Consider the following 45,204-nt stretch of genomic DNA (forward strand, 5'->3'; position numbering starts at 1 on the left):
GGTGCCCGACCTCGCGCTGCGGAGTGAGGTCGGGCACCGCGGGGCGAGGGCGGCACGGACCTCCGGTGAGGTCGGGCACCGCGGGACGAGGTCGGGCACCGCGGGACGAGGACGGTTGGGCGCCGGCACGAGGTGAGCCCCGTCACCCCGACCCCGGCCGCCTCGCGTCCCGTACGCCGGTCGACGGCGTCCCACCGCTGGTGGCGGGCGTGAAGGGGCCGCCCAGCGGCCCGGTCGGCGGGCGGCGCGCCCCGCGGGAGGACCGCAGGTCAGCGGGCGCCACCCTGGTTACCGACGGGTAACCTCTGCCCGTGCCAGCTATCGTGCTGGTCGCGCGGGCACAGGCGCCCGCGCGGATCCGCCGCCGGTCCGCGGACCGGTCGACGACGGCGGCGAGACCCCTCTCGCGCCGTCCGTGCGGACGGGACCAACCGACGCCGCGAGGCGTGGGGAGAGGGAATCATGACGGGCCCCCTGCAGGTCGTGCTGGGCACGATCAGCGTGCTGTTCCTCATCGTGTCGGTCGTCCTGGCCTACCGGGCGGTGCGGGCGATGGTGCGGATCATCCGCACCGGCCAGCCGGACTCCACCCGCAACGGGCCACTCGGCACGCGGCTCAAGACGCTCGCCGTCGAGTCGCTCGGCCACACCCGGATGCTCAAGTGGTCGGCCATCGGCGCCGCTCACTGGTTCGTCTTCGTCGGCTTCTACGGCCTGTTCCTCACGCTGGTCGAGGCCTTCGGCGAGGTCTGGAACCCGGCCTTCCACCTGCCGCTGATCGGCGAGTGGAGCCTGTGGAACCTCTTCGCCGACCTCATCGGCACCGGCACGATCATCGGCATCCTCTACCTGATCTACCGGCGCCAGAAGGACCACCCGCGCCGCCAGGGCCGCACCAGCCGCTTCGCCGGCTCCAACGAGGGCCGCGGCTACTTCGTCGAGGCCGTCGTCCTCACCGTCGGCGTCTGCATCCTGCTGATCCGCGCGCTGAAGATCTCCTCGGACCTCACCGACGCCCCGGCCTGGTCGCACCCGGTCTCGGGCCTGCTGGCCACCGTCCTGCCCGACAGCCCCGACCTGCTCAGCGTCGTCGCCTTCGTCAAGATCGTCGTCTCGCTGGTGTGGCTCGTGGTCATCAGCCGCACGCTCAACATGGGCGTCGCCTGGCACCGGTTCAGCGCCTTCCCGAACATCTACTTCAAGCGGGAGGCCGACGGCGGCGTGGCGCTCGGCCCGCTGCAGCCGATGACCTCGAACGGCAAGCCGATCGACTTCGAGGACCCCGGCGAGGACGACGTCTTCGGCCGCGGCAAGATCGAGGACTTCACCTGGAAGGGGATGCTCGACTTCACCACCTGCACCGAGTGCGGGCGGTGCCAGAGCCAGTGCCCTGCCTGGAACACGGGCAAGCCGCTGTCTCCCAAGATGGTGATCATGGACCTGCGGGACCACCTGTACGCCAAGGCCCCGTACCTGCTCGGTGAGAAGACCGCGGCCGAGACCGCTCCGGACTTCGACGTCCTCAAGCCCAGCGACGAGCAGGTCTGGGCGTCGGGCTACGCCCGCATCGAGGGCACCAACGACGCGCAGGCGCACCGCCCGCTCGTCGGCACCCTCGAGGAGGGCGGGGTCATCGACCCCGACGTCCTGTGGAGCTGCACCAACTGCGGCGCCTGCGTCGAGCAGTGCCCGGTCGACATCGAGCACGTCGACCACATCGACGACATGCGCCGCTACCAGGTCCTCATCGAGTCGAACTTCCCGTCCGAGGCCGGCGTGATGCTGCGCAAACTCGAGAACCGCGGCAACCCCTGGGGCGTGAGCCCGAGCACCCGCGAGGACTGGATCAAGGAGGTCGACTTCGAGGTCCGCATGGCCGACGGCCCGCTGCCCTACGACGTCGAGTACCTGTTCTGGGTCGGCTGCGCCGGCGCCATCGACGACCGCGCCAAGAAGGTCACCAAGGCCGTCGCCGAGCTGCTGCACACCGCCGGCGTCGAGTTCGCCGTCCTGGGCTCCGGCGAGACCTGCTCGGGCGACCCCGCCCGCCGCATGGGCAACGAGTTCGTCTTCCAGATGATGGCCCAGGAGAACGTCGAGACCCTCAACGGCGTCTTCGAGGGCCGCGTCCCGGGCACCCGCAAGATCGTCACCACCTGCCCGCACTGCTTCAACTCGCTGGGCCGGGAGTACCCCCAGGTCGGCGGCGAGTACGAGGTCGTGCACCACACCCAGCTGCTCAGCCAGCTGGTGGAGGAGGGCCGGCTCACCCCGGTGACGCCGGTCGACCGCAAGGTCACCTACCACGACCCGTGCTTCCTCGGCCGGCACAACAAGGTCTACACGCCGCCGCGGGAGATCCTCGACAGTGTGCAGGGCCTCTCCACCCAGGAGATGCACCGCTGCAAGGACCGCGGCTTCTGCTGCGGCGCCGGCGGCGCGCGCATGTGGATGGAGGAGAAGATCGGCAAGCGGATCAACGTGGAGCGCACCGAGGAGGCCCTCGGCCTCGACCCGGACGTCATCTCCACCGCGTGCCCGTTCTGCATCACGATGCTGTCGGACGCCCTCACGTCGAAGAAGCAGAACGGCGAGGCCGCCGAGCACGTCGAGGTCCTCGACGTCAGCCAGATCCTGCTCCGCTCGATGGCGCCGGCCGGCACCCCGGGCACCGAGCACGGCGCCGAGGTCGGCACCGCCGACGACGACGTCGCGGGCACCGGCTCGGCCGCCACGGGACACCGCCCGGCCCAGTAGACCGGGCACGTCCACGAGACGGACGCCACCGGCGAGGCACTCCTCGCCGGTGGCGTCCGTCGTCTGTGGGGCCGTTCCCTCCGGTAGAACACGCGCCGTGCTGCTGCAGCTGCGGGTGACCGTGCCGCCCGACCGGACCGACGACGTCCGCGACCTGTTCGACCGCTGTCCCGGGACCGCCCACCTGGCCGTGCTCCCGGGCGCCTCGGTCAGCCCGCCCGGGGACCTGGTGCTCGCCGACGTCGCCCGCGAGTCCGCCGACGCCCTGGTGGCCGGACTGCGCGAGCTGCACGTCGACCGGGACGGCGCGATCGTCATCGAGGCCGTGGACACCGCAGTGTCGGCGACCGCCGAGCGGGCCGAGGACGCCGCACCCGGGGACGGCTCGGACGCCGTCGTGTGGGAGCAGGTGGTGCGGACGACGGCCGCCGACTCCTCGCTGTCGGTGGCCTACCTGTCCTTCCTGGCCATCTCGACGCTGCTGTGCGCCGTGGCCATCGTCAACGACTCGGCGATCCTGCTGATCGGCGCGATGGTGCTCGGGCCCGAGTTCGGACCGCTGGCCGGCCTCGCCGTCGCGCTGGTGCACCACCGCCGCGGGGTCGCCCGGGCCGCGGCGCGCGCGCTGGGCACCGGGTTCGCCGTCGCCGTCGTGGTGACCGCCCTCGCCACCCTGGTCGCCCGGTGGCTGGGCTGGGTCGGCACCGGGGTGCTGACCATGGACCGGCCGCAGACCGGCTTCATCACCGCGCCGGACCACTGGTCGGCCGTGGTCGCGGTGCTCGCCGGGATCGCCGGCGTGCTGTCGCTCACCTCGGCCAAGAGCGGCGCCCTGGTCGGCGTCTTCATCTCGGTGACCACCGTGCCGGCCGCCGCGGACATGGCCGTGGCACTGGCCCTCGGCGGCTGGGACGAGTTCGGCAGCGCCGCCCTCCAGCTGGGCATCAACGTGGTCGGCATCCTCGTGGCCGCGGTGGTCACCCTGGCGCTGCAGCGGTCCCTGTGGCAGCGCGTCCCCCAGGTCGCGCCGCGCCTCGAGCCGGTGGAGCGGACCCGGCTGCGCGCCTGACACGTGACTGGTTGCACAGTGCATCCGCTTGCGGGTGGCAACGGGGCGGGGCGCACCATCGACGGGTGACCCGCACCGCCCCCGCACCCGCCCCGGCGCCGACCGCGAGCGACCGCCGGCGCGGCCTGCTGCTCATCGCGGTGGCCATCGTGCTCACCGCCGCGAACCTGCGGACGGCGGTCAGCTCGGTGGGGCCGGTGCTGGAGGAGCTCGAGCGGGGCCTGGGGGTCTCCAGCGCGGCGGCCGGCGTGGTGACGACGATGCCGGTGGTCTGCTTCGCGGCGATCGGCTTCGCCGGCCCTCCGCTGGCCGCCCGGTTCCGCGACGCGCACGTGCTCGCCGGCGCACTGCTCACGATGGCCGCCGGCCTCGTGCTGCGCGCCGTCGTCGACTCCTTCCCGCTGTTCCTCGTGGGGACGACGCTGGCCATGGCCGGCGGCGCGCTGGGCAACGTGCTGCTGCCCGGCCTGGTCAAGCGCTGGTTCCCCGAGCGCACCGGGCTGCTGGTGGGCGCCTACAGCGCGAGCATGGCCATCGGCGGTGCGGTCGCCGCGGTGAGCACCGCGCCGATCGCCGCCGCGGTGGGGCCCGGCGGCTGGCGCTGGGCGCTGGGGATCTGGGCGGTGCTCGCCCTGCTCGCCGCGCTGCCGTGGTTCCTCACCCCGCACCGGCCCGGCGCCTCCCGGACCGCCCACCGGTCGGTGCCGATGACGCCGCTGCTGCGCAGCCCGCTGGCGCTCACCCTGGCCGCCTTCTTCGGCCTGCAGGCGATGCAGGCCTACGTGGTGATGGGCTGGTCGGCCCAGTACCTGCGCGACTCCGGCCTCAGCGCGGCGACCGCCGGCCTGCTGCTGGGCGTCAACTCGGTCGTCGTCATCCCGGTCAACGCCGTGGTCCCCTCGCTCACCGTGCGCCAGCGGTGGCAGCGGCCGCTCCTGCTGGGCTTCATGGCCTGCTACGCGGTCGGCTGGACCGGCCTGTGGCTGGCCCCGCGCACCGCGCCGTGGCTGTGGATGAGCGTGCTCGCCGTCGGCATGGGCACCTTCTCGATGGTGCTCACGCTGCTGGGCATGCGCGCCCGCACGCCGGAGACGGTGGCCGCGCTCTCCACGGTCACCCAGGGCTGGGGCTACGTCCTCGCCGGGACCGGCCCGCTGCTCGTCGGCGTGCTGCGCGGTGTCACGGGGGGCTACACCGGCATGTTCGCGCTGGTCGCCGTCGCCACGGTCGGGCTCACCGTCACCGGCCTGCTGGCCACCCGGGACCGCTTCGTCGACGACGAGCTGCCCGGCTGGTCGCCGGCGGGGGTCAGCCCTGCGGACGCTGCGTCGGCGCGCGGGTGAAGTTGCGGAACGACCGGGACGGCGTCGGGCCGCGCTGGTCCTGGTAGCGGGAGCCGTACACCGCCGAGCCGTACGGGTGCTCGGCCGCCGTGGTGAGCCGGAACAGGCACAGCTGACCGATCTTCATGCCCGGCCACAGGGTGATCGGCAGGTTGGCCACGTTGGACAGCTCCAGCGTGATGTGGCCGGAGAAACCCGGGTCGACGAAGCCCGCGGTCGAGTGCGTGAGCAGTCCGAGCCGGCCCAACGAGCTCTTTCCCTCGAGTCTCGCTGCCAGGTCGTCGGGGATCGAGACCACCTCGAGCGTGGAGCCGAGCACGAACTCGCCCGGGTGCAGCACGAACGGCTCGTCGCCGTCCGGCTCGACCAGCGTGGTCAGGTCGTCCTGCTGCTGCGCGGGGTCGATGTGGGTGTAGCGGGCGTTGTTGAACACCCGGAAGTAGCGGTCGAGCCGGACGTCGATGCTCGAGGGCTGCACCAGCCCCGCGTCGTGCGGCTCGATGCCGAGACGCCCCTCGGCGATCGCGGCGCGGATGTCGCGGTCGGACAGCAGCATGGCGCGGAGTCTAGGGAGGGGACCGCCGCCGTCCGCCGCAGCGGCCGCTCGGGACCTTGGTCCCCTCATGCGTGTCTCGGGTCGCGCCCGGACCGGCCCTGCCGATACCCGGGAGAGGACCGATCGACCCAGGAGGACACCGCGGTGCTGGACACCCACCCCCGGACCGGGACGCCGCGCGCCGGCCGCCCCGCCGTCCGGCCGACCGGTGAGGAGCGGTTCTTCGCGCCCGAGGAGGTCATCGTCTCCAAGACCGACACCCGCGGCGTCATCACCTACGCCAACGACGTCTTCCTCCGCGTGGGGGCCTACGCCCGCGACGAGGTCATCGGGCAGCCGCACAACCTCATCCGGCACCCCGAGATGCCGCGCGCGGTCTTCAAGCTCCTGTGGGACACCCTGGCCGCGCGGCAGGAGCTGTTCGCCTACGTCGTCAACCTCGCCGCCGACGGGGCGCACTACTGGGTGCTCGCGCACGTCACCCCCTCCCACGGGCCCGACGGCGCGGTGGTCGGCCACCACTCCAACCGCCGCCGGCCCTCGCGCCGGGCGGTGGACCGGGTCCGCCCGCTCTACCGGAGCCTGCTGGCCGAGGAGCGGCGCCACCCGAACGCCCGGGCCGCCGTCGCGGCGTCCTCGGCGCTGCTCGACCGGCTCGTGGCCGAGCAGGCCGCGTCCTACGAGGACCTGGTCTGGACGATCATCAGCCAGGAGGAGAACTGACGTGGGCCGCTCCCGGAACCGCTCCGACGCCGAGGAGCTCGAGGTCTACCGCGCGTTCGTCCGCGGGCTGACCGAGACCTGCGAGGCCGCCGCTCGCGGCGACCTCGAGGCCCGCGCCGTCCCCGTCGCCGGCTCCGGGGCGGTCCCCGACCTGGTCGCGCTGCAGCACGGCGTGAACCGGGCGCTCGACGTCAGCGACGCCTTCGTCCGCGAGTCCGGTGCCGCGCTGACCTCCGCCGCCGAGGGCCGCTACCACCGCAGGGTGCTGCTCGCCGGCCTGCAGGGCGCCTACCGCCAGGCGGCCACCGACATCAACGCCGCCCGCGACGCCATGCGCGCGACCGCCGCCCGGGTCACCGACGCCCAGACCTCGCGGCTGCGGCTGGCCGACGAGTTCGAGTCCGTCGTCCTCGCGATGAGCGAGCAGGTGGCGACGGCGGCGACGGAGATGAGCGCCTCGGCGGCCGGCCTGACGACGGCGTCGTCGGCGGCGTCGGACGCGGTCGGCGCCGCCTCGGCCACGCTGACCTCCCTGACCCGCACCTCCGCGGAGATCCGCCAGGTCATCGCGCTCATCGAGTCGGTCGCCGCGCAGACCCGGCTGCTGGCGCTCAACGCCACCATCGAGGCGGCCCGGGCGGGCGAGGCCGGCACGGGCTTCGCCGTCGTGGCCTCGGAGGTCAAGGACCTCGCCGACCAGACCGCCCGGGCCACCGAGCGGGTGACCGCGCAGGTCGAGGCCATCCGCGCCGCCTGCGACGAGGTCACGGCGGTCATCGGCTCGGTGAGGACGACGGTGGGCGAGATGAACGGCCTCGTGGACGGCATCGCCGCGGCGGTCGACGGCACCGCGTCCCTGGGCGCCGCGGGCACCGACGTCACCGGGCTGTCCCGGATGGCCGAGCAGCTGCGCTCGGAGGCCACCGGGTTCCTCGCGGAGATGCGGCGCTGAGCCGGGCCGACGGGGCCGTCCCCCGTCCGGGCGCTCCCGGGCGGACCCCCAGCTCCCGCATGTACGGTGCAGGAAGTCGGTGGCCGGTGCGGCCACCAGGCCCTGGCGCCGCCGCGGAGCTCCCCTCCGCCGCCGGCGCCGCCGTGTCCTGGGAGGTGCGCGTGACCCCGGATCCCGCCGCGGGGACCGGGACCCACGGCACCGGGGCACCCGCCGTCGAGGACGTGTTCGCCGGCGGCAGCGAGAACGGCCGGCTCATGGCGGCGCTGGACTGGGCGGCGACGCCGGTCGGGCCGGTGGACACCTGGCCGGCGAGCCTGCGCTACGCCATCCGCACGGTGCTGGTCTCGCGGTTCCCGATGATCCTCACCTGGGGTCCGCGGTACACCCAGTTCTACAACGACGCCTACGCCACGCTCATCGGCGCCAAGCACCCCGCCGCGCTCGGCGAGGACCTGCGGGTCACCCTGGCCGAGGGCTGGGCCGCGCTGCAGGAGCCGGTCGAGCGGGCCATGGCCACCCGTGAGGCGTCCTGGATCCCGCAGCTGCTGCTGCTCCTGGAGCGAGCCGGGTACCGCGAGGAGACCTACTTCACCGTCTCCCACGCCCCCGCCTTCGGTGACGACGGCGAGGTGGCCGGCATGCACGCGGTGTGCACCGAGGTCACCCGCCAGGTGGTCGCCGAGCGCCGGCAGCAGCTGCTGCACGAGGTGTCCGCCGCGGCCGGCCGCCGCGAGGACGAGCACGACCTCGCCGTCCGGGTCTGCGCAGCGCTGGCCACCGACCCGCTCGACGTGCCCTTCGCCGCGGTCTACCTCACCGAGGACGGCGGGACGCGGCTGCGGCGGGTGGCCACGGTCGGGGTCGACGCCGCCCGGGTGCCCGCGTCCACCCGGCACGCCGGGGACCTCGACGACGTCGCCGTCGCGGGTCTCGGCGTCACCGGCGGGCCGTTCGGGGACCCGGTCACCGACGCCGTCGTGCTGCCGCTGACCGCCGGGGCGGGCCGCGAGCCGGTGGGTGCGCTGCTGGTCGGCGTCAGCCCGGCCCGGGCGCTGGACGCGGAGTACCGCACCTTCCACGAGCTGCTGGCCGGGCAGCTCGCCGGCGCGGTCGCCGACGCCCGGGCCTACGCCAGCGAGCGCGCCCGGGCCGAGGCGCTGGCCGAGCTCGACCGCGCCAAGACGACGTTCTTCGCCAACGTCAGCCACGAGCTGCGCACGCCGCTGACCCTGCTGCTGGGGCCGATCGCCGACGTGCTCGCCGAGTCCGGCGCGGAGCTCCCGTCCGCCGTCCACGACCAGCTGACCCTCGCCCTGCGCAACGGCCAGCGCCTGCAGCGGCTGGTCAACGACCTGCTGGAGTTCGTGAGCATCGAGGCCGGGCGCACCGCGCCGGTGCGGGTCGCCACCGACCTCGCGGCCGACACCGCCGAGCTGGCCGGCGTGCTGCGCGCCGCGGCCGAGCGGGCCGGGCTGACGCTGACCGTGGACTGCCCGCCGCTGGGCCGCCCCGCCGCGGTCGACCCCCGGATGTGGGAGAAGGTCGTCCTCAACCTCGTGGCCAACGCCGTCAAGTACACCTTCGTCGGCGGCATCACCGTGGCGCTCACCGCCGAGGACGACGAGGTGGTGCTGCGCGTCTCCGACACCGGCGTGGGCATCCCCGCGGGGGAGCTGCCGCACCTGTTCGACCGGTTCCACCGGGTCGCCGACTCCCCGGCGCGCAGCCGCGAGGGCACCGGCCTGGGCCTGGCGATGGTGCGCGAGCTGGTCGAGCTGCACGGCGGCACCGTCGCGGTGGCGAGCCGGCCCGGGGTCGGGAGCACGTTCACCGTCCGGTTGCCCTTCGGCGAGCCGGACACCGACGCGCCTCCCCTGCCCACCACGGCCCCGGTGCGGGCCGCCGCGCTCACCCCGTGGGACGACGACCTGGGCTGGCAGGCCGGCACCCCCGTCCCGGCGCAGCCGCTGGGGACCGTCCTCGTCGTCGACGACAACGCCGACATGCGGGCCTACCTGACCCGGCTGCTGTCGCCGTCGTGGGTGGTGCGGACGGCGACCGACGGCGCGGAGGCGCTGGCCGACGCGATCACGCACCGGCCCGACGTGGTGCTGACCGACGTCATGATGCCGGGGCTGGACGGCTTCGCCCTGCTCAAGGCGCTGCGTGCGGAGCCGGCGACCCGGGCCGTCCCGGTGGTCATGCTCACCGCGCGGGCCGGCCAGGAGGCCGCGGTCGAGGGCTTCGACGCGGGCGTCGACGACTACCTGCCCAAGCCGTTCGAGTCCGCCGAGCTGCTCGGCCGGCTGCGGTCGGTGCTCGAGCGCGCGCGGGGACGCCGGGAGGCCGGATCGCCACCCCCCGTCGTGACCGGTGCCCGCCCGGTCGCGGCCGCTCCCCCGCCACGCCCGCGCGCCGGTGAGCCGGCCGGTCCGGTGGACGTCCCCGCCGCCCCGTCCGCCAAGGTGGAGGACGAGGCGGACGGGGTGACCCGGACCTGGCGCTTCCCGTCCAGCGCCTCCTCGATCCCGCCGTTGCGGCGGCGGCTGAGGGCGCTGCTGGCCGAGGCCGGCCTGGCGGAGGACCGCGCCTACGACCTCGTGCTGGCGGCCTGCGAGGCGGCCACCAACGCCATCGAGCACGCGCAGGACCCGGCCGAGCCGGTGGTCACGGTCCGGGCGACGGTGCTCGACGGCGCGGTCGAGCTCGAGGTGCGGGACACCGGCCAGTGGCGGGAGCGGACGTCGAGCATGGACCGCGGCCGCGGCTCGATGCTCATGAGCGCCTTCGCCGACGTCACCGCCGTCCCCGGTCCGGCCGGCACCACGGTCACGATCCGCAGCCCCCGCCCCGAGCGCTGACCACACCCCACCGAGGGGTGGGTCCCGACCGGACGGGGTCCGGTCTTGCTACTCTGACGACCGGCCCCTGGGCCACCGCGGGTGTAGTTCAATGGCAGAACATCAGCTTCCCAAGCTGACAGTGCGAGTTCGATTCTCGTCACCCGCTCTCACCGCCCCGCCGGCGTCTTCGGCGAGCGGCATCCTCGACCGGTCCCTCCCGCGTGCCGGCACGGCCGTGGCCGTCCGGGGACGGCGCACCGGCCGGCACAGTCAGATGACTCAAGCCGGCACGGGGCGCCGTCGGCCTCTCGCCCTCCGCGCCCGGCCGACCCGGGCGCCGGGAGGTGCGGTGCGCGCGGCACCGATCCCCGGGGCCCCGGCCCCTCCCCCGGTCCCGGGCCGGTCGAGAGTCGAACGACCGATGCCCGGCCCTCCTGCGGGTCCCCAGGCTCGTCCTCGTCGCCCGATCGAGGATGGAGACCACCATGACCGAGGCATCGTCCGCCGCCGGCCAGGCCCCGACCGTCGCGCTCGTCCACGGCGCCTTCGCCGACAGCGCCGGCTGGAACGACGTGGTGAGCGCCCTGCTCGCCGCCGGGGTGCGCGTCCAGGCCGTCTCGAACCCCCTCCGGGGCATCGAGTACGACGCCGCGTACGTCGGCAGCGCCCTCGGCCAGATACCGGGGCCCGTGCTGGCGGTCGGCCACTCCTACGGGGGCGCGGTCATCACCAACGCCGCGCTCCGGGCCGGCAACGTCGTCGGCCTGGTGTTCGTGGCCGCCTTCGCCCCGGACGAGGGCGAGGCGCTGCAGGAGATCGAGGCCGACTCCAAGGACAGCGTCCTCAACTCGGCGCTCCTCCAGTGGCAGTACCCGGGCGAGGGCGGGCAGACCGAGGTCGAGTTCGCCATCGACCCCGAGCAGTACCACGACGCCTTCGCGGCCGACGTCTCCGAGCAGCAGGCGCGGGTCATGGCGGCCACCCAGCGGCCGATCTCCGCCCGCGGCTTCACCGAGCGGACCGGCACCCCGGCCTGGCGCAGCCTGCCCTCGTGGGCGATCGTGCCGACCTCCGACCGGGCCGCCGGCAGCGACGTCGTGCGCCGGATGGCCGAGCGGGCCGGGGCGACCATCACCGAGGCCGAGGGCTCGCACGTGATCATGGTGACCCAGCCCAAGGCGGTCACCGAGGTCATCCAGCAGGCGCTGGCCGCGCTGGCGGGGTAGTCCCCCCGGACCGGGGGGGGGGGGGGGGGGGCCCCCCCCCCCGCCCCCCCCCCCCCCCCCCCCCCCCCCCCCCCCCCCCCCCCCCCCCCCCCCCCCCCCCCCCCCCCACCCCGCTGGCAGCCTGGACCGCGTGCAGCCGACCCCCGCCGTCCTCGACGCGCTCGCCGCCCGGCTGCGCGCCGCGGGCTGCGTGTTCGCCGAGGACGAGGCCCGCGTGCTCGCCGACGCCGCCACCACCCCCGCGGAGCTGGCGGCGACCGCGGCCCGCCGCGTCGCCGGCGAGCCCCTCGAGCACGTGGTGGGCGCTGCCGGGTTCTGCGGCCTGCGGGTCGCCGTCGGCCCGGGCGTCTTCGTGCCCCGGCAGCGCACCGCCGCCCTCGTCGCGCGGGCGGTGGCGGTGGCCCGGGCCGTGCCCGCACGCCGCCCGGTCGCCGTGGACCTGTGCTGCGGCAGCGGCGCCGTCGGCCTGGCGCTGGCCACCGCCGTGGACCTCGCCGAGCTGCACGCCGCCGACGTCGACCCCGCGGCGCTGCGGTGGGCCCACCGCAACCTCGGTCCGGTCGGCGGGGTCGTGCACGGCGGGGACCTCTACGACGCCCTGCCCGCGCGGCTGCGCGGCCGGGTCGACGTCCTGGTCGCCAACGCCCCCTACGTGCCCACCGGGGCGATCGGCCTCCTGCCGCCCGAGGCGCGGCTGCACGAGCCGCGCCGCGCCCTCGACGGCGGCGGGGACGGGCTGGACGTGCACCGGCGGATCGTCGCCGGCGCACCGGGCTGGCTGGCGCCCGGCGGGGTGCTGCTGGCGGAGGTCGGCGCGGACCAGGCGCCGGTGCTCGCCGGGCTGCTGGCGCGGGCGGGCCTGCGGGCCGACACGAACCCGCCCGAGGAGGACGGGACGACCGTGGTCACCGGGACGCTCCCGAGGATTTCGTGCGACTGAGTTCCGGTATCCGGGCCCTTGTGCCCTGTCCGGTCGGAGAGTGCCGGGTCATGATCCGGTCATGGCCGCCGAACCCCCCGTCGAGCCACCCCTCGAGTCGATCAGGCTGGTCCCCCTGCTGCCTCGCCGCCCCGGGCCGTCCTTCCTGGTGGACGTCGACGGGTCCGCGACCGCCCACCGCGCCCTCGTGTGGGCGCTGCGCGAGGCCGCCCGCCGGGAGGGCACCGTGCTGGCCGCCGCCGCCGTCGACGTGCCCGCCGAGGACCCGCTGACCGGGCGCCCGTCGGCCGAGGCCGCCCGCACCGCGGCGCTCGCCCAGGCCGAGGCGTCGGTGGTCCGCGCCATCGCCGAGACCGGCGTGACCGGTCGCGTCCGCACCGTCGCCGTCGAGCGGCCGCTGCTGGACACGCTGGCCAACGCGTGCCGGGGCGGGGACCTGGTCCTCGTCGGCGCCACCGGCCGCACCCTCCTGCGGCCGGTGGCGCCGCGCTTCCCGGGCCGCCGCCTCGCTCCCGGCGCGTGAGCGCTCCCGCCGCACGCCCGGCCTCCTCGGGACGGGCCCTGACCCCGCCCGGCCCGGAGGGCGCCGGGGCCGGTGAGCCCGCGTTCGCCGCTGCCGTCCGCGCCGTCCGCGCCGTCGCGGCGGGCGGCCGCCTGGAGGCAACGCTGCGCGACGTCGTCGAGGCGGCGGTGGCGCGGGCCGACGCCACCTACGGCGCCCTCGGGGTGCTCTCGCCCGACGGCCGGCGGGTGGACCGTTTCGTCATCGTCGGCATCGACGCCGAGACGCAGGTGGCCATCGGCCGCCCGCCGGCCGGCGCCGGCATCCTCGGCCTGCTGGTGGAGCGGCCGGTGCCCCTCCGGCTCGACGACCTGGGGACGCACCCGGCGTCGGTCGGCTTCCCCGAGGGGCACCCGCCGATGACCTCGTTCCTGGGCGTGCCGGTCCGCGTCCGCGATGCGGTCTTCGGCAACCTCTACCTGACCGAGAAGCGCTCCGGCGGCTCCTTCACCCCCGCCGACGAGGAGGCGGTCGAGGCGCTGGCGGAGGTCGCCGGGCTGGCCATCGAGAACGCCCGGCTCGCCGAGGCCGCCGAGCGGCGGCGCGCGTGGGTGCAGGCGGCGACGGAGGTGTCCACGGCCCTGCTCTCGGGCGACGAGCTCGACGAGGTGCTGCCCGCGCTGGTGCACCGGGTGGCCGCGCTCAGCGACGCCGACGGCGCCGCGCTGCTCGTCCCGCGGGAGGACGACACCGGCGCCCTGACCATCGCCGCGGCGGCCGGTCCCCTGTCCGGGGACCTGGAGGGCGTCCGGGTGCCGCTGGCCGACACCCACGTCGGCCGGGTGCACCGCTCGGGCACCGCCGAACTCCTCGACGACGTCCGTGTCCAGCCGGTGCTGGGCCGGCACGCCGAGGTGGCCGTGGAGCTGACCGCCGGCACCCGCTCGGCGCTCGTCGTGCCGCTCGGTCCGGCCGTCGGGACGATCGTGTGCCTGCGCGCGGTCGAGCGGGAGCCCTTCGACGCCGAGGTCCTCGACGAGCTGGCCTCCTTCGCCGCGCAGGTCGCCCTGGCCCTCGAACTGGCCCGCAGCCAGCGCCGCGAGCGGCGGCTGCAGGTGCAGGCCGACCGCGAGCGCATCGCCCGTGACCTGCACGACCACGTCGTGCAGCGGATCTACGCGACGGCGCTGAGCCTCGACCGCGTCGCCCGGTCGCTGGAGGAGGTCGACCCCTACGCGGCCCGCCGGGTGGAGCGCAGCGTCGACGAGCTCGACGAGACCATCACGCAGATCCGCTCGGCCATCTTCGAGCTCAACGACCGTGACGCGGTCCCGGAGGCGCTGGGCCGGCGGCTGGCCGACGTCGTGTCGCGGGTGACCGAGGGCTCGGGCGTCGACTGCCGGGTGGCGGTGCACGGCGACGTCGACGAGGTGTCCGGCGCGCTGGCCCACGACCTGCTCGCGGTGGTGCGCGAGCTGGTGAGCAACGTCGTGCGGCACGCGGCGGCGACCCGGGTGACGGTCACCGTGGACGCCGGCCGCCGCTCCGGGGACGACGTCGCGGTCGTGGTGACCGACGACGGCCGGGGCCTGCCCGCGGTCCCCGTCCGCAGCGGCCTGGCCAACCTCGAGCAGCGGGCCCGCCGCCGCGGGGGCGGGCTCGCGGTCACCGGCGATGCGGGCGGCACCACGGTGACCTGGCGGGCGCCCCGGGCCGGCGGGCGCTGACCGCGCCGGATCAGCCGCGGGGGCGCCGTCCGCGCAGCTCGGTGGCGAGGATCGCGGCCTGGGTGCGTCGCTCGAGCCCGAGCTTGGCCAGCAGGTGGCTGGTGTAGTTCTTCACCGTCTTCTCGGCCAGGCCCATGCGGTCACCGATCTGCCGGTTGGTCAGCCCCTCGCCGATGAGCCCGAGCACCGTGCGCTCCTGCTCGGTGAGCCCGGCCAGCCGGCGGTCGGTGCCGGGCCGGGCCGGGCGACCGGGGGTCCCGCTCAGCGTGCCGCCGGCCGCGACGGTGTGCACCGCCGACACGAGGTCGGCGCCGCGCACCTGCTTGACCAGGTACCCGGCGGCCCCGGCGCCCAGCGCCGAGGCGACCGCCTCCTCGTCGGCGTAGCTCGACAGCACCAGGCAGGAGCAGCCGGGCACCCGCTCGCGCAGGGAGCGGACGACGTCGGCGCCGTCCCCGTCGGGCAGCCGCATGTCGACGATGGCCACGTCGGGCCGGACCGCGGGGCCGCGGGCCAGCGCCTCCGCGGCGGTCCCGGCCTCGCCGACGACGACCAGCGCGGGGTCGTCCTCGAGCAGCTCGGCCACGCCGCGGCGGACCACCTCGTGGTCGTCGACGAGGAACACCCGGATGAGCGGCAACGCTGCGGCCATGGGCGCCTCCCTCCCTGACCGTGCCGGCGGTCACAGAGGGTAGCGCCGACGGGGGGCCCTGGGCCGTTACTCGGGCACGAGCAACGCTGCGTACAGGGTCAGCCCCGGGCCGAAGGCCATGGCCACCACCGGGCCGTCGACGTCGGCCAGTTCCTGCAGCACCAGCAGCACGGTGGCCGACGAGCAGTTGCCGTGCTCGGCCAGCACCCGGCGGGAGGCGCCGACCTGCTCCTCGGTCAGCCCCAGCTCGTCGCGGACGACGTCGAGGACCCGCGGGCCGCCCGGGTGCACCGCCCAGCCGGCGACGTCCTCGACCCGCAGACCCGCTCCCCCGAGCAGCTCGGTCACGACGTCGCCGACGTGCCGGGAGAGCACGTCGGGCACCCGCGGGGACAGCCCCATGCGGAACCCGAGGTCGGTGACGTCCCAGGTCATGTGGTCGGCGGTCGACGGGTCGGTCCGGGCGACCACACCGGCCAGCCGCCGGCCGCGCCCGGCGGCGGGCTCGACGACGACGGCCGCGGCGGCGTCGGAGAACAGCGCGTGCGCGACCACCTGGTCGAGGTCCCGCTGCGCCGGCTGCACGTGCAGGCTGGTCAGCTCGCAGCACAGCAGCACCGCGGGGCGGGACCGGGCGGTGACGAAGTCGCCCACCGCCGCCAGGCCCGGGATCGCCGCGTAGCAGCCCATGTGCCCGACCAGCAGCCGCTGCAGCCCCGGCGGCATGCCGAGGTCGCTGGCCAGCCGGATGTCCAGGCCGGGTGTGGCGTAGCCGGTGCAGGTGGCGACGGCGAACAGGCCCACGTCGCCCGGCGCGAGGCCGGCGGCGTCGAGCGCGCCGGCGACCGCCTGCTTGCCCAGCGGCAGCGCCTCCTCGACGTAGCGGGCCATGCGGGCACCGGTGCTCCAGGAGCTGAGGTCCTCGTCGATCGGGTTCGCCACCGCGTGCCGCGTGCGCACCCCGGCACTGGACCAGATGCGGCGGGCGGCGCGGACGCCCTCGTAGTGGCGGGCGAAGAACCCCTCCCACGCGGCGTCCTGGTCGAGCGGCGCCGGCAGGGCGGCACCCGCCCCGGTCAGCAGTGCGGCGCTCACCCGCGCGGACCCGGGACGAACGTGCTGCTCACGTGCGGGGTCATCGCCCGACCGTACGACCGGGCAGCCCGGTCCGCTCCCGCGGGGGGCGGACCCTCGCCGGCCGGCGGGAGCCCGCGCTTGCGGCCGTAGCCGGCGAAGACGACGGCGGTCGAGCGGACCGGCTTCATCCGGACCGACGGGCGCCGGCCCAGCCGCCACGCGACCGCGTCACGCACCGACGGCCGCAACCCGACCAGCCGCAGGTCCAGGCCGAGGTCGTCGGCGGCGGCGAGCAGCCGCGCGCGGTCGACGAAGAGCTCGGGGTCGTGGATGCCCGGGGGCGGGCCACCCGGCAGCCGCTCGCCGACGGTGACCATGAGGAACCGCCCGATCCGGGTGTCGGCCAGGGCGTCGATGACCAGCGTGCCGCCGGGGCGCAGCAGCCGGGCGCACTCGGCGAGCACGCCGACGTCGTCCTCGACGTGCTCGAGGATCTCCCCGGCGACGACGACGTCGGCGCAGCCGTCGCGCAGCGGGACGGTGAGCACCGACGCCCGGACGGCGGTGACCCCGTGCGCCGCGGCGACCGCCAGCCCGGCGGCGCCGAGGTCGACCCCGACGTGCCGGTAGCCCAGACGCTCGACGTGCGGGGCCATGAGCCCACCGCCGCAGGCGAGGTCGACCAGTACCGCGTCGGGCCCCTCCGCCGGCGGGATGTGCTCGGCGCGCGAGGCGGCCAGCCAGTGCAGTGCGGCGAACCCGCCGGAGGCCTCCCACCACTGGTCGGCCAGCCCGTCGTACTGGGCGGGGTCGTTGCGCCGGAGCTCGCCGGTGCGCACTACTTCCTCTTGAGCGGGTCGTGGCCCCAGTTCATCAGCGAGTACCGCCACTTCGAGGTCTCGACGTCCTCCTTCGCCGGCTCCTGCGCGAGGTGCCGCTGGACGTACCCGTGGACCTTCCGCATGTGCGCGTGGTCGTCCTCGGTCAGGTCGCCCTTCTTCTTCCGCAGCAGCTCGACGATCCGCCGCCCCGACGCGTGTCCCGTCGACTCGCCCGACCCGCCGCTCTTCTGCCCCACCGACTGCGACTCGTCGCTCTCGAGCCACTTCTCCAGCTCGGAGGCGCTCATGTTGACCGCCTCGGCGAAGTCCTTCTCGATCGTCCTCGGGTCGTCGTCGGCCACGGTTCCTCCTCGGTCGCCTGCCCCGGCGGTACCTCCATCACGACCTCGGGAAACGGGTGTCGGAGCAGCCGCGCGGTGGGTACCGGGGGAGGGTGACCGCGAACGGAGTGGAGGTGACGAGGATCCCGCAGGAGCCGATCGCCCCGATCGCCCCGATCGCCCCGACGGCCCCGGCGGCCGCCGTCCGCAGCGCCGAGGCGCGCGGGGAGACCGTCGACCAGCTGCTCGACCGGAACCTCGCCGAGCTGCTGCAGGAGCTGCGGGTGGCGATCACCGGGGTGCAGGTGCTCTTCGCCTTCCTGCTCGGCCTGGCCTTCACCCAGCGCTTCGCCGACCTCGACGACTTCGCCCGGACCGTCTACACCGTCACGCTGCTGGCCACGGCGCTGGCCACGGTGCTGCTCATCGCGCCGGTCTCCTTCCACCGGCTGGTGTTCCGGCGGCGGCTCAAGGCCGCGCTGATCACGGTGGCCGACCGGATGCTGGTCGCGGGTCTGGCGCTGCTCGTGCTCGCCATCTGCAGCGGCGTGCTGCTCGTCCTCGACGTCGTCCTGGGGCGCAGCCCGGGCCTCGTGGCCGGCGGCGCGGTGCTGCTGGTGGCGGCGGTGACCTGGTACGGGATGCCGGTCTGGGCCCGGCGCGCGCCGGGCGCGGGGTCCCCCGACCCGCGGGGGACGGTCGACGGCTCCGCAGGATGAGGCGCCCGCCCACCTGCGTCCCCCGGGGGTCCCCGTGTCCGTCACCGTCGTCGGCAGCCTGAACGAGGACGTGCTGGTCGCCGTCGAGCGGCTGCCCCGTCGCGGGGAGACCGTCGTCGGCCGCGGCGGCGTCCTCGCCGCCGGGGGGAAGGGCGCCAACCAGGCCGCGGCCGCCGCCCGCCTGGCGCGGGCCGGGGTCGCGATGGTCGGCCGGGTGGGCGACGACCCGGCCGGGGAGCGCCAGGTGGCCGCCCTGGAGGAGGCGGGCGTCGACACCGCGCACGTCCAGCGCACCCCGGGCACCCCGACAGGCTCGGCCACGATCCCGGTGGAGGACGGCAGCGGCGAGAACCTGATCGTCGTCGTCCCCGGGGCCAACGCCGCCCTGGCGCCGGCCGACGTCGACGTCCCGGCCGTGCGGCGCGCCGCCGTCGTCCTGCTGCAGCTCGAGGTGCCGCTGGCCGCGGTGCAGGCGGCCGCCGACGCCGCCTCGGGGACGGTGGTGCTCACCCCCGCCCCGCCCCGGCCGCTGCCGCCCGGGCTGCTGCAGCGGGTGGCGGTGCTGGTGCCCAACGAGCACGAGCTGGTGCAGCTGGCCGGCGCCGAGCCGGGCGCGCGCTCCCCGCAGGAGCTGGCCGCCCTGGCCCGCACCCTCGGCGTGCCCGCGGTCGTGGTGACCCTCGGCGCCCGCGGCGCGCTGCTCGTGCCCGGCGAGGGCCCGGCGTCGCTGCAGGCGCCGCCTCCGGTCGAGGCCGTGGACACCACCGGGGCCGGTGACTGCTTCACCGGCGCGCTCGGTGCCGCCCTCGCCCGCGGCGCGGAGCCGGCCGACGCGGTGCGGGAGGCGGTGGCGGCCGCGGCGTTGTCGACCACGGGGCCGGGTGCGCGCGGGGCCCTCCCCGACGCCGACGCCGTCCGCGCGCTGCTGCCCCGGCTGCCCGCGGCCACGCCGGTGGGCTGACCCGGTTCGACGCCGACCGGGCTGGGCAAGGCTCCCGTCGACCGAGTGCCGGACCCGAGGAGGACGACGTGACCGAGCCCGAACGGCCGCCGCGCACGCCCGAGCGCGCGGAGGGCGACCCCGGCGACCCGCAGACCGACGACGGCCGCACGCCCCGCGCCGAGGACCCCGCGGAGGGGGGCGACGCCGGCGGTGCCGGCGCGGACACCCCCGGCTCCTGACGACGGGACGGACCGGTCCGCCGCGTCCGTCCGGGATCAGGTGACCTGATCGTGGCGCGTCCTCCCTCACGGTGGGACGTGGGGGAGGACGCCCGGCGGTGAGGGAGGACGGCGATCGGGCCGGTGCCCAGTCACAGCGGTCCCACCGTCCACCGGCGTCCCGAACTGCGCGTTCGCCTCTCGGCACCCAGGAGCCAGCAGTCGTGCCGGTGATCCGGCGTGCCGCGAACTGATCCGTCACGGGAGGCGGCAGCATCGCCGTCGTGACCGCCGCCGCCCTCTCCCTCGCCGACACCGACGCCCCCGGCCCGGTCCGCCGCAGCCGCGCCGAGCGGGAGTCGATCGTCCTGGACACCGCGGAGCGGTTGTTCGCCACCCGCAGCTCGCGCAGCGTCGGCATGGACGAGCTCGTGCGGGAGACCGGCCTGGGCAAGATGACCGTGTACCGGCTGTTCAGGAGCAAGGACGAGCTCGTCGGCGCCTACCTGGCCCGCAAGGCCGCCACGGAGCTCGGCCAGATCGACGCGATCATCGGGTCCGAGCCCGACCCCCGCGCCGCGCTGCTGGCCGTCGTCGGGTCCGTCGAGGCCGACGTCACCCGGGCCGGCTTCCGCGGCTGCCCGTTCACCAACGTCAGCAGCGAGTACGACGACCCGGAGCACCCCGCGCGCAGCGCCGCCGCCGACTACAAGTTCGAGCTGCACGCCCGGCTGGAGCGGCTGGCCGAGGAGGTCGCCCCCGGCAGCGGTGAGGACCTCGCCGCGCAGGTGCACCTGATCATCGACGGGATGTACCTGTCGGGCGGGCTGCTGGGCCCCGACGGCCCGGCCGCGCACGGCCGTGACCTGGCCGAGCGGCTGGTGGACATCGCCGTCGCCCGGTCCGCGGCCGCCTGAGCGGTCCCTGCGGGCGGCTCGCCGGGCGGCGGCGGTTCCGGGACCGCAGGATGGGCCGGTGACCGTCGACCGCAGCCGCCCCGACCTGGACGACACGACCGTCGAGGGTCTGGGCAAGCTCTCCGAGGCCCTCGAGACGATCGAGCAGGCCCGTGGCCAGCTCTACGGGTTCCACCAGCACTCGGGGAAGGCCGACCTGCTCCTGCAGGACGCCGTCGAACTGTTCCGCAAGGCCGGGCACACCGAGCTCGCCGACGACCTCGAGCGCGACCTGGTCGGCCGCAACGTCATCGCCGACCGGTGGACGTTCCAGGTCGTCGAGGACTACGACGCGAACTACTGGTCGGTCTTCCGCGCCTTCGACGAGCGCGCCCGGGACGAGCTCGCCGGAGGCGACCGGCACGTCTTCGAGGCCCGCATGAAGCAGCGCGAGCGGACCCAGGGACACCCCGCCCACGAGGCCGGCCCGGCGCTGGCGGAGTGACCGCCTCCGGTCGCCGCCCCGCTCCCCCGGCCCCAGACTCGGACCGGTGAGCACGCGCGAGCAGAAGATGCCCGAGCCGGAGTCCCCGCGCTCGGTCGGGCCCCTCGGCAGCAGCACGTCCGGCCCGCCGGCACCTGACTCCGACGGGCCCGAGAGCACCGGCCCGGCCGACGGCGCCGCCGGCCCGTCCTACCCGCCGGCGGAGACCGAGCCGGCGGCCCACCGCCGCGACTGACGGGCGCCCGGGCGCCGGGTCCCGCGGCGGTTTGAGCACGCCCTCGCGCGGACAAGATCGGGAGCGTGACCGCTCCCGGATCGCCTGCCGAGCCCCGGCCCTCCGCGCCGGGCACCGACCCCTTCGCCACCGGCACCAACCCGTACGCGACGGGCACCCCGGCGTCCACCCCCGGCACCGGCCAGCCCGCGACTCCGCCCGCCCGGACGCCGTCGCGCGCCCGGTCGGCCGGCCGCACGCTGGGCCGGGGCCTGGCGCTGGCCCTGCTGATCGCCGTCACGGTGATCCTCGTGCTGTTCATCGTGTTCAACGGCGAGACGGTGCCGATCAGCCTGGTCTTCACCGACGTCCGCGCGCCCCTCGTGGTGGCGCTGCTCATCGCGGCCGGCCTCGGTGCCCTGATCGGCCTGCTGGCCGCCTCGGTCCTCGCCGCCCGGCGCCGCAACCGCTGACCCGCGCCGGGCCGCACCCGGCACCATCCCGACGGCCCGGGACCGCTCGCCCCTGACCCCTGCGAGCGGGTCCCGGGCCGCTCCCTTGCTCCTGGTTACCGACCGGTAATAACGTTGGTTACCGACGAGTAGCAAGCGCTCGTCGCCCATCGGCACGGGAGCAACGGAGCCAGACCGTCATGAGCCACTACACCGCGAACCTGCGGGACCTCGAGTTCAACCTGTTCGAGTTCCTCGACACCAAGGACCGCTTCGGCACCGGCCCGTTCGAGCAGATGGACGCCGAGACCGCGCGCGGCGTGCTCGTCGAGATCCGCCGGCTGGCCGAGGGCCCGATCGCCGACAGCTTCGCCGACGCCGACCGCAACCCGCCGGTGTTCGACCCGGCCACCCACTCGGTGACCCTGCCCGAGAGCTTCAAGGCGTCGGTGCGGGCCATCGAGGACGGCGAGTGGTACCGCCTGGACCTGCCCGAGGAGCTCGGCGGCTTCGGTGCACCGCACGCGCTGACCTGGGGCGCGTTCGAGATGGTGCTCGGCGCCAACCCCGCCGTCTTCATGTACGGCGCGTGGGCCGCCTTCGCCGCCGTCCTGCACGAACTGGGCAACGCCGACCAGAAGCGGCTCGCCGAGCTCATGATCGAGCACCGCTGGGGCGCCACCATGGTGCTCACCGAGCCCGACGCCGGCTCCGACGTGGGCGCCGGCCGCACGAAGGCGGTCCGGCAGCCCGACGGCTCGTGGCACCTCACCGGCGTGAAGCGGTTCATCACCTCCGCCGAGCACGACCTGTCCGACAACATCGTCCACCTGGTGCTGGCCCGTCCCGAGGGCGCGAAGCCGGGCACCAAGGGCCTGTCGCTGTTCGTCGTCCCCAAGTTCCACGTCGACCTCGAGACCGGCGCCCTCGGCGAGCGCAACGGCGTGTACGTCACCAACGTCGAGAAGAAGATGGGCCTGAAGGTCTCCACGACCTGCGAGCTGACCTTCGGCGACGGCCCGGTGCCGGCGCGGGGCTGGCTGGTCGGCGACGTGCACGACGGCATCGCGCAGATGTTCAAGGTCATCGAGCACGCCCGGATGTTCGTGGGCACGAAGGCCATCGCCACGCTGTCGGCGGGCTACCAGGTGGCCCTGGACTACGCGCGCAACCGCGTGCAGGGCGCCGACCTCACCGCGACGTCGAAGGACGCCCCGCGGGTCACCATCACCCACCACCCCGACGTGCGCCGCTCGCTCATGCTGCAGAAGGCCTACGCCGAGGGGATGCGGGCGCTCTACCTCTACACCGCCACCTTCCGCGACCAGGTCACCGAGGCCGAGGCCGCCGGCACCGCCGACAGCGAGCAGGCCCGGCTCGCCGCCCGCGTCAACGACCTGCTGCTGCCGGTGGTCAAGGGCTTCGGCTCGGAGCGCGCCACCGAGCTGCTCACCAGCGAGTCGCTGCAGTGCCTGGGCGGCTCGGGCTACCTGCAGGACTACCCGATCGAGCAGTACATCCGCGACTCCAAGATCGACACCCTCTACGAGGGCACCACGGCGATCCAGGGCCAGGACTTCTTCTTCCGCAAGATCGTCAAGGACGGCGGGGTCGCGCTGACCTGGCTGGCCGGCCAGATCCAGGCCACGATCGACGCGGAGGCCGGCAACGGCCGGCTCAAGGAGGAGCGGGCGCACCTGGCGACCGCCCTCGGCGAGGTCCAGGCGATGCTCACGGCGATGTTCGGGCAGCTCAGCGGCGCCCAGGAGGACATGACCAGCCTGTACAGGGTGGGCCAGAACACCACCCGGCTGCTGCTCGCCGTCGGCGACCTGGTCACCGGGTGGCTGCTGGTCCGCCAGTCCGAGGTGGCGCTGGCCGCCCTGGCCGGCGAGGTGGGCGAGAAGGACCGCCTGTTCTACGAGGGCAAGCTCGCCGCCACCCGGTTCTTCGCAACCCAGGTGCTGCCGCGCCTGGCGGGCGAGCGGGCGATCGTCGAGGCCACCGACAACGCGCTGATGGAGGTCCCCGAGGCCGCCTTCTGAGGTCGCGTTCTGAGGTCCGTGCGCTTCCGCGGACGTGCACGCCCGAATCGCACCTGCCGACGGCCGTCGTCCCGATCCGGGACGACGGCCGTCGCCGTGCGGCGCCCCGTTTCAGGGGGACGACGGCGGGCATGGCCCCGGGGACGGCGTCGTCGGAGCGGAGGCACCATGACCGACCCGCAGGGCAGTGACCGCATCCAGCAGGACATCCCGACCGCGTCGGGCACCGGCGACAACAGCAGTACCGGGTCCGGCTTCGAGGACGTCCCCCTCACCGCCGACGAGGCGATCGAGCGGGACGCGGCCTCGGGTGACGACCTGCCGGCCCGCGCCGACGGCGACGTCGCCCGCGCCCGGGGCGCCGGTCCGTCCGGCGAGGTCCCGGGCCCCACCCCCCGCGCCGGAGGAGGCACCGACTGATGAGCCAGACCGACGACAGCGGCTACGGCGAGTCCCCCGACACCACGGACGGGCCGACCGACACCAACATGGTCGACGGCGTCCCGGGCCAGGACCGGTCCGACGGCGGCGAGCGCGACGTCACCCTGACCACCGACGAGGACGCCCAGCGCGACGACTCGGTGGTGCGCGGCGGCAACCAGGCGGGTTAGCCGCCGCGTCAGATCCAGCCGTGGCGGCGGGCGATCTCCACGGCCGCGTGCCGGTTGGACGCGCCGAGCTTGCCCGCGGCCGAGGACAGGTGGTTGCGCACCGTCCCCGGTGACAGGTGCGCGCGGGCGGCGATCTCCTCGACCGGCGCGCCCCCGGCGGCCAGTTCCAGGACGTCGGCCTCGCGGGGCGTGAGCGGGCTGTCCCCGGCGCTGATCGCCTCGGCGGCGAGTTCCGGGTCCACGTAGCGGCCGCCGCGGACGACGGTCCGGACGACGTCGGTGAGTACCGGCGCGCTGACCGTCTTCGGCAGGAACCCGCGCACCCCGGCCTCGAGGGCGCGCTTGAGGTGCCCGGCGCGGCCGTGCCCGGTGACGATGACCACCGCACACCCGGGCACCAGCGACCCCAGCTGCGCGGCCACGGAGATGCCGTCGAGATCGGGCATCTGCAGGTCGAGGACGGCGACGTCGGGGGTGTGCCGCCGCGCCATCGCCAGCGCCTCGTTGCCGGAGGCGGCCTGGGCGACGACCTCGAGGTCGTCCTCCAGCGCGAGCAGCGCGGCCAGCGCCGAGCGGATGAGGTTCTCGTCGTCGGCGAGCAGCACCCGGATCACACGCGCACCCCGACCGGGACCGTGGCCGTCAGGACGAACCGGTCACCGTCCCGGCCCGCCGCCAACCGCCCGCCGGTGGCCGCCAGCCGCTCGGCCAGGCCTGTCAGGCCGGAGCCCCAGGCGTCCGCGGCCACGGGGACGCCGTCGTTGGACACCCGCAGCGCCGCGGTGCCGCCGTCCGCGGACAGCTCCACCGTGCACCGGGTCGCCCGGCTGTGGCGCAGCACGTTGGTCACCGCCTCGCGCACCACCCAGCCCAGCGCTGTCTGCACCGGCCCGGGCAGCGCCACGGCGTCGTCCTCACCGCACACCGTGACGTCCACCCCGGCCGCGCGCAGCACCGACCGGGCGCCGGCCAGCTCCCCGGGGAGGTCGCTGCTGCGGTACCCGCGGACGACGTCGCGCACCTCCCGCAGCGACTCCTCCGCGACCCGGCTGATGTCGGCGAGCTCCTCGACGGCGCCGTCCCTCCCGCGGCGCACCAGCTCGGTGGCCAGGTGGCTCTTCACCGCGATCACCGAGAGGTTGCGGCCCATGACGTCGTGCAGGTCGCGGGCGAAGCGCAGCCGCTCCTCGGCGACGGCGAGTTGCGCCTGCACGGACCGGCTGCGCTCCATCTCGACGACGACGTCGAGCACCCACACCGAGAACCGGAAGGCCAGGGCCAGCCCGGTCACCGCGGCGCCGAGGACGACGGCGAGGACGGCGGCCGTCGCGACCGGGACCCCCGAGGCGAGCACGACGATCGCCGTCGCCCCGCCGATGCCGGAGCCCCACCGCGCGAGCGTGCGGGTGGGCCACACCGGCGTCACCGCGGTGAGCACCATCGCCAGCGGCATCGCCATCCCCCAGGACAGGGCCGGCGTGCGGTCCTCCTGTCCGGCGAACGCCAGCACGCCCAGCGCCGCCGTCACCAGGCCGGCGAGCGCGGCGGCGACCAGCGGCCCGCGCGCGGGCGGGCGGTCCTCCCGGTGCGCGGCGAGCCAGGCCCGCGCCAGGAGGAGTGTGGTGACCGCGACGGCGACCGACCCGCCGATGAACGCGGCGACCCCTGGCCCGGGGGCCGGGTCCTCGACGGAACCGGCGACGAGCAGCGCGAGCAGCGGCGTCATCCCCAGCCAGCCGTAGAACGACGAGCGCGTGTAGAGGTCCAGACGCTGCGGGTCCGAGCGGTCCCGCCACCAGCGCGCGACGGTCGGCACGGCGCCCATGCTGCCGTACCGACCGCCGGGGGATGCACTGCTCACCGGCGCGGGGCCCACCGGAAGACGCGGGGTGCGACCAGGGCGGCGAGGGCTGTCCACGCGGCGAGCACGAGCAGCGGCTGCGGCGCAGCGGCCCAGGCACCGGCCCAGTCGACCGCCCGGCCGTCCCAGGTCTGCCCGACCAGGCCGAGCCGGGCCAGCTCGACGACGGGCTCGACCGGGGTCAGCCGCAGCACGTGCGCGACCTGCTCCGGGAAGGCCGTCAGCGGCACGGTCACGCCCGAGGTGAGCGAGGCCAGCAGCATCACCGGCAGGGTGGTGATCTGCGCGCTCTCGGCGGTGCGGGTGAACGACGTGCTCGCCGCGGCCAGAAGCGTCATCAGAGCCGCCCCGCCCAGCAGGGCCAGCAGCGGCAGCACGACGTCGGTCGGCGTCGACCACTCGCCGATGACGGCGGTCCCGGCGAGGACGAGGGCCACCTGCACGAACGTGACCAGCAGGGTCGGGGCGGCGGTGCCCAGCAGCACCTCGACGGGGGTGAGCTCGCCGCTGCGCATCCGCTGGAGCACCAGGTCCTCACGGCGGGCCACGTAGGTGGTCACCAGGTTGTAGTAGGTGAGGAAGACCAGCGTCACGGCGATCGAGGTGACGACGAGGCGCGGACCCAGCGGGCCGTCCCCGCCGAGCCCGGCGACGGGCACGCCGGCGACGAGGGCCAGCGGCAGCAGCACCGAGTTGACGACGGCGGTGCGGTTGCGCAGCAGCAGCCGCGTCTCGGCGCCGGCGAGGGCGCGGACCCGCTGCAGGCTCGACGGGGTGGCGACCGGGACGGTCAGGGTGGTCATCACGGGTTCCTCCGGGGGCCAGGACGGGGCCAGGACGGGGTCAGGACGGGTCGGCGCCGTCGGCGACGGCGAGGAAGGCCTGCTCCAGCGACGCGGCGCGGGCCTGCAGTCCGCCGAGGACGAGGGCGTGCGCGTCGGCCCAGGCCAGCAGGCGGGTCAGCACCGGCTGCAGCGCCCGCGTGTGCAGCTCGACCCGGGGAGCCTCCGACACCACCCGCGCCCCGGGGACGGCCGGCAGGGCCGGCGCGCCCGCCGGGAGGGTGAAGCGGACGGTGGCCGGCTGGGTGGCGGCGATCTCGGCCGCGGTGCCGGACAGGACGACCCGGCCGGCCCGCATGACCGCGATCCGGTCGGCGAGCTCCTCGGCCTCCTCGAGGTGGTGGGTGGTGAGCACCACGGCCGCACCGTCGGCCACCCGCTGCCGCACCAGCGTCCACACCGTGCGGCGGCTCTCGGGGTCCAGGCCGGTGGTGGGCTCGTCGAGGACGACCACCCGCGGGGAGCCGAGCAGCGCGAGGGTGAGGTCGAGCCGGCGCCGTTCGCCGCCGGACAGGCTGCGCACCCGGAGGTCGGCCCGGCCGGTCAGGTCCACCTGGGCGAGGGCCTCGTCGACCGGGCGCGGGCCGGTGAGGGTGGCCGCCCACAGGGCGACGGTCTCGCGCACGGTGAGGTCGGCGGGCAGCCCGCTGGACTGCAGCAGGACGCCGAGGTGGCGGCGGACGGCGGCGCGATCGGTCACCGGGTCGGCACCGAGGACGCGGACGGTTCCGCCGGAGGCGGGGGCGAGGCCCTCGAGCACCTCCAGCGCGGAGGTCTTGCCGGCGCCGTTGACGCCGAGCAGGGCGAACACCTCGCCGGGGTGGACCTCGAAGCTGACGCCGCGGACGGCCTCGACGTCGCCGTAGCGGCGGCGCAGGTCGGTGACCTCGACGGCGGGCGCGGGGCCGTCCGCGGACGCTCGGTCCGGGATGGCGGCCGGGGCGGGAGCCGGGCGGGTGAGCTGCACGGGGCCTCCTCCTCGTGCCCCGCCGGCCGCTGGTCGGCCGGTCCTGCGGGGCACGTCCCCACGCTCCCGCCGGGTCCGGGCCGGCACAGGTGCCGTCTCTCACGACCTGGGGCCGTCGGCACACGGGGGACCCGTGACACGTGTCAGGGGCGGGCCGGGACGCGACCGGGACGTGGCGGTGGAGAGGAACCCGCCGTCACGTGGCCCCGGTCCACGTCCGGGGACCGGACACCCTGCGACCGGTGTGGCCGGCAACCACGGGGAGGCCGGGGAGTGTGTGCCCGCACGCCGTGGGAGGCGGGGTGAGCGGGCCCTAACGTCCTCCCATGGGCACGGAGGACCTCGCGGGGCGGCGGGCGATGGTGACCGGCGGCGGCTCGGGCATCGGCCGGGCGGTCGCCGCCCGGCTGGCGGAAGCCGGTGCCGCGGTGGTCGTCGTCGACCGGGACGCCGCCGCGGCCGAGGACGTGGCCCGCGCGGTGGGCGGCACCGCGGTCGCCGTCGACCTCTCCGACCTGGGTGCCCTCGGCGACCTCGACCTCGACCTCGACGTGCTGGTCAACAACGCCGGCTTCCAGCACGTCTCCCCGCTGCACGAGTTCCCGCCGGAGGTCTTCTCGGCGATCCTGCGGCTGATGGTGGAGACACCGTTCCGGCTGGTCCGCGGCGCGCTGCCGCACATGTACGCCCGTGGCTGGGGGCGGGTGGTCAACGTCAGTTCGGTGCACGGCCACCGCGCCTCGCCGTACAAGTCCGCCTACGTCACGGCCAAGCACGCCCTGGAGGGGCTGTCGAAGGTGGTCGCGCTGGAGGGTGCCCCGCACGGCGTGACGTCCAACTGCGTGGCACCGGCCTACGTGCGCACGCCGCTGGTGGAGGGGCAGATCGCCGACCAGGCGCGCACCCACGGGATCTCCGAGGACGAGGTGGTCGAGCGGGTGATGCTGGCCCCGGCGGCGGTCAAGCGGCTGATCGAGCCGGCCGAGGTCGCCGACGCCGTCGCCTGGCTGTGCTCGCCGTCGGCCGCGTCGGTCACCGGCACGTCCCTGCGCATGGACGGCGGGTGGACCGCCCACTGATGGTCCGGCCGGGCAGGATGCCGGTCGTGACCCGGAGTGCCGCGCGGCCCACCGACGGCTCCGGCCGCGCGCCCGGCGTCCCCTCCGCGGCCGCCGAGTACCTGCAGCTGGTCCTCGACGACGCCGCCGCGATCGAGTACGAGGGTCCGCTGGTGCGCGCCCGGGCCGGCGGCGCCGACGCAGCGACACTGGCCGAGCTCGAGTGGGTGCGGCTGCTCGCCCTGCAGGTGCGCGCCGCCTTCGCCGCCCGCCGGCGTCGCGAGTCGGAGCTGTCGGCGCTGTTCGAGACCGCCAGCGACCTCGCCACGCTGCGCGGCGTCGACTCGGTGCTCACCGCGATCGTCCGCCGCGCCCGCCGGCTGCTGGGCACCGACGTCTCGTACCTGACGCTCAACGACGACGCCCGCGGCGACACCTACATGCGGGTCACCGACGGCACCGTCTCGGCGCGGTTCCAGGCGCTGCGGCTGCCGATGGGCGCGGGTCTGGGCGGCCTGGTGGCCCAGACGGCGGCGTCGTACTGGACGGCGAGCTACGCCGCCGACACCCGGTTCCACCACACCGACGAGATCGACGGCGGGGTCCGCGAGGAGGGCCTGGTCGCCATCCTCGGCGTGCCGCTGATCCGCGGGTCGCAGGTCATCGGCGTGCTCTACGCCGCCGACCGCACCGAGCGGACCTTCGACCGCTCGGAGGTGGCGCTGCTGGGCTCGCTGGCCGCGCACGCCGCCATCGCGCTCGACAACGCCCGGCTGCTCGAGGAGACCCGGACGGCGCTGGAGGAGCTCTCCGCGGCCACCCGGGAACTGCGGGCGCACACCGAGTCGGTCGAGCGGGCCGCCGGGGCGCACGACCGGTTCATCGACCTGGTCCTGCGCGGCGGCGGGGTGGACGACGTCGCCGCGGCCGTGACGGAGGCCCTGGGCGGGCGGATCACCGTCCTCGACGAGGAGGGCCGGCCCTCCCCGGCGGCCGACGGGGACGACGCGCTGCCGCCCGACCCCGCCGGGGCGCTGGCGCTGGCCCGCTCCACCGGGCGGACGGTCCGCGACGGCGAGTGGTGGACCGCGGCGGTCACGGTCGGCAGCGAGCTGATCGGCGGCCTGGTGCTGCACCGCCCCGGCGACCTCTCCGACGCCGACCAGCGCATCCTCGAGCGGGCCGCGCTGGTCACCGCGTTGCTGCTGCTCATCCGGCGCACCGCCAGCGAGGCCGAGGGGCGGGTGCGCGGCGAGCTGCTCGACGAGCTGCTCGGCGTCCCGCTGCGCGACGCCGACGGGCTGCGTGAGCGGGCGCGGCGGCTGGGCGCGGACCTGGACCGGCCGCTGTCGGTCGTCGTCGTCCGGGTCGAGGAGCGCTGCCGCGGGCGGGCGCTGGCCGCCGCCGGGCACCTGGCGGCCACCCGTGCGGGACTCGCCGGGCTGCGCGACGGCCGCGTCGTCCTGTGCCTGCCCGACCTGCCCGCCGGCCCGGCCGCGGCCCTGGCGCGGCGGGAGCTGGCGGCGGCGCTGGGCCGGCCGGTGACCGCCGGCGGCGCCGGGCCGGTGCAGGGCCCGGCCGCGGTGGCCCCCGCGGCGGCCGAGGCGGGGCGCTGCGCCTCGACGCTGGAGGCCCTGGGTCGCAGCGGCCGGTCCGCGAGCGCCGAGGAGCTGGGCTTCGTCGGCCTGCTCGTCGGCGAGGGCCGCGACGTCCCGGGCTTCGTCACCGCGACGCTCGGGCCGGTGCTCGACTACGACGCCCGCCGCGGCACCGACCTGGTCGCCACCCTGCGGGCGTGGTCGGACACCGGCGGCTCACCCGCGCGGGCGGCCGAGGCGCTGGGCGTGCACGTCAACACCGTCACCCAGCGGCTGGACCGGGTCGGCCGGCTGCTCGGCCGCGACTGGTCGGCACCCGAGCGGGCGCTGGAGGTGCAGCTGGCGCTGCGGCTGCACCGGCTGACCTCCGCCGAGGGCGCCGTCGGCTAGCCAGGGGCACCTCCGGGCGGGAAGACGGTGTTCTGGATGTCGTGCTCCTTGCCGCAGCGCCGGCAGATCTCGTGGTCCGGGCCGCGCGGCCGCTCGTCCTCGGGATGGCGCTGCACGTAGGCGTGGAACCCCAGCCGGCACGACAGGGGCATGCGGACGGTGCGCGCGTCGCCGGCCATGGCGATCGCCTCCTCGTCGGGACGCCAGCGTGGCACCGCCGGCCTCCCGGCGGGAGCCCTGGACGCGCGTCGGCGGCACCTACGCTGGTCCGGTGCCCGACGTCGCCGTCCTGCTGCCCGCCGAGGAGTGGACGGCGCGCGCGGCGGCCCACGACGCCCGGGTCGAGCGCTGGACCGGGCCGCACCGCGAGCGCCGCCGCCGCGGCGAGAGCCACCCGGTGCTCGACTTCCTGTTCACCTACTACTCCGAGACGCCGAACCGGCTGCGCCGCTGGCACCCGGGCCCGGGCGTCGCGCTGGCGCCGTCGGCCGACGGCCCGGCTCCGCACGCCGCCTGGCGCTGGTACGCCACCGGCGACGACGGGACGGTGTCCCTCGACGTCGCCGCGTACCTCGCCGGCCGCGAGCGCACCGTGCGGTTCGTGCGGGACCTGCTGGCGGCCACCGCGTCGCGGCCGCCGCAGACCGGCTGCTTCGGCCTGCACGAGTGGGCGATGGTCCACCGCGCCGACGAGCGCCGGCACGCCGTGCCGCTGCGGCTGGGCCGGGCGGGCACCGACGCCGTCGTCGAGTCGCACGCGATCCGGTGCAGCCACGTCGACGCCTACCGGTTCTTCACGCCGTCGGCGGTCGGGCTCAACCGGCTGCGGCCGACGCGGGAGACGCAGGTCGCGATGGAGCAGCCGGGCTGCCTGCACGCGACGATGGACCTCTGCATTGAGTCGGCATGCACCTAGAGGGACAGCGGCTACCAGTGCCTGTATGGACGGAGTTGTCCACCCGGCATGCGGATCGCGCTGACGGACTGACCGCAGAGCACCGTTCCCGCTCGGCGCTCGGCGAGCGGCACGCCGTCGAGGATTTCCTCTTCACGTACTACGCCACTCGACCTTCACTGCTGCGTCGCTGGCATCCCGGCGCTGGCGTCGTTCTGGCGCCGACAACCGACGGCCCAGCGCCTCATGCAGGGTGGCGGTGGTATCGGACCGGGCCCGACGGAAGTGTGACCCTGGACGTCGCCGCCTTCCTGGCCGACCGGGGCGACACCGTTCGGTTCATCCACCGACTTCTCACGGCCACAGCGGCGCGACCGGCGTTCACGGGCTGCTTCGGCCTGCACGAGTGGGCGATGGCGTACCGCCAGGAGGAACACCGCCACCCCCTTCCCCTGCGCTTGGGGCAGGCCGGGACGGACACCGTTGTCGAGGGGCATCAGATCCGCTGCACACACTTCGATGCGTTCCGATTCTTCACCCCGCGCGCCGCGCCACTCAACCGCGTGCAGCTGACCCGCGACTCCCAGCCCGACGTGGAGCAACCAGGTTGCCTTCATGCTGCGATGGACTGCCACAAGTGGGCCATAAAGCTCGGGCCGGCTGTCCCTGGGGACCTCGCGTTGGACTGCTTCGAGCTCGCTAGGCAGCTACGCACGCTCGACATGCAGGCGTCGCCGTACGATCTCTCCTCTTACGGCTTGACGCCCATTTCAATAGAGACACCGCACGGCAGAGCTGCCTATGTGCGACGCCAGCGTGCTCTTACAGGCCGAGCCGTTGAGCTACGCGGCAGGCTCATTGGGGTCTGCTCGTCGCTCCGCGCGGGTAGTTGACGGTGGTCGCCTGGCAGCGCACAGCAAAGGTCAGTGGATTGGACATCGATGTTGACTAAGGCAGGGCTCTATTATCCCTACATCCACTTCCGTGACGATACGTGGATGAAGATGGCCGTCCTCTACTGGCCGGCTATGGCCCGTATAGTCCCAACCGGATATCCGACCAGGGACTCCGCAACTGTCGAGATGCTACGAGACGATCTCGACTTTATTCGGGATCTGCGCCCCGGAGCGGCAGCTCAGCAGACCGCTCTCCTGTTCACCCAGTTGCTCCATCAACATGGTCCGCAACTAGCTCAAAGTCTCGCTGTCCGTCGACCGGAGGGAGATTCATGGGTTGGTGGACAGCAGCACGGCCCTCAACGCGATCAGGAGTTGGGCTACATTTACGCCGAGAAGATGTCAGGAGAGCTACGAGCCAACCTGATCGACTTGGGTATGGCCGTCGGAGGTGCGGAGTACGACCGCGCTTCTAGGCGTCACTCCATGCGTTCGGATTCCGATCCAAGCCAGTGGATCGGTGTAGATCAACGCCTCGCCGGCATTTACATGTGCGTGCTGGCCGATGAACTTTCTCGGATGAATTCGTTGAGTCCTGTCACCGATCAACCATTGGCGCATGTTGCCGTGGGCGGTTGGTCCACCGAGGACGTCGCCAACATCCTCCTAAGCTCGCAATTCGTCACCCGTTCACGCGACCCTCACGGACCTGTAGGGGACCGGGCCAGCTTAGTGGCCTATTTGGCACTCGACCTGGCAATACCAAAGGACCTTTCCAATGTCCCCGTCAGCCAAATCATCGCCTTCAGACAGAGGCATGCCGATGAGTTGTTTGCTTTCCAAGCCACTGTAGGGACCGCCGTGAGTGACCTGGAGGCCCTTGGTACCAGCGTTGACGAAGCTATACTTAGCAAGTACGCCAAGGAAATTGTGGCCAAATATTTCGCTTCTCCGAGGCGAGAATTGGATCGAGCGCTCCGGGCCTCGGGGTTGGACACGACACTTGCCACGCTTACTGTCCAAACCAGCCTCCCGGCACTGGCGGCCGGTGGAGCACTCGGAGCGACCGTAAGTCCGACGATAGGCGTCGGTGTGGGGGTGGCTGTGGGTCTCGCCTCTATTGGCGCGCGCACGCGAAAGGATCGGGCAGAGCAGAGAGGCAAGAGGGCAGCAGCCGATTACTTGCTGCGGCTCGAGCGAGAGCTAAAGCCAGGAGGGTCGATAAAGCGATCGCTACAAACTGTTCTAGGGCGGTAGGAGGGAGCCATTACATGCCGGCTCACTCACTCCGATTCCGAAAGCTTGGACTCCAGCAAGAACTCCTCGATGATGCGCAGCTGGCGCGGACTCAAACCGAGATGTAACGATGGCGCGATGAGGAGGCTCTTGGTGTGCTCACGCATCCATCGTTGAACGCCCAGCTCGAATCGGAGATCGTCATCAAGCCACACAATTGGTCGATCAGGTCGTCTGACGACGAACTCCAGCACGGCGTCAAACTTCCACCACCGTCCGACGGCGGGGCGGCCGAAATCAGCTCCCACTGACCGCCTCAGGCGATCCTCGTCCAACTCGACGGGTCGCTTGACGACCTCAAACTCCGGCAAGTCGAGCAACTCGCGCAGTTCGCCGTTAGCATCATCCCCCCAATCTGCGAGCCAACGGATTTCAGCAAGCCTTTGGTTGTGCCAGCGTTGGACGGCTGCCCGCACGGTCCCGCTGAAGAGGATGGGCCAGTCCTCATCACCGGCCCTTGCGACACCTGAATGCCAGTCTCCCCATACTGACCGATCGCCGGACTGACTGATGGCATTGACCACTCCGTCGACGTCCAGGAGAAGAAGTGGCCGCAGGTTGCTGCCCATGGTGTTAACCTTTCCAGTGGCCACTTACTGCACGCACTTCTCTGCGGTCCGATAGTGGGCCGCTACGGCAGGAGTTTCTGCCGGAGCACCAGCATGTCATCCTGCGCGGCAGCTATAAGCCCAAGGCTGGAGGGCCTCTACATAAAGTCGGCATGCATCTGGCCCAGTCCCTGTCCGCTCCCGACTGGAGCGAGATGGCAAAAGGACATGCGCGCAGCGCCGACGGCCTGACGGCGCGCCGCCGTGTACGAAAGGCGACCGGGAGTGCCATGCAGTGGAGGACTTCCTGTTCGAGTACTCCAACACGCGCCCATCCCTGTTGCGCCGCTGACATCCCGGCGTCGGCGTCCCGCTAGTGCCAGCGGGTAGTGAGCCTCAACCGCACGCAGCATGGCGCTGGTACTCCACCCAAGCCGACGGTGCAGTGAGCTTAGACGTCCACGCCTTCATGCGGGACAGAGCGAGGACGGTGCACTTCATCCACGACCTGCTGAGCGCCACGGCATCCCGACCGGCGCAGTTGGGATGCTTTGGCCTTCACGAGTGGGCGATGGTTTACCGCCAGAACGGACACCGACACGCCCTCCCCCTGCGGCTGGGACAGGTCGGTACGGACGCGGTTGTTGAGGGATATCGCATCCGCTGAACACACTTCGACGCCTTCCGGTTTTTCACCCCCTCCGCGGCAGTCCTCAACCGCGCACAGCCGACCCGGACGTCTTAGCGAGACCTAGAGCAACCCGGCTGCCTCCATGCTGCGATGGACTGCCACATGTGGGCGATGAAGCTGGGGCCGGCTGTCCCAGGGGACCTCGCGTTGGACTGCTTCGAACTCGCCGGAGAGCTGCGAACCTTCGACATGCAGGCGTCGCCCTACGACGTCTCCGCATACGGCTTGGCTCCCGTTCCGATCGAGACGCCAGACGGCCGAGCGATCTATGTCGAACGTCAGCGTGTCCTCACGGGTCGAGCCGTCGATCTACGCAGGAGGCTGACGGAGGTCTGCGCCAGCCTCCTAAGTATCGAGGCCGGCCGTATGCAGCACCGCGTCGAGCAGCCGCCCTGAAGGCGGCCTATGGGACAGGCCCGCTGCGATGCTTCGATGGCTGCAAAGAAGCTGCGGCGGCTGGGCGCCCCGGCCGCCGTCCCTGATGCAGCAGGAGACGCAATTTGAGCGTGACACCGCACTGGTCCCAGTGGCCTCACCGCAAGCGCGCCCTCGACCCCGCCGGGTACCTCTACGTCATCGAGTTCTCGTTGGGCGTGGTGAAGGTCGGCGAGACCAACACCCCGCAGGCCCGAGCCTCATTCCACGAGCGGGACGTGGCCCGGTTCGGCGGGACCATGACGCGGTGGTGGCTCTCCGACCTCCACCTGAACTATCGCGAGAACGAGGCGGAGCTGATCGCCGCCGGCCGGCGCCTGGGTCGCCTTCTCGGCGGCTCGGAGTACTTCGCCGACTGCTCGTTCGACGACCTCGTCGCGGTAGCGCAGCGACTGCAGGCCGCCTCGCCGATCGAGAGGCCGGGCGATGAGACGGCCGAAACCCCGCCGCATGTGCAGGCCCGTCAGGCCCGCGTGCAGGAGTTGCGAGCGCGCGGCCTGACTCAACGCCAGATCGCGCAGGCGCTGCAGGTCTCCCTCGCCACGGTGTGCCGGGACCTAAAGGAGCTGGGCCACCGCCTCTATGAGCGGCCCCCCGTCGCGCCTGTCGCGCCCCGGCCGAGCATCACGGCGCGTCAGGCCCAGGCGAAGGAGCTTTGAGCCCGTGGCATGACTCACCGCTGGATAGCGGAGGAACTACAGGTCTCGGCGGGCACGATTTTCAGGGATCTCAGGGAACCAGGGCCGGTCGTCGCTGAGTAGCTGACCGGGGGCCGTTATCTGTGCCGTGGACCCCATGGGGGACCCGGTTAGCCCCTTCGCGGGGAGAGGCTCCGACACGGTGAGCGGAAAGCCCGAGAGCCGCCTCACTCCGTGGGCCCGCCGCCCGGTGGCGCACGAGGGGGTGTCCCTGAGTCGGCCGCTGAGGGTGAACCCTCGTCCCACCGTGCGGCAGGGCAGCCAGTTCCATGCCTGGTAGACGTAAGTCTACGCCTAGAGATAACTGTGCGTTGAGATAGCATGCACCTATGCCCGCTCGCCGCACCTCCCGTAAGACCGCCCGCACCGGCCCAGTTCGCGCGTCGATCTACGTCCGCATGTCCCTGGACAAGACCGGGGAAGCGCTGGGCGTGGACCGGCAGGAGAAGGCGTGCCGCGCGAAGTGCGCCGAGCTGGGCATGGACGTCCGCGAGGTGTACGTGGACAACGACGTCAGCGCCACCACGGGGCGCAAGCGCCCCGCATTCGAGGCGCTGCTGGCCTCCTCCCCCGAGGCCATCGTGGTGTGGCACACGGACCGCCTCGTGCGCCTGTCCCGGGAGCTTCAGCGGGTCATCGACCTGGACGTCAACGTCTACACGGTCGAGGCGGGAGACCTGAACCTGAGCACCCCCGCCGGCCGCGCGGTCGCACGGACCATCACTGCGTGGGCGGAGTACGAGGGTGAGCAGAAGGGGCTCCGTCAGCAGCTCGCGTCCCGTCAGCGTGCCGAGCACGGGCGGGCATGGTGGTCCTCTCGTCCGTTCGGTTTCGAGATGGACGGCACGCACCGTGCCGAGGAGGCCACCGCGCTGGCGCGGGTGTACGGCGACCTGCTGACCGGCGCGTCCCTGCCCTCGCTGGCGCGCCAGCTCAACGACGCCGGGCACACCACCTGCCGTGGTGGGGCATGGACGGCGACCACCCTCCGCCCGGTCCTGCTGAACGCCCGGAACGCCGGCATCCGTGTGTACGACGGCGAGGAGGTGGGGGCAGCGGCGTGGAACGGCATCGTCTCGGAGGACACCTACCGTGCCGCCGTGCGCCACCTGACCAATCCTGAGCGCCGGACCGGGGGCGGGGGCGCTGCCCCGCGCAATCTGCTGACCGGCGTCGCCACCTGCGGGAAGTGCGGGGGTCCCGTCAAGGTCGGCCGCCGTGGTGGGCGTGCTGGCCAGGAGGGCGCGTACGCGGTGTACGTCTGCCGGACGTCCTCGTGCGTGTCTACTCCCGTGGTCGAGGCTGATGCCGCCGTGACGACGTTCCTGGCGCGCGAGCTGGATAACCCCCGGTCCCGCGAGGAGTGGCAGACCCTCCGTCGGCAGGGTGACGAGGCGTCCCGCGAGCTGCGAGTGGAAGAGTCGACCCTGCAGTCCCGCCTGGACGGCATTGCCGAGGACTACGCCGACGGGGCGATGGACCGGGCGCAGTTTCGGGCAGCGACGGACCGCCTGCGGGCGCGTCTGACCAAAGTCGAGGAGGAGCTGGCGCGGGTGAACGCTGCCAGCGACCTGGCGGGCACCGTGACCCCCGACAGTGCCGTGGTCATGTCGTTCCTGGCGATGGACCCCACCACCCCCGACCCGGAGAACGCCCCCATGTCCGTGGACGAGCTGCGGACCCTCATCGCCGCCGTGTACGAGCGCGTGGAGCTACTGCCCCGTGGCCGAGGCGTGCGGCACTTCCTGCCTCAGCACCTCCGCCTGACCCCTCGTCACGCGTCCGGCCTGGCCTCCGTCGAGGCGTAACACAAGACCTGTCGCACCACGAGGGCACTACAGGACGTGTCTGAAACTTGACATACGGTCGCCCGCCCGTGCACACTTGTTGCTAACGGCACCACGACGCGAGCGCCGTCCCCGAGTGAACCGAGGGACGGGCTTGCGAGCGCCCGGGAGCAAGCCGAGGACCCGGACCCGCCCGCCATCGGCACCACGACCCTGCGTCGGTCTCACGACTGACCCGGCGGTCGCTGTGCGGGCGGAGCTGTGTCCTCATCACGACGCGTAGCCCTGTCCGCGTGCGCCGTCGGGGGTCATCCCTGACAACGCCGGACCCCTCCGGGGGTCCGCGAGAGCACGAGGAGCCACTACCCGTGTCCGAGCTGACACCTACCCCGGTCCACCCGTTCATCCTGACGGACCCGGACCACCTGACCCGCGCCGAGCGCCCCGAGACGATGGGACAGGCCATCGCGTGGGACCGCCGCCGGGACGCGTACGCCCGCCGCGCCGGCCTGTGCGATCCATGCGCCGCCGCCGCCGCGTGGGGCCACGCCCTGGGCTGGTCGAGTGCGCCGCACCCGCCATGCGAGGCGTGCGGGCCCCTGGTCGCCACCTTCCCCGAGGAGACGTCTCACCCGGCGTGGCGGAAGTACCCGCGTGGGCGCGTGAGCGCCCGCAGAGGCAAGCCCACAGCGCTGGTCCGTGTCCTCGGCTGCCCCGCCCGGGTGGGCACGTTCTACGGGCTGCTGGGGGTGTCCGCGTGAGCGCCCCGACCACGACAACGTCCCCCGTCCCGGACGCCTCGCGCTTCCGCCGACGGGTGGTGCGGAGCAAGCCGGCACCCGTGTCCCGCCCTGTCCGTACGCGGACGTGGGCGACCGTCCCGGAGTGGTCCACGCCCTCGCTGGAGGAGTGGGAGGCCATGCCGAACGGGACCCGGGTGGCGATCACCGCCGGGGAGCACCTGCACCTCACCCTGGAACGCCGGGGGGAGCGGTGGACCATCCTCGCCCGGACCGAAGTGCCCTCGCGCGCGCTGGTCGATCTGGCCTGCGCCCCTCGGGTGCGGGTGTCCGACGTCGCGGGACAGGAGGCGAACGCGTGACCGCCCAGCAGTCCTGGGCGCGCCACTACCAGCACGCGTGGGCGGAGAAGGCGGGCAACCCTGGTCTGCCCCTGTGGCTGCGCGTGGCATGCCTGGCCTTCGGCCACCACCTCGGGAACGGACATGCGACGTTCGGGCCGGGTGAAGTGCGCCTGACGTTGACCAGCGTGGATCGGGACGGCGTCCTCCGCGAGCCGACCAGCAGCGACGTCTCCCGCGCCATCAAGACCGCCGTGCGGTACGGGTGGCTGGTCGAGGGGTCGAGGGCGCGCTGCCTCGTCGTCCCCGGACACGCCATCACCGGCGGGCGGGGGGTGGGAACCGAGCATGTCCCCTGCCGGGAGCACCACACGGACCGGCGGGCGAAACGCCACCGACGCCCCGTTGCAGTCTGAAGCAGTTTGCACTCACTGCACGATTTCGGGGCGATAGCGGCCACTCAGTGCTAGCTGCGTTGTCACTCAGTGCATGGTTACAAGCCTTTGACCTGCGCTTATGCATCAACCCTCTCTAAGTCTTTTAGGGGCAACGGCGATCTAGGAGACAAGGAGTGCAGGGAACTGTCCGCGCCCTCGTCCCGAGGGCCACCCGGCGAACACACACCCATGACCCGAACAGGCCCCCTCCGGGGGCCACCTCGGGCATGCCGTCAACAGCTCCACCATCAGGCGGAGCAGAACAGGAAACCGGTCCCCGTGACCACCACCCGCAAGACCACGACCATCACCACTGCCGCCGCGTACGAGGCTGCCCACCGGGACCGCGAGGCTGCGGAACAGGCGCACGCCGAGGCGGTCGCCGCGCTAACGCAGGCGGAGGAGCACCACGCAGGCCTAACCCGGCGCAACCGCCCGGACAACGCCGTCCGGGGGCGCTGTCATACCCGGGTCCTAACGCCCCTGGAACTGTGGTGCAATCCGGGCTGCTATCACGGGACGGAGCCCTTAATCGACCAGGTGCAAATCCCCAGCCTGCGCGGCAACCTCTCGGAAGACACTCACCGGCACACATCGCCCGCGGACACCCAGTCGCTACAACTTCGAAGCGTTAGCGCTTCAAGCGCCCTCGGAGAGCAAGGACTGCGAGGCCAAGCAGAAGCGGGCCCAAGAGCCGCAGGGCTATCTCAATGACTCGACCGACTCCGGTGAGGGGTCGAGGCAGGCCGGCCCGAAGCAAGGATGTTGCGCTATCGACGCTGTAGTCAAGGGCCGTTCGCCAGCCTGGCCGGGCGGCTGGAACGGAGACCTGTCGGTAAATTGGCGGCTCGGCTGCACTCTGCGATATGGGATGATACTCGATCCTTGGAGTCGGAGCGAAACCAACGGTCGCAAATCCGACGACGCCAAGCGCAATCACTAACAGCAGCGTAGCTAGAGCCCTAGTGGCCCGGAGCCCGTATCCGCCGATCGCCCAGTAAATAGTTAGGAGAACCCGCTCGACGCTACGTGGCGCACTAGCGAATCGCCGCATCTCCATCTCACCGTAATAGAAGTCCGCGGCGCCTGGCTCATCCTTTGCATCTTCTCGACCTTTGCGTAGGTCCCGGTACGCCGTCTGAATTCGAGCAGCATGGAGGCGAGCCTCCCGCTCATTTCTGTGCTTGGGCACATTAGAAGGAACGTCCTCGCCTGGCAGGCGGCACTGCGACGGAAACCAATCCTCCGGTCGCTTACTGTACTTTGCTCGCCACAGATGCTCGTCCGCTAGCACCTGCCGTCGGGTTTGAAGTCGACCTACCGCCTCAGCGAAGTGTGGCGGTCCGTCAATACGGAGCTGGTCTCGCTTGTAGCAGTCGAGGACCCGGCAGCTCCGCAAATCCAGGCCGACTAGAGTCAGATTGGCAGCCTCAACGCGATCCAGGCCCAACAACTTGGGGGCGGATAACCACTGTGTGCCCGGCCCTGCAGCGCCGCCACCACTGACAGCAGGAGCTGCGATAGTGGCTGGCGACTCGAACACAGCATCAGTTAGCGTCAGAAGGCCATCACGGTAAACGAAAGTGAATCCTGCAGACTGCATTGCGGCGGCGTCAACGTACACACCTCCGTTGAGCTGAAGGTTGAGCTCCTTCGGGCAATACACCTGTCTCGCCTCAATCTTCGATGCGCGACAGTTGAGTAGCACTCCATCACCGATTCGTGCCCGGTTGAACGTGAGCGCCGCCGTCTCACATGGTCCCAGTTCGCTGTGTTCGCCGATTATGGCGTCATCCAATGTCAGGCTGTGTTCGAAAGTACTGCCGCCGAAGCTCGCAGCTCCACTGATTACAGCTCTTGCGAAGCTCGTATCACCATGAACCTTGACATCGGAGAATGCCAGCTGACCACCGAATCGTACGTGCTCAAACAGCGCATTCTCGGCGAAGTCGCTGTCCTCGAACGAGACGTCGCCGTCAAAAACGGCGTGGGGGAACGAAGCCCTCCCGCGGAAACAGCTGCGTTCGAAGTCGGCCCGCCCCGAGAAAAGAGTGCCGTCAAACAGAGCTCCCCTACAGAAGACGGCGTCAGCGAACGACATGCCGTCGCTGAAGATTGCGAGGCTGAAGGAAACCTCGCCATCGAACTGCGGACCGAGCACCTCACCGACCGGCGCTCCCCGGCTTGGCAGGTGGGCTGTCGCCGCGTTGCCTGCGGAGGTCTGTGGGCGGCGGTATGACGGATCCGGGATCTTGGAATTGCTGAAGGAAGCCGATTGCTCGAAGTGTGACTGAACGAAGAGAGCCCTACCGAAACGCGACCGACCGCTCTCGGGATCTCTAAGTGCATCTAAGAGCTCCTGTAATAGGTCCGCCGTGAAGGTCACTCCCCGGCAGTCGACGTCCGCTCCCGAACTTAGCCCATCAAGCGCCGAACTTCGTTCAAACCTTGAGAGGTGAGCAAGGCAGAACGCATGATTGGGCCACTTGATACCGATGCAGTCACCTTGCGAACACGCAGGCCAAGTATCTGGCTTACGTGGCCGAGGCAGCTCAGGCCAAACCTCACCAATGGCCCAAGCCGGCAGAATCCGATCAAATCGTGCTGTCTCTGACCCCTCTACAACGATGCCAATGACCCTGAAAGTTTCCGCATCTATGACTGGCCCGCCGGAGAACCCCGGAAGGGATCCACCTTCGCCTGCCCAGTCAAGCTGCACTGTGCCGCCGGCAGTGGGACCAGCGACTCTAAATTTGCGCCACCAGCCATTTAGGCGCTGCTCGCTGCGCGGAAAACCGAAAGCCTCCACAAGATCTGGCAGCCGCGCACTAGGCCAAATCTCCACGGGTGACGGCAACCATTGAGGTGGATTCTCTCCGAGGTCCAGGACCGCAAAGTCCGCTTCGACCGTCTGGTCACCATCAAGGTCGATGACCGACGCGGGCACTCGAGTCGCTGATGAGCTCCCAGTGGCGGGAAATGCAACTTCGATGCGCTCGGCAGGTTGCTTGCCATCGCTGGAGTTGACTCGTTGGGCAAGGACATGTCGGGCGGTGATGAGGTGGCGCCTGTCCACCAGGACCGCCGAGCCTTTACGCGTACCACCTACAAATACTGCAGCGGTCGCCTGCGTGACGGCACTTCTTCCAATACTCATGTCCGCTCACCGTGCCATATCCATAGCTACGCCGGAGTCCAGGCTGGTGTGTAGATTGCTGCCTGAGCTGACCGGCGGATGGTCGGTCAGGACCTGCGCCGGCCGAGTAGTCGTCCACTCTACGCGCTCGCGGGGTGATTAATCGTCGCCACGTACGGCGCCAAGATGGGCTCCCCGCGCCGGTTAAGCTCGCCAGGCATCCCTGTGCAGTAGGACCATCGCACCTCCCACCTGCTCGCAGCAGGACGGCGCGACGCGCGGGCAGCGCCGCGCGCGTAGTCCGTGCGGATGACGCCGCTCGGTCGTCACTGCGGCCCTCGAGCCTCGACGCGCTCGGCATCGGAGGCATTCGAGCGGGCCTCCGGAACTGAGAAACGATCACCAAGCCGTCGGCGTCGGGCAGCAGCCCGCCGACGCCAGCGGTGAAGGTGAGCGTGATCTTGGGGACTCCCAGGAGGTTGAGTGGCTCGGGGGATGCACGTCACCGGCTCGACCGGCGCAACTGGCGCGACGCAGGGTGCCCTCCTGGGGCTACGGGCCACCGCAGCTGGCGCCAAGCCGGTACTGCGCGGGTTGACAGCATGTCGCGGCGCGGTAGCGCTGCGCGCCAAGTCGCCACAACTTCGTGCTTATCTCGGCAACGTGACAGACTGGATCGCCGTCGTCCTCGCCGGGCTGGCCTTGATCGCCTCCGGCGTCGCCCTCATCTACAGCCGCCGCGCCACAAAGGCGGCCGAGACATCGGCAACGGCCGCTGACCGGTCAGCGGCCGTTGCCGAGCGGGCAGAGCGTCGCGAGCAGGAGGCCGAGGAGGAACGCGCCGTGAGGTGGCAGTTTACGGCCGCCGCCGTGGCCGGCGATGCCAACCTGACCAACAGGGGCGAGAGGGTCGCACGCGATGTCAAAGTCGATCTTCAGTCCGCGAGCGGACAGCGTCAGCACGTCAACGCTGCAGAGGTCGTGCACCCCGGCGATCACGCCGTCGAAAGGCTGCCTATGGGTAGGTATGGGCGAGATCAAATACTCACCGTCCGGTGGCGGACCAGCCCGGACGGCCCTGAGCGGGTAGCCCGTAAGGCCCTCTACTTGTGGTGGAGGTAGCAACTGCAGGCGGCAACCGTTGGCATGGCCGCCTGCTTAGGTTGACCGCATGGCTGAAGAGCAATGGGAGCACATGGCACTTCAGGCGGTGGACGAGGCGGGGGACCTGCCGCCTGAGCAGTGGCTGTACGTCCACACGGCCGACAGCCATGCCGAGGACGTCGCGAAGTATTTCGGTCCGCGCGACCTCCTTCGGGTAATGAACCGCTACGGGGCCGAGGGGTGGCATCTGGTGGGGACGGAAACGTACGTCCGCCCTGGAGGCCGGTCCGAGGCCGTCTACTGGCTGCGGCGGCGAGTCAGCTAGCCGTTGATGTCGGCCGGCACCATCAAGACGCTGGCCGACATCTAGCCCTACGAGTAGGACCTCTGCGGCAGTGGACTGGTCTCGCTCGGACTTAACGGTAAGGCGCTCCGAGGCGTAGATGCCCCCAAGCCGTCTTCGAGCTTGTCGTCGCCGAGCTGTTCTATGGCCTTACACCTGTCTCGCGCGTAAAGGCCCCCTACTAGGCGCAAGGCTAAGGCCCTCTAGCCTCGCCTACCGTGGTCCGCGCCGAGTGGATCCGCGGTGGCCGCGCGGCGGCAAGTTCCACCTCCTTGCGTCGCTGATCTCGGCAGCGAAGCCGCAGATCAACCCGCCTGATGCGCTAGCGTCAGGTCCGCCCATCGATCTTGTAACCGTGGCAGTTCCCCTGCTGCTATCACGAGGCGGTCCGAATCGAGGGGTCGAAGGGGTCACACCCCCACCCTCTGGCCTCTCGGGTGGCCGAGGACGACGCCGGCACCACGGACACCCGGCAAGGTCGAGGGCCATGCTGACCGTGCTGTCAGGGGCGGGGATGGGCAAGCTTTCGAGGGCTGAAAGGTCCCCCACCTCCCCCGTTCTGCCCGCCATTTTGTCAGTTGTATGCGTTGTGCATGTGCAGGGACCTCTACAAGTGGGCGTACAAGCTCTCCCCCGCGGTGCCCGGGGAGCTGGTGGCCGACTGCTTCGCGCTCGCCGTCGAGGTGCGCGAGCTCGACATGCAGGCCTCGCCGTACGACCTCGCCGACCGCGGGTACGCACCGGTGCGGATCGAGACGCCCGAGGGCAAGGCGGAGTACGTGGCGGCGCAGCGCGGGTTCGCCCACCGCGCCGCCCCGCTGCGGCAGCGGCTGGTCGACGTCTGCGACTCCCTGCTGACGTCCTGAGGCACTCGGTCGACGTCCTCCCTCACCGCAGCGGGGGCGCCCGCCCCGGGGGGGGGGGGGGGGGGGGGCCCCCCCACACGGCCCCCCCAGTTGCCCCCCCCCCCCCCCCCCCCGCCCGCCCCCCCCCGCGGGCCGGCCAC

At 73.0% G+C, this 45,204-nt stretch carries 45 protein-coding genes, 1 tRNA gene and 1 pseudogene; 34 read left to right on the forward strand and 13 right to left on the reverse strand.

Going from position 1 to position 45,204, the window contains the following annotated elements; translation table 11 throughout:
* Positions 1–462 precede the first annotated feature (462 nt).
* The 3 genes from ACI78U_RS16150 to ACI78U_RS16160 all read left to right on the forward strand — a co-directional run bounded on the left by ACI78U_RS16150 (position 463) and on the right by ACI78U_RS16160 (position 5,169).
* Positions 463–2,757: a heterodisulfide reductase-related iron-sulfur binding cluster gene (locus ACI78U_RS16150; protein WP_456876356.1), complete on the forward strand. Its 2,295-nt coding sequence runs from the start codon at positions 463–465 to the stop codon at positions 2,755–2,757.
* Positions 2,758–2,854: 97 nt separating this feature from the next.
* Positions 2,855–3,826, forward strand: a complete 972-nt coding sequence (locus ACI78U_RS16155) for a DUF389 domain-containing protein (RefSeq protein WP_456876357.1) — start codon at positions 2,855–2,857, stop codon at positions 3,824–3,826.
* A 65-nt stretch (positions 3,827–3,891) separates the two neighbouring features.
* Positions 3,892–5,169 carry an MFS transporter gene (locus tag ACI78U_RS16160; protein ID WP_456876358.1) on the forward strand — a complete coding sequence of 426 codons (1,278 nt, stop codon included), beginning with the start codon at positions 3,892–3,894 and terminating at the stop codon, positions 5,167–5,169.
* On the opposite strand, the gene dcd is transcribed toward ACI78U_RS16160, so the two are convergent.
* Positions 5,135–5,725, reverse strand: a complete 591-nt coding sequence (dcd, locus tag ACI78U_RS16165; protein ID WP_456876359.1) for a dCTP deaminase — start codon at positions 5,723–5,725, stop codon at positions 5,135–5,137. The genes ACI78U_RS16160 and dcd overlap by 35 nt on opposite strands.
* 144 nt (positions 5,726–5,869) lie before the next feature.
* On the opposite strand from dcd, the gene ACI78U_RS16170 reads away from it, so the two are divergent.
* The 8 genes from ACI78U_RS16170 to ACI78U_RS16205 all read left to right on the forward strand — a co-directional run bounded on the left by ACI78U_RS16170 (position 5,870) and on the right by ACI78U_RS16205 (position 14,641).
* Positions 5,870–6,448, forward strand: coding sequence for a PAS domain-containing protein (locus ACI78U_RS16170; RefSeq protein WP_456876360.1), 579 nt, complete (start codon positions 5,870–5,872; stop codon positions 6,446–6,448).
* A 1-nt stretch (position 6,449) separates the two neighbouring features.
* Positions 6,450–7,400, forward strand: coding sequence for a methyl-accepting chemotaxis protein (locus ACI78U_RS16175; RefSeq protein WP_456876361.1), 951 nt, complete (start codon positions 6,450–6,452; stop codon positions 7,398–7,400).
* A 161-nt stretch (positions 7,401–7,561) separates the two neighbouring features.
* The gene (locus tag ACI78U_RS16180) at positions 7,562–10,264 is read left to right on the forward strand and encodes an ATP-binding protein (RefSeq protein WP_456876362.1); all 2,703 of its coding nucleotides are present in this window, start codon (positions 7,562–7,564) and stop codon (positions 10,262–10,264) included.
* 77 nt (positions 10,265–10,341) lie between these two features.
* A tRNA-Gly gene (locus tag ACI78U_RS16185) sits at positions 10,342–10,412 on the forward strand.
* Between the two features lie 319 nt (positions 10,413–10,731).
* On the forward strand, positions 10,732–11,472 hold the full coding sequence (locus ACI78U_RS16190) for an alpha/beta fold hydrolase (protein WP_456876363.1): 741 nt from the start codon (positions 10,732–10,734) through the stop codon (positions 11,470–11,472).
* 130 nt (positions 11,473–11,602) lie between these two features.
* On the forward strand, positions 11,603–12,412 hold the full coding sequence (locus ACI78U_RS16195) for a putative protein N(5)-glutamine methyltransferase (RefSeq protein ID WP_456876364.1): 810 nt from the start codon (positions 11,603–11,605) through the stop codon (positions 12,410–12,412).
* 61 nt (positions 12,413–12,473) lie between these two features.
* Complete coding sequence (locus tag ACI78U_RS16200; protein WP_456876365.1) at positions 12,474–12,935, forward strand: universal stress protein; 462 nt, start codon at positions 12,474–12,476, stop codon at positions 12,933–12,935.
* A complete protein-coding gene (locus ACI78U_RS16205) occupies positions 12,932–14,641 on the forward strand; it encodes a GAF domain-containing protein (RefSeq protein WP_456876366.1) in 1,710 nt (569 codons plus the stop codon). The genes ACI78U_RS16200 and ACI78U_RS16205 overlap by 4 nt, the downstream gene beginning before the upstream one ends.
* Positions 14,642–14,651: 10 nt before the next feature.
* Here the strand turns inward: ACI78U_RS16205 and ACI78U_RS16210 are convergent, their stop codons facing one another.
* From ACI78U_RS16210 to ACI78U_RS16225, 4 genes are all read right to left on the reverse strand, one after another.
* Positions 14,652–15,293, reverse strand: coding sequence for a response regulator (locus ACI78U_RS16210; protein ID WP_456876367.1), 642 nt, complete (start codon positions 15,291–15,293; stop codon positions 14,652–14,654).
* A 66-nt stretch (positions 15,294–15,359) separates the two neighbouring features.
* Complete coding sequence (locus tag ACI78U_RS16215; protein WP_456876368.1) at positions 15,360–16,388, reverse strand: type III polyketide synthase; 1,029 nt, start codon at positions 16,386–16,388, stop codon at positions 15,360–15,362.
* Positions 16,385–17,209, reverse strand: a complete 825-nt coding sequence (locus ACI78U_RS16220; protein WP_456876369.1) for a methyltransferase domain-containing protein — start codon at positions 17,207–17,209, stop codon at positions 16,385–16,387. The genes ACI78U_RS16215 and ACI78U_RS16220 overlap by 4 nt, the downstream gene beginning before the upstream one ends.
* Positions 17,209–17,553: a DUF3140 domain-containing protein gene (locus ACI78U_RS16225; RefSeq protein ID WP_456876370.1), complete on the reverse strand. Its 345-nt coding sequence runs from the start codon at positions 17,551–17,553 to the stop codon at positions 17,209–17,211. The genes ACI78U_RS16220 and ACI78U_RS16225 overlap by 1 nt, the downstream gene beginning before the upstream one ends.
* Positions 17,554–17,645: 92 nt before the next feature.
* On the opposite strand from ACI78U_RS16225, the gene ACI78U_RS16230 reads away from it, so the two are divergent.
* From ACI78U_RS16230 to ACI78U_RS16275, 10 genes are all read left to right on the forward strand, one after another.
* Positions 17,646–18,251: a DUF6328 family protein gene (locus ACI78U_RS16230; RefSeq protein WP_456876371.1), complete on the forward strand. Its 606-nt coding sequence runs from the start codon at positions 17,646–17,648 to the stop codon at positions 18,249–18,251.
* A gap of 34 nt (positions 18,252–18,285) precedes the next feature.
* Positions 18,286–19,212 carry a PfkB family carbohydrate kinase gene (locus ACI78U_RS16235; protein WP_456876372.1) on the forward strand — a complete coding sequence of 309 codons (927 nt, stop codon included), beginning with the start codon at positions 18,286–18,288 and terminating at the stop codon, positions 19,210–19,212.
* A gap of 68 nt (positions 19,213–19,280) precedes the next feature.
* Positions 19,281–19,433: a hypothetical protein gene (locus ACI78U_RS16240; RefSeq protein ID WP_456876373.1), complete on the forward strand. Its 153-nt coding sequence runs from the start codon at positions 19,281–19,283 to the stop codon at positions 19,431–19,433.
* A gap of 263 nt (positions 19,434–19,696) precedes the next feature.
* The gene (locus ACI78U_RS16245) at positions 19,697–20,329 is read left to right on the forward strand and encodes a TetR/AcrR family transcriptional regulator (protein ID WP_456876374.1); all 633 of its coding nucleotides are present in this window, start codon (positions 19,697–19,699) and stop codon (positions 20,327–20,329) included.
* A 58-nt stretch (positions 20,330–20,387) separates the two neighbouring features.
* Positions 20,388–20,813 (forward strand): hypothetical protein, encoded by a 426-nt coding sequence (locus ACI78U_RS16250; RefSeq protein ID WP_456876375.1) that lies wholly within the window; start codon positions 20,388–20,390, stop codon positions 20,811–20,813.
* Positions 20,814–20,859: 46 nt separating this feature from the next.
* On the forward strand, positions 20,860–21,048 hold the full coding sequence (locus ACI78U_RS16255) for a hypothetical protein (protein ID WP_456876376.1): 189 nt from the start codon (positions 20,860–20,862) through the stop codon (positions 21,046–21,048).
* Positions 21,049–21,113: 65 nt separating this feature from the next.
* The gene (locus ACI78U_RS16260; protein ID WP_456876377.1) at positions 21,114–21,500 is read left to right on the forward strand and encodes a LapA family protein; all 387 of its coding nucleotides are present in this window, start codon (positions 21,114–21,116) and stop codon (positions 21,498–21,500) included.
* A 179-nt stretch (positions 21,501–21,679) separates the two neighbouring features.
* On the forward strand, positions 21,680–23,524 hold the full coding sequence (locus tag ACI78U_RS16265) for an acyl-CoA dehydrogenase (RefSeq protein ID WP_456876378.1): 1,845 nt from the start codon (positions 21,680–21,682) through the stop codon (positions 23,522–23,524).
* Positions 23,525–23,692: 168 nt separating this feature from the next.
* The gene (locus tag ACI78U_RS16270) at positions 23,693–23,944 is read left to right on the forward strand and encodes a hypothetical protein (protein WP_456876379.1); all 252 of its coding nucleotides are present in this window, start codon (positions 23,693–23,695) and stop codon (positions 23,942–23,944) included.
* Complete coding sequence (locus tag ACI78U_RS16275; protein ID WP_456876380.1) at positions 23,944–24,135, forward strand: hypothetical protein; 192 nt, start codon at positions 23,944–23,946, stop codon at positions 24,133–24,135. The genes ACI78U_RS16270 and ACI78U_RS16275 overlap by 1 nt, the downstream gene beginning before the upstream one ends.
* A gap of 8 nt (positions 24,136–24,143) precedes the next feature.
* Here ACI78U_RS16275 and ACI78U_RS16280 read toward each other — a convergent pair whose 3' ends face one another.
* The 4 genes from ACI78U_RS16280 to ACI78U_RS16295 are packed head-to-tail and all read right to left on the reverse strand — an operon-like array spanning position 24,144 to position 27,805.
* Positions 24,144–24,749 (reverse strand): response regulator, encoded by a 606-nt coding sequence (locus tag ACI78U_RS16280; RefSeq protein ID WP_456876381.1) that lies wholly within the window; start codon positions 24,747–24,749, stop codon positions 24,144–24,146.
* Positions 24,746–25,951: a sensor histidine kinase gene (locus ACI78U_RS16285; protein ID WP_456876382.1), complete on the reverse strand. Its 1,206-nt coding sequence runs from the start codon at positions 25,949–25,951 to the stop codon at positions 24,746–24,748. The genes ACI78U_RS16280 and ACI78U_RS16285 overlap by 4 nt, the downstream gene beginning before the upstream one ends.
* 41 nt (positions 25,952–25,992) lie before the next feature.
* Positions 25,993–26,799: an ABC transporter permease gene (locus ACI78U_RS16290; RefSeq protein WP_456876383.1), complete on the reverse strand. Its 807-nt coding sequence runs from the start codon at positions 26,797–26,799 to the stop codon at positions 25,993–25,995.
* Positions 26,800–26,839: 40 nt separating this feature from the next.
* Entirely contained in the window at positions 26,840–27,805 is a 966-nt protein-coding gene (locus tag ACI78U_RS16295) for an ABC transporter ATP-binding protein (protein WP_456876384.1), read from the reverse strand.
* Between the two features lie 326 nt (positions 27,806–28,131).
* Here ACI78U_RS16295 and ACI78U_RS16300 point away from each other — a divergent pair, with 326 nt between their 5' ends.
* Both ACI78U_RS16300 and ACI78U_RS16305 read left to right on the forward strand, forming a co-directional pair.
* The gene (locus ACI78U_RS16300; protein ID WP_456876385.1) at positions 28,132–28,884 is read left to right on the forward strand and encodes a 3-hydroxybutyrate dehydrogenase; all 753 of its coding nucleotides are present in this window, start codon (positions 28,132–28,134) and stop codon (positions 28,882–28,884) included.
* Between the two features lie 17 nt (positions 28,885–28,901).
* On the forward strand, positions 28,902–30,851 hold the full coding sequence (locus ACI78U_RS16305; protein WP_456876398.1) for a helix-turn-helix domain-containing protein: 1,950 nt from the start codon (positions 28,902–28,904) through the stop codon (positions 30,849–30,851).
* On the opposite strand, the gene ACI78U_RS16310 is transcribed toward ACI78U_RS16305, so the two are convergent.
* Positions 30,848–31,066 carry a hypothetical protein gene (locus ACI78U_RS16310; protein WP_456876386.1) on the reverse strand — a complete coding sequence of 73 codons (219 nt, stop codon included), beginning with the start codon at positions 31,064–31,066 and terminating at the stop codon, positions 30,848–30,850. The genes ACI78U_RS16305 and ACI78U_RS16310 overlap by 4 nt on opposite strands.
* A 56-nt stretch (positions 31,067–31,122) precedes the next feature.
* Between ACI78U_RS16310 and ACI78U_RS16315 the strand changes: the two genes are divergently transcribed.
* Complete coding sequence (locus ACI78U_RS16315) at positions 31,123–31,767, forward strand: 3-methyladenine DNA glycosylase (protein WP_456876387.1); 645 nt, start codon at positions 31,123–31,125, stop codon at positions 31,765–31,767.
* A 1,274-nt stretch (positions 31,768–33,041) separates the two neighbouring features.
* Complete coding sequence (locus ACI78U_RS16320) at positions 33,042–33,899, forward strand: DUF6236 family protein (protein WP_456876399.1); 858 nt, start codon at positions 33,042–33,044, stop codon at positions 33,897–33,899.
* Between the two features lie 26 nt (positions 33,900–33,925).
* Here ACI78U_RS16320 and ACI78U_RS16325 read toward each other — a convergent pair whose 3' ends face one another.
* The gene (locus ACI78U_RS16325) at positions 33,926–34,507 is read right to left on the reverse strand and encodes a hypothetical protein (protein WP_456876388.1); all 582 of its coding nucleotides are present in this window, start codon (positions 34,505–34,507) and stop codon (positions 33,926–33,928) included.
* 772 nt (positions 34,508–35,279) lie between these two features.
* Between ACI78U_RS16325 and ACI78U_RS16330 the strand changes: the two genes are divergently transcribed.
* From ACI78U_RS16330 to ACI78U_RS16355, 6 genes are all read left to right on the forward strand, one after another.
* Positions 35,280–35,573 (forward strand): hypothetical protein, encoded by a 294-nt coding sequence (locus ACI78U_RS16330; protein ID WP_456876389.1) that lies wholly within the window; start codon positions 35,280–35,282, stop codon positions 35,571–35,573.
* A gap of 104 nt (positions 35,574–35,677) precedes the next feature.
* Positions 35,678–36,271: a hypothetical protein gene (locus ACI78U_RS16335; protein ID WP_456876390.1), complete on the forward strand. Its 594-nt coding sequence runs from the start codon at positions 35,678–35,680 to the stop codon at positions 36,269–36,271.
* 368 nt (positions 36,272–36,639) lie between these two features.
* A complete protein-coding gene (locus tag ACI78U_RS16340) occupies positions 36,640–38,118 on the forward strand; it encodes a recombinase family protein (RefSeq protein ID WP_456876391.1) in 1,479 nt (492 codons plus the stop codon).
* Positions 38,119–38,465: 347 nt separating this feature from the next.
* Entirely contained in the window at positions 38,466–38,858 is a 393-nt protein-coding gene (locus ACI78U_RS16345) for a hypothetical protein (RefSeq protein WP_456876392.1), read from the forward strand.
* Between the two features lie 158 nt (positions 38,859–39,016).
* Positions 39,017–39,199, forward strand: coding sequence for a hypothetical protein (locus tag ACI78U_RS16350; RefSeq protein ID WP_456876393.1), 183 nt, complete (start codon positions 39,017–39,019; stop codon positions 39,197–39,199).
* Positions 39,196–39,594: a hypothetical protein gene (locus ACI78U_RS16355; RefSeq protein ID WP_456876394.1), complete on the forward strand. Its 399-nt coding sequence runs from the start codon at positions 39,196–39,198 to the stop codon at positions 39,592–39,594. The genes ACI78U_RS16350 and ACI78U_RS16355 overlap by 4 nt, the downstream gene beginning before the upstream one ends.
* Before the next feature lie 652 nt (positions 39,595–40,246).
* On the opposite strand, the gene ACI78U_RS16360 is transcribed toward ACI78U_RS16355, so the two are convergent.
* Together ACI78U_RS16360 and ACI78U_RS16365 are read right to left on the reverse strand one after the other, a co-directional pair.
* On the reverse strand, positions 40,247–42,001 hold the full coding sequence (locus ACI78U_RS16360) for a pentapeptide repeat-containing protein (protein WP_456876400.1): 1,755 nt from the start codon (positions 41,999–42,001) through the stop codon (positions 40,247–40,249).
* A 252-nt stretch (positions 42,002–42,253) separates the two neighbouring features.
* Positions 42,254–42,772: pseudogene (locus tag ACI78U_RS16365) on the reverse strand (S1 family peptidase); the annotation flags it as partial.
* A 642-nt stretch (positions 42,773–43,414) separates the two neighbouring features.
* Here ACI78U_RS16365 and ACI78U_RS16370 point away from each other — a divergent pair.
* From ACI78U_RS16370 to ACI78U_RS16380, 3 genes are all read left to right on the forward strand, one after another.
* Entirely contained in the window at positions 43,415–43,873 is a 459-nt protein-coding gene (locus ACI78U_RS16370; RefSeq protein WP_456876395.1) for a hypothetical protein, read from the forward strand.
* Between the two features lie 49 nt (positions 43,874–43,922).
* Positions 43,923–44,180: a hypothetical protein gene (locus ACI78U_RS16375; protein ID WP_456876396.1), complete on the forward strand. Its 258-nt coding sequence runs from the start codon at positions 43,923–43,925 to the stop codon at positions 44,178–44,180.
* Positions 44,181–44,791: 611 nt separating this feature from the next.
* The gene (locus ACI78U_RS16380) at positions 44,792–45,064 is read left to right on the forward strand and encodes a hypothetical protein (protein ID WP_456876397.1); all 273 of its coding nucleotides are present in this window, start codon (positions 44,792–44,794) and stop codon (positions 45,062–45,064) included.
* Positions 45,065–45,204 lie beyond the last annotated feature (140 nt).

The sequence above is a fragment of the Geodermatophilus sp. SYSU D00710 genome, from assembly GCF_054050195.1.

Excerpts from the sequence above, each read along its gene's own strand:
- ACI78U_RS16305 (WP_456876398.1), top strand. The coding sequence starts at position 28,902 with ATGCCGGTCGTGACCCGGAGTGCCGCGCGGCCCACCGACGGCTCCGGC.
- ACI78U_RS16375 (WP_456876396.1), top strand. The coding sequence starts at position 43,923 with ATGGCTGAAGAGCAATGGGAGCACATGGCACTTCAGGCGGTGGACGAG.
- ACI78U_RS16350 (WP_456876393.1), top strand. The coding sequence starts at position 39,017 with ATGCCGAACGGGACCCGGGTGGCGATCACCGCCGGGGAGCACCTGCAC.
- ACI78U_RS16200 (WP_456876365.1), top strand. The coding sequence starts at position 12,474 with ATGGCCGCCGAACCCCCCGTCGAGCCACCCCTCGAGTCGATCAGGCTG.
- ACI78U_RS16325 (WP_456876388.1), bottom strand. The coding sequence starts at position 34,507 with ATGGGCAGCAACCTGCGGCCACTTCTTCTCCTGGACGTCGACGGAGTG.
- ACI78U_RS16290 (WP_456876383.1), bottom strand. The coding sequence starts at position 26,799 with ATGACCACCCTGACCGTCCCGGTCGCCACCCCGTCGAGCCTGCAGCGG.
- ACI78U_RS16265 (WP_456876378.1), top strand. The coding sequence starts at position 21,680 with ATGAGCCACTACACCGCGAACCTGCGGGACCTCGAGTTCAACCTGTTC.
- ACI78U_RS16380 (WP_456876397.1), top strand. The coding sequence starts at position 44,792 with ATGTGCAGGGACCTCTACAAGTGGGCGTACAAGCTCTCCCCCGCGGTG.
- ACI78U_RS16340 (WP_456876391.1), top strand. The coding sequence starts at position 36,640 with ATGCCCGCTCGCCGCACCTCCCGTAAGACCGCCCGCACCGGCCCAGTT.
- ACI78U_RS16300 (WP_456876385.1), top strand. The coding sequence starts at position 28,132 with ATGGGCACGGAGGACCTCGCGGGGCGGCGGGCGATGGTGACCGGCGGC.
- dcd (WP_456876359.1), bottom strand. The coding sequence starts at position 5,725 with ATGCTGCTGTCCGACCGCGACATCCGCGCCGCGATCGCCGAGGGGCGT.
- ACI78U_RS16320 (WP_456876399.1), top strand. The coding sequence starts at position 33,042 with ATGTCAGGAGAGCTACGAGCCAACCTGATCGACTTGGGTATGGCCGTC.
- ACI78U_RS16275 (WP_456876380.1), top strand. The coding sequence starts at position 23,944 with ATGAGCCAGACCGACGACAGCGGCTACGGCGAGTCCCCCGACACCACG.
- ACI78U_RS16270 (WP_456876379.1), top strand. The coding sequence starts at position 23,693 with ATGACCGACCCGCAGGGCAGTGACCGCATCCAGCAGGACATCCCGACC.
- ACI78U_RS16190 (WP_456876363.1), top strand. The coding sequence starts at position 10,732 with ATGACCGAGGCATCGTCCGCCGCCGGCCAGGCCCCGACCGTCGCGCTC.
- ACI78U_RS16210 (WP_456876367.1), bottom strand. The coding sequence starts at position 15,293 with ATGGCCGCAGCGTTGCCGCTCATCCGGGTGTTCCTCGTCGACGACCAC.
- ACI78U_RS16150 (WP_456876356.1), top strand. The coding sequence starts at position 463 with ATGACGGGCCCCCTGCAGGTCGTGCTGGGCACGATCAGCGTGCTGTTC.
- ACI78U_RS16330 (WP_456876389.1), top strand. The coding sequence starts at position 35,280 with ATGTGGGCGATGAAGCTGGGGCCGGCTGTCCCAGGGGACCTCGCGTTG.